Source organism: Pseudoflavitalea sp. G-6-1-2, from assembly GCF_012927185.1.
Taxonomy (GTDB): Bacteria; Bacteroidota; Bacteroidia; order Chitinophagales; family Chitinophagaceae; genus Pseudobacter.
The window spans coordinates 1-57,671 of record NZ_JABBGB010000002.1 but is presented as its reverse complement, the minus strand read 5'-3'; the positions used below and the strand labels follow the sequence as shown (position 1 = coordinate 57,671).

At 45.1% G+C, this 57,671-nt stretch carries 41 protein-coding genes (1 of these 41 running past the window's edge); 29 read left to right on the top strand and 12 right to left on the bottom strand.

Annotated features, from left to right (window positions below):
- From HHL16_RS09980 to HHL16_RS09970, 3 genes are all read right to left on the bottom strand, one after another.
- On the bottom strand, positions 1 to 835 hold the 5' portion of the coding sequence (locus HHL16_RS09980) for a PD40 domain-containing protein (RefSeq protein WP_169425067.1). The gene continues 56 nt to the left of window position 1, outside the view; 835 of the gene's 891 nt are visible here — the first part of the coding sequence; it begins with the start codon at positions 833 to 835; the stop codon falls past the left edge of the window.
- Between the two features lie 69 nt (positions 836 to 904).
- Positions 905 to 3,025 carry a right-handed parallel beta-helix repeat-containing protein gene (locus HHL16_RS09975; protein WP_169425066.1) on the bottom strand — a complete coding sequence of 707 codons (2,121 nt, stop codon included), beginning with the start codon at positions 3,023 to 3,025 and terminating at the stop codon, positions 905 to 907.
- Between the two features lie 17 nt (positions 3,026 to 3,042).
- On the bottom strand, positions 3,043 to 4,368 hold the full coding sequence (locus HHL16_RS09970; RefSeq protein WP_169425065.1) for a hypothetical protein: 1,326 nt from the start codon (positions 4,366 to 4,368) through the stop codon (positions 3,043 to 3,045).
- Positions 4,369 to 4,582: 214 nt separating this feature from the next.
- On the opposite strand from HHL16_RS09970, the gene HHL16_RS09965 reads away from it, so the two are divergent.
- A complete protein-coding gene (locus HHL16_RS09965) occupies positions 4,583 to 5,491 on the top strand; it encodes a lytic transglycosylase domain-containing protein (protein ID WP_169425064.1) in 909 nt (302 codons plus the stop codon).
- Here HHL16_RS09965 and HHL16_RS09960 read toward each other — a convergent pair whose 3' ends face one another.
- On the bottom strand, positions 5,492 to 6,025 hold the full coding sequence (locus HHL16_RS09960; protein WP_169425063.1) for a hypothetical protein: 534 nt from the start codon (positions 6,023 to 6,025) through the stop codon (positions 5,492 to 5,494).
- Between the two features lie 56 nt (positions 6,026 to 6,081).
- On the bottom strand, positions 6,082 to 6,849 hold the full coding sequence (locus HHL16_RS09955; RefSeq protein ID WP_169425062.1) for an HNH endonuclease: 768 nt from the start codon (positions 6,847 to 6,849) through the stop codon (positions 6,082 to 6,084).
- Positions 6,850 to 7,235: 386 nt separating this feature from the next.
- Here HHL16_RS09955 and HHL16_RS09950 point away from each other — a divergent pair, with 386 nt between their 5' ends.
- The 10 genes from HHL16_RS09950 to HHL16_RS09905 all read left to right on the top strand — a co-directional run bounded on the left by HHL16_RS09950 (position 7,236) and on the right by HHL16_RS09905 (position 17,728).
- Positions 7,236 to 8,309, top strand: coding sequence for a ketoacyl-ACP synthase III (locus tag HHL16_RS09950; protein ID WP_169425061.1), 1,074 nt, complete (start codon positions 7,236 to 7,238; stop codon positions 8,307 to 8,309).
- A 43-nt stretch (positions 8,310 to 8,352) separates the two neighbouring features.
- On the top strand, positions 8,353 to 8,805 hold the full coding sequence (locus tag HHL16_RS09945) for a cold shock domain-containing protein (RefSeq protein WP_169425060.1): 453 nt from the start codon (positions 8,353 to 8,355) through the stop codon (positions 8,803 to 8,805).
- A 186-nt stretch (positions 8,806 to 8,991) separates the two neighbouring features.
- On the top strand, positions 8,992 to 9,300 hold the full coding sequence (locus HHL16_RS09940) for an RNA-binding protein (RefSeq protein WP_169425059.1): 309 nt from the start codon (positions 8,992 to 8,994) through the stop codon (positions 9,298 to 9,300).
- 89 nt (positions 9,301 to 9,389) lie between these two features.
- Positions 9,390 to 9,641, top strand: a complete 252-nt coding sequence (locus tag HHL16_RS09935; RefSeq protein ID WP_169425058.1) for a short-chain dehydrogenase — start codon at positions 9,390 to 9,392, stop codon at positions 9,639 to 9,641.
- 61 nt (positions 9,642 to 9,702) lie between these two features.
- Positions 9,703 to 9,945 carry an RNA-binding protein gene (locus HHL16_RS09930; RefSeq protein WP_169425057.1) on the top strand — a complete coding sequence of 81 codons (243 nt, stop codon included), beginning with the start codon at positions 9,703 to 9,705 and terminating at the stop codon, positions 9,943 to 9,945.
- Between the two features lie 224 nt (positions 9,946 to 10,169).
- On the top strand, positions 10,170 to 12,137 hold the full coding sequence (locus tag HHL16_RS09925) for a T9SS type A sorting domain-containing protein (RefSeq protein WP_169425056.1): 1,968 nt from the start codon (positions 10,170 to 10,172) through the stop codon (positions 12,135 to 12,137).
- 198 nt (positions 12,138 to 12,335) lie between these two features.
- The gene (locus HHL16_RS09920; RefSeq protein ID WP_240966083.1) at positions 12,336 to 15,530 is read left to right on the top strand and encodes a reprolysin-like metallopeptidase; all 3,195 of its coding nucleotides are present in this window, start codon (positions 12,336 to 12,338) and stop codon (positions 15,528 to 15,530) included.
- Positions 15,531 to 15,641: 111 nt separating this feature from the next.
- Positions 15,642 to 16,097, top strand: a complete 456-nt coding sequence (locus tag HHL16_RS09915; RefSeq protein WP_169425054.1) for a MarR family transcriptional regulator — start codon at positions 15,642 to 15,644, stop codon at positions 16,095 to 16,097.
- 1 nt (position 16,098) lies between these two features.
- On the top strand, positions 16,099 to 16,536 hold the full coding sequence (gene arr, locus HHL16_RS09910; RefSeq protein ID WP_169425053.1) for an NAD(+)--rifampin ADP-ribosyltransferase: 438 nt from the start codon (positions 16,099 to 16,101) through the stop codon (positions 16,534 to 16,536).
- A 346-nt stretch (positions 16,537 to 16,882) separates the two neighbouring features.
- Positions 16,883 to 17,728, top strand: a complete 846-nt coding sequence (locus HHL16_RS09905) for a fatty acid desaturase (RefSeq protein ID WP_169425052.1) — start codon at positions 16,883 to 16,885, stop codon at positions 17,726 to 17,728.
- A 74-nt stretch (positions 17,729 to 17,802) separates the two neighbouring features.
- Here HHL16_RS09905 and HHL16_RS25000 read toward each other — a convergent pair whose 3' ends face one another.
- Positions 17,803 to 21,801: a glycosyl hydrolase family 18 protein gene (locus tag HHL16_RS25000; protein ID WP_240966082.1), complete on the bottom strand. Its 3,999-nt coding sequence runs from the start codon at positions 21,799 to 21,801 to the stop codon at positions 17,803 to 17,805.
- A 396-nt stretch (positions 21,802 to 22,197) separates the two neighbouring features.
- On the opposite strand from HHL16_RS25000, the gene HHL16_RS09885 reads away from it, so the two are divergent.
- Genes HHL16_RS09885 through HHL16_RS09875 form a run of 3 tightly spaced genes read left to right on the top strand, consistent with a single transcriptional unit; the run spans position 22,198 to position 24,444 of the window.
- On the top strand, positions 22,198 to 23,001 hold the full coding sequence (locus HHL16_RS09885; RefSeq protein ID WP_169425051.1) for an SDR family oxidoreductase: 804 nt from the start codon (positions 22,198 to 22,200) through the stop codon (positions 22,999 to 23,001).
- A 25-nt stretch (positions 23,002 to 23,026) separates the two neighbouring features.
- Positions 23,027 to 23,884, top strand: a complete 858-nt coding sequence (locus HHL16_RS09880; protein ID WP_169425050.1) for an RNA polymerase sigma factor — start codon at positions 23,027 to 23,029, stop codon at positions 23,882 to 23,884.
- A gap of 32 nt (positions 23,885 to 23,916) precedes the next feature.
- A complete protein-coding gene (locus HHL16_RS09875; protein WP_169425049.1) occupies positions 23,917 to 24,444 on the top strand; it encodes a DUF3237 domain-containing protein in 528 nt (175 codons plus the stop codon).
- Positions 24,445 to 24,553: 109 nt separating this feature from the next.
- On the opposite strand, the gene HHL16_RS09870 is transcribed toward HHL16_RS09875, so the two are convergent.
- Positions 24,554 to 25,813 carry an aminotransferase class V-fold PLP-dependent enzyme gene (locus HHL16_RS09870; RefSeq protein WP_169425048.1) on the bottom strand — a complete coding sequence of 420 codons (1,260 nt, stop codon included), beginning with the start codon at positions 25,811 to 25,813 and terminating at the stop codon, positions 24,554 to 24,556.
- A 183-nt stretch (positions 25,814 to 25,996) separates the two neighbouring features.
- Between HHL16_RS09870 and HHL16_RS09865 the strand changes: the two genes are divergently transcribed.
- Complete coding sequence (locus HHL16_RS09865) at positions 25,997 to 26,458, top strand: Lrp/AsnC family transcriptional regulator (protein ID WP_169425047.1); 462 nt, start codon at positions 25,997 to 25,999, stop codon at positions 26,456 to 26,458.
- Here the strand turns inward: HHL16_RS09865 and HHL16_RS09860 are convergent, their stop codons facing one another.
- The 3 genes from HHL16_RS09860 to HHL16_RS09850 all read right to left on the bottom strand — a co-directional run bounded on the left by HHL16_RS09860 (position 26,459) and on the right by HHL16_RS09850 (position 32,043).
- Positions 26,459 to 27,265: a glycoside hydrolase family 16 protein gene (locus tag HHL16_RS09860; protein ID WP_169425046.1), complete on the bottom strand. Its 807-nt coding sequence runs from the start codon at positions 27,263 to 27,265 to the stop codon at positions 26,459 to 26,461. It lies immediately after the preceding gene.
- 90 nt (positions 27,266 to 27,355) lie between these two features.
- Complete coding sequence (locus tag HHL16_RS09855; protein ID WP_169425045.1) at positions 27,356 to 28,903, bottom strand: RagB/SusD family nutrient uptake outer membrane protein; 1,548 nt, start codon at positions 28,901 to 28,903, stop codon at positions 27,356 to 27,358.
- 26 nt (positions 28,904 to 28,929) lie between these two features.
- Complete coding sequence (locus HHL16_RS09850) at positions 28,930 to 32,043, bottom strand: TonB-dependent receptor (RefSeq protein WP_169425044.1); 3,114 nt, start codon at positions 32,041 to 32,043, stop codon at positions 28,930 to 28,932.
- A 170-nt stretch (positions 32,044 to 32,213) separates the two neighbouring features.
- Between HHL16_RS09850 and HHL16_RS09845 the strand changes: the two genes are divergently transcribed.
- The 4 genes from HHL16_RS09845 to HHL16_RS09830 all read left to right on the top strand — a co-directional run bounded on the left by HHL16_RS09845 (position 32,214) and on the right by HHL16_RS09830 (position 39,001).
- Positions 32,214 to 35,114 (top strand): triple tyrosine motif-containing protein, encoded by a 2,901-nt coding sequence (locus HHL16_RS09845; protein WP_169425043.1) that lies wholly within the window; start codon positions 32,214 to 32,216, stop codon positions 35,112 to 35,114.
- Between the two features lie 12 nt (positions 35,115 to 35,126).
- A complete protein-coding gene (locus tag HHL16_RS09840) occupies positions 35,127 to 35,669 on the top strand; it encodes an NAD(P)H-dependent oxidoreductase (RefSeq protein WP_169425042.1) in 543 nt (180 codons plus the stop codon).
- A gap of 58 nt (positions 35,670 to 35,727) precedes the next feature.
- Positions 35,728 to 36,426 (top strand): DUF2461 domain-containing protein, encoded by a 699-nt coding sequence (locus HHL16_RS09835; protein WP_169425041.1) that lies wholly within the window; start codon positions 35,728 to 35,730, stop codon positions 36,424 to 36,426.
- 166 nt (positions 36,427 to 36,592) lie between these two features.
- On the top strand, positions 36,593 to 39,001 hold the full coding sequence (locus HHL16_RS09830; RefSeq protein ID WP_169425040.1) for a response regulator: 2,409 nt from the start codon (positions 36,593 to 36,595) through the stop codon (positions 38,999 to 39,001).
- A gap of 11 nt (positions 39,002 to 39,012) precedes the next feature.
- Here HHL16_RS09830 and gap read toward each other — a convergent pair whose 3' ends face one another.
- Both gap and HHL16_RS09820 read right to left on the bottom strand, forming a co-directional pair.
- On the bottom strand, positions 39,013 to 40,023 hold the full coding sequence (gap, locus tag HHL16_RS09825) for a type I glyceraldehyde-3-phosphate dehydrogenase (protein ID WP_169425039.1): 1,011 nt from the start codon (positions 40,021 to 40,023) through the stop codon (positions 39,013 to 39,015).
- A 16-nt stretch (positions 40,024 to 40,039) separates the two neighbouring features.
- Positions 40,040 to 41,032 (bottom strand): GlxA family transcriptional regulator, encoded by a 993-nt coding sequence (locus tag HHL16_RS09820; protein ID WP_169425038.1) that lies wholly within the window; start codon positions 41,030 to 41,032, stop codon positions 40,040 to 40,042.
- Positions 41,033 to 41,390: 358 nt separating this feature from the next.
- On the opposite strand from HHL16_RS09820, the gene HHL16_RS09815 reads away from it, so the two are divergent.
- From HHL16_RS09815 to HHL16_RS09770, 10 genes are all read left to right on the top strand, one after another.
- Positions 41,391 to 42,686, top strand: coding sequence for a hypothetical protein (locus HHL16_RS09815; protein ID WP_169425037.1), 1,296 nt, complete (start codon positions 41,391 to 41,393; stop codon positions 42,684 to 42,686).
- A 132-nt stretch (positions 42,687 to 42,818) separates the two neighbouring features.
- Complete coding sequence (locus tag HHL16_RS09810; protein ID WP_169425036.1) at positions 42,819 to 43,421, top strand: sigma-70 family RNA polymerase sigma factor; 603 nt, start codon at positions 42,819 to 42,821, stop codon at positions 43,419 to 43,421.
- Positions 43,422 to 43,479: 58 nt separating this feature from the next.
- A complete protein-coding gene (locus HHL16_RS09805) occupies positions 43,480 to 44,643 on the top strand; it encodes a FecR family protein (protein WP_169425035.1) in 1,164 nt (387 codons plus the stop codon).
- Between the two features lie 107 nt (positions 44,644 to 44,750).
- Positions 44,751 to 48,377: a SusC/RagA family TonB-linked outer membrane protein gene (locus HHL16_RS09800; protein ID WP_169425034.1), complete on the top strand. Its 3,627-nt coding sequence runs from the start codon at positions 44,751 to 44,753 to the stop codon at positions 48,375 to 48,377.
- 14 nt (positions 48,378 to 48,391) lie between these two features.
- Entirely contained in the window at positions 48,392 to 49,876 is a 1,485-nt protein-coding gene (locus tag HHL16_RS09795; RefSeq protein WP_169425033.1) for a RagB/SusD family nutrient uptake outer membrane protein, read from the top strand.
- Positions 49,877 to 49,923: 47 nt separating this feature from the next.
- Positions 49,924 to 50,865 carry a hypothetical protein gene (locus tag HHL16_RS09790; RefSeq protein WP_169425032.1) on the top strand — a complete coding sequence of 314 codons (942 nt, stop codon included), beginning with the start codon at positions 49,924 to 49,926 and terminating at the stop codon, positions 50,863 to 50,865.
- Positions 50,865 to 51,638: an RNA polymerase sigma factor gene (locus HHL16_RS09785; RefSeq protein ID WP_346766835.1), complete on the top strand. Its 774-nt coding sequence runs from the start codon at positions 50,865 to 50,867 to the stop codon at positions 51,636 to 51,638. The genes HHL16_RS09790 and HHL16_RS09785 overlap by 1 nt, the downstream gene beginning before the upstream one ends.
- Before the next feature lie 97 nt (positions 51,639 to 51,735).
- Positions 51,736 to 52,656 carry an ABC transporter ATP-binding protein gene (locus HHL16_RS09780; RefSeq protein WP_169425030.1) on the top strand — a complete coding sequence of 307 codons (921 nt, stop codon included), beginning with the start codon at positions 51,736 to 51,738 and terminating at the stop codon, positions 52,654 to 52,656.
- A gap of 124 nt (positions 52,657 to 52,780) precedes the next feature.
- Positions 52,781 to 55,150, top strand: coding sequence for a Gldg family protein (locus tag HHL16_RS09775; protein WP_169425029.1), 2,370 nt, complete (start codon positions 52,781 to 52,783; stop codon positions 55,148 to 55,150).
- An 81-nt stretch (positions 55,151 to 55,231) separates the two neighbouring features.
- Positions 55,232 to 57,538, top strand: a complete 2,307-nt coding sequence (locus tag HHL16_RS09770) for a Gldg family protein (RefSeq protein ID WP_169425028.1) — start codon at positions 55,232 to 55,234, stop codon at positions 57,536 to 57,538.
- Positions 57,539 to 57,671: the final 133 nt, after the last annotated feature.

Here is a 57,671-nt window from a genome sequence, read left to right as displayed (position 1 = left end):
CACTGCTGAAGAAAAAATATTTTCCATCAGGTGTTAAGTTCGGACAATACTCATAGGTGGGCGTATTGATGCGGCTTCCCATATTTACAGGTGTCTGCCACTGTCCGTTTTTATTCAGTGAAATGTAGAGATCTGCCTCTCCCAATCCACCGGGCCGGTCGGATGCATAGATAATATAACTTTCGTCAGGAGCCACAAACGGATCATGTTCATCGGAAACCGAATTGATCACCTTGCCCATGTTCACAGGAGTGAGATAGTGATCTCCCTGCTTTTGCGCCATGTACAGATCGAGGTTTCCATCACGGTAAGAAGAGAAATAGATATTGCCGTTCTTCGACAATGATACATAGTATTCTGTGCTGTCGCTGTTTATTTCGGGCAGGCGTTCAGCAGCACCATATTTTCCATCTTTCCATGCCATTCTGTAAATGTCGTAGTCTTTAATTGTATCCGAAGCACTGGTAGCCCTGTTGCTGATAAAATACATGGAACTGTCCGAAGCGATGAAAGGGTCTACATTGGAAAAAGCAGTATCGAAAGCAGTAGCTATCACAGGTTGGCTCCATTGACCATTTTCAAATCTGCTTTGCAGAACAGTCAGCTTTTTGTTCAACGATCTGGTGAAGTAGAACGTGTTGCCATCCGGAAAAAAGGTAGCATTGAAATCGAGGGTATCGCTTGTAACAATACCAGGCAGAAACGTCAAAGCTGTTGTATCGGGAGCAGGTGAGGGATAACTTGAAGCCATTGTTTTCGGCTTACCTGATTTACAGGCGATCAGGAATACACCCACCAATTGCAATGCAATTAAAGCAATAGCGATCTTTCTCATAGATGAAGGTTTGAATGGATAACATTAAAGTTATACTCCAATCCTGATAAATCCAATGATTATCGCAGTTTAGGGACCAACGGTTGTTCCGGTGTCATTTATCCGGTGTAGTTGCGTCATAGATGCTCTCGTATCGCCTGCAAAATTGTTGCCCGATAGATTGGTTCCGTAAGTGGTGTTGATATAAATGCCGTAGTGGCTGCCACTACGGAAATACCCCGGCATATCACTTATGAACACATTGTTTTTAATTACGCAATTGGCTGCATTGAACAACGAAATACCATGCTGGGCAAAATTTCTGATGGTATTGCCGGTGATGCGGATATTGCCATGATCGAATGAAACCGGTGACATTTTATCTTCATACAAATTGTTAGGCCCAACAGAATCTATTTTGTTGATGCGAACATTGATAGCACCTGCATCTGCTCCGAGCAGGTCGAAAGCACAATTGCGGATATCGTTGTTCATGATCCACAGATCCCGGCTGTAGAGACCGTTGTACCACAATTCTGCTTCGTTGTACAATGCTACGCCTGCTGATGAGCAGCTGTAAAACTGATTGGCTTCCACCATTCCACGGGCAGACCGGATGATGGCTCCGCGCGCGCGTACCGTGAACCGGCTGTTGCTGATCATGAATCTGTCGTTGCGCTGAGAAGTATTGTACAACTGTACATTCTGTTGAAGATCTGCAAGGCCATAATCAACCAGACTGTCATAATCATTGGCCGGTATGGCAGGAGAGAATTGTACCCGATAGCTGCCGCTCTGCAGATACACGGTGTCTACAGTGAAATTGGGGCTCATGATCTTGCCCGTCTTCGGTGTGAAGATGCGGAATATATGTCCTTTTTTCAGGTTCATGAATTCATTGCTGGTTACCAGCAGCGCTGTACTGCTGATCTTCGATTTTATGATGATGCCTTTGTTGTAGAGCGCAACGCCGTCGTCGGCATTCCCTACAAAGCTGCTGTTCTCCACCCATGGCCCGATGGTATTGGCTCTGCAATGCACACCGTCTGCATTGGCAGACACAAAACGGGTTTCATCTTTGAGTTCGGAGCGGCAGTTGAGCACTTTCATATCACTTCCGTCGAAAGAGTAATAACAACCGATGGGGCTGGAATAATTAACGATGCTGTCGCACACGAAGTCGATGCAGTTGCGCGTGCTCATGAGAGAACCAACATTGTCGCGGGCCGCAATGGCCAGCACATCACCGACAGCAAAATACTTTCCGGCCTTTGATCCAGCATGATAGATATTGTACTCCGGCCTTTCCTTGCAGGCAATAGGAGTAATGTCGGCAGGACTGATGCCTACGGTGTTGATGTCGATTTTCTTCAGGCTTCCTGCATCGGCGGTATCGAGCAGATAAGCCCAGGACCAGTGATCGGTAAACCCAGGGTTATCGTAGATGGCCGGATACCAGGGCGACATCTTTCCCTTTACTTTTCTTAGTCTGACATTCACATTGAGCGTATTGCTGTCGGCATTGTTCACACTGATTACATCGAGCAACGATTGAGGCAGGGGATCCCAGTCTACTTTCAATCGTCTTACAGTGATGCGGTTCGAATTGAGTATTCGCATGAAACCCACATGCGGGTTGTTTTTGATGATGATCGAGGCATTATTCCCCTCGATGATCAGATCATTGATATTGGCAGTATCGATGGCAAAGAGTCCGGTTATATTTCCGTCGAGTTCATATACAGCGTCGGCAGAAAAAGCGATCGTAGCCGGCGTGTTCATGATGGCTTTCTTCAACGTGTCTTTTATGGCTTTCAGATCAGCGCCGGGAGGAATAGTAAATGTTTTGGGAGGAATGGCCACGGTGTAATTAAAAACACCCGACCAGCCGCTCAGATCGGTGCCGGCTTCATCTTTTGCTTTGATCCTCCAGTACATTTTACCAACGGGTAATTGGCTTACAGGAACAAAGCGGGTGATATTCAGGTTATTTCTTTCAACGATGATATTGCTGAAACCTGCATCCGTGGCCAGTTGTATATCATAACTGTAAGCATTGGCATATGTCTGCCAGGTGAAAGTCGGATTGCGAACATAACCGGTGCTGTTGTTCAGCGGAGCAGACAAAACAGGAAGCGTCTGTGCAAAAATGTTGTTGCAGCAGCAGCAAATAATCATTGCAATTATTGTACGTGGGATTGATGTTTTCATTGCAGCAATTTTGAAATCTAATAAATGAACTTGCGCGTGATGAGATCGCCATGGCTGGAAAGGAATGCAGCGAAGTAAAGGCTGCGGGATCTGAAAGGAAGAGCTATCGGGAAACGAAGTATCCCTTTATCCAGCGACAGTTTTCGGGAGTATATGATCCGCCCGCTCAGGTCGTACACATTCACCGTGCCCTGGGTTGATTGGCTCACTGCAATTTCGCCGTAAACCAGCGGATCATTCTCATTCGATAATACTCTGAAACCCGCAGTGGCATTCATTTTCCTTGCAGCAGGCGATACAGGCTGAGGAGCCATGCTCAGGTCTCTGAACACAGTGTTGCTATCTGCCTGTACAATGATGAGTGGTTTGAGCAGCGCAAAACTGGCATTATGCCCGGTATTGTCGGTGAACTGAACCACCTCACCGCCATTGTCGTTTCTGCGGATAGCATAAAGAATTACATTGCCGTCGGAGACAGTGCCGGTAAGCCCGCGATATTTGTCGGCAGTTGAACCGATGATGCCATTGGCGACCCACGATCCTGCAACCAGCGAGTATTTTTTCAGTTGATTGTTATCGGCAATGTACAGCACATTCACCGTGTCGCTTCCGTTGAGGCGGGCCATAAAAAACTGCAGCGGATTACCTCCGGTGGAAGGATATCCGGGAAGATTGTTCATGGTTTGTCCGGAAGTTGTGGGCAGTCCGGTACCTGTAATGCTCATGCGAAGACTGGTAGCTGTGGAAGTGCCGTACAGCTTTCCATCGTAGATATTCAGACATCTGGCGGTGGTTGCTGTGATCAGCAAATTCGAAGTGCCGGTACTTCCGGCAACGGCATATGCAATGCCGCCATTGCCTCCGGCAGCCCATACATTGTTTCCATCAACAACCGCAGACCTGATGGACACTCCGCTGAACCTGTTGCTGAAAGCCGTACTGGTATTGACGTTCCCGTTAGCGTCGATAATTCCAACAATTCTGTTAACCGCAGAACTAATGCTGGTGGATACGGCAGCAGTACCAGCAGCGGCATCATAACCGCCGAGTGCGAGGTATTGTCCATCTTCAGAAAGGCTGATATATCCTTCCGTATTATCAGCAGTAGAGGAAGGGAGGGTGAGTCGCCGGTTGATCCCGATAGCAGTAACCGGCAGCGGAATGGATCTGACATGCTCTCCGCATGTATTGTATTCGTCCAGAAAAACAGGTTGTGCAGCGCCTGCAGTGATCGGAGCATCTCCGGAACCGATTCTTACAATAACAATATTACCGTTTCCGAAAGTTTGCGCCTGAGTGCAGACAGCATGCAAAAGCAGCAGTGAGCATAGGAGGGCTCTCATATGGCAGTAGTTTGGTGAAGCAAATCGTTGTATGCGCAATCTTGACATTACAATGCATCCTTCAAAAGAAAAAGAGCAGATTTTTTTTGTGGGAACATTCCCGGAGTACGGGAACGTTCCCGGATCTGTGAATGCTAATGCCACAGATGGGAATCTGCAATCTGTTCGCGTTGCTAAAAGAATCGGTGGGTATACTTTTTTAGTAAGATTGTGTATGAAAAACTTACCCAATCATCTCGCTCCATTTCTGAGTGGCGCATTGATTGCGCTGTTGATCTGCTGTCAGCTTGCCTTTCGCGATAACAAGCAGAACAATGCAGAAGCCGGAATACAAAACAGTTTCAGCATCATTCCCGATTCCATAGATTTTGCAGGAGAGCCGGTGCCGCTTCATCGCTGGGATGTAAAGGAACGGCTCGACCGGGAATTGCTGATCAATCTTCAAAGCAGGTACAACGTATTGATGGTAACAAAACTGGCCGGGCGGTATTTTCCGGTTATCGAAGAACGGCTCAAAGCAAACGGAGTTCCCAACGATTTCAAATATGTGTGTGCGGCAGAAAGCACCCTCGTACCCAATGCAGTTTCCAAAGCAGGAGCAGTGGGCTTTTGGCAATTCATGCCCGGAACTGCACCGATGTATGATCTGAAAATAAATCAGGAAGTAGATTACAGAAATGATCTGATTCGCTCCACGGATGCGGCCTGCCAGTATTTCAAACAAGCTTATGCGCGCTTCGGAAGCTGGACGGCTGCTGCGGCTTCTTACAACTGTGGCATGGCCGGATACGGCGCGCAGGCGGGCTTTCAGCAATCGATGAATTATTACGACCTGCTGCTGCCGGAAGAAACCAATCGGTATATTTTCAGGATACTCACTTTCAAACATCTGTTGAAGAATGCGAAGTCGCTGGGATTGGAGCTGCCTGCAAAAGAATTGTATCAGCCAGTTCCGTATCGTGAAGTAATGGTTAGCAGCTCTATTGCTGACCTTGCAGCATTTGCCATTTCGCAGGGCACCACTTACAAGGAGTTGAGATTGCTGAATCCGTGGCTGAAAGGACGGTCGCTCACGGTGAGTGGGGGAGCTTCGTATGTGTTGAAGTTGCCGGCGGCGAAATAGTTACTTCCCATTTCTGTTCCACGGCGAGCCCGCTGGATTAAACATCGGTGTTCTTCCATAAAAATCACTTCTTCCAACACCAATGCTTCCTGAAATAGAAAACGTTCTTTCAGGATTCGTATACATCAAACCCATCTGCGCAGTGGTATAATTTCCAAAGCCACTTGTAGTCATGAAATTATTATACTTGTTATTGATCGGCTGATACAACACTCCAGCATGCGGGAAATAAGCAGGAGCCACAGATACCCCAGCAAATGCAGTTACTGTATTATTCAGCTGACGGTTCAGCTGTACACTCATGGGAGCGGATAAAAAACTGCTGTTGCCTCCATTATAGCCCATAAAGCCAGTTGAAAAACCCACTGAATTTGTGAGGAACCATTTCTTCTGAATATGGCTGGTATCGATTGAACGGTTGAATGATCCGAAGCCGGGCTGAATGCCATTCATGTATCCGTAAGGCATCGGCAGCTGTGCTTTTGCGACAGCGGCTGAGATCAAAATGGTGGCAGTGAGTAATATCCGTATCATCTGCATAAAGATACGTTTTCCTTGCAGAAGGAGAAATGGAGGCGGTTGCAAAAATGTTAATGATTGTTAATGAGTTTCAATATCCTTTCAAAGCGGGGGAATAACTGTTTTTCCATGGCAGCGGAGGATTGCTTCGGTTGCAGCAGCTGCTCTCTTGTGAGGCCGATCGACAGTTTTCTAACCAGCTCTTCACCGCTGATCACATCCCAGCAATAGGTAACATCGATGTTATCTCCATTGTAGTCGGAAGTAAAAATGCAGATGAGGTTCTGCATATTGTACAATTCAATATACGCATACAGAAGTCCGGATTCTTTGCTGCCATGCAGGTGCACCACATGCGAGACTTCCTTTTCGGCCGGTTGATAAACCAATCCGGTTTCGGGTGCGTAGTAATAATGAACGAGTGCATCGTTCTCACCTCTGATGAATGATCTTACAGCATCGATGTATTGTCTGGAATAGCCTTTTGTAAGATAGTAGTTGAGGCAGATCTTGGCGATAGCCCTGAAATAGCCGGGGCTTCCGGAGAAGGAGTGACTAAGCTTTACGTCGGAAATGAACCGGGCATGGGCAGCTTTGTTTCCGTCCTTTCTGAATGCTGCTGCGGCATTTTCGGAGGTGGGGGTGCCTGCATTCAGCAAAGAGTAGAACCGGGCCAGTTTTGAAGCGAGTTCATTATCGATGGTTCTGCCGAACTGTTCATTGCAGGCTTTGCACAACAGATTGAATGCTTTGCGTTTGCCTCCGATTGAGTTGGGTAAGATATGTTCTGCTGATCTGGTTTTCCTGTTCAGGGTGGTTCCGCAATTGTAACAATCCATCCTCGCTGGTTTGCTGCGAAAGTAAAACATCGGAAAACAATGAAGCGCATATTGCAGTAAAAGTTTAGCTGCTCAACGGAAACCGGGTGTCGCTGAAACCCTGTGTAAAAGGCGGATTCCCAACAAAAAGCCCATATCTGACTTTTTTTTAGTACCTTCAGTGGAAATATTTCCCTTCCTGCACCTATTTTGATTTCCTCGTATTCAACATTTGTGAAGGCTCATTTTCTCATTAGGAGAATATTTTCTGACGAGTTCCGAACGATTATCGATGCATACGCAGGCAAGTGTGTATCAGATTCTATATTTACTATGTAAGAAAGCTTACATTCAACTGCTCCTGAAGTAAAATCCATACCAGGGCTTCTGTATTATAACCTCTAAGCATGAGTAGAAACATCATCATAGGAACGGGAGCTTATATTCCTGAAGTTGTCCGAAAAAATGAAGACTTCATCCCGTCAGTATTTCTGAATGAGGATGGGGGAGCGATCAATAAGACCTCAGGTCAGATTATTGAGAACTTCAAAAAAATTACCGGAATTGCTGAGCGAAGGTATGCAGGCTCCGGAATGAATGCTTCGGAAATGGCCGCATTGGCAGCCAAAGATGCAATTGATGACAGTGGTATAGATAAGGAGCAGATAGATCAGATCATTGTTGCGCATAATTACGGAGATCTCAAACCCGGAACTTTTCAGCCGGATACAGTGCCTTCCCTTGCATCGAGGGTGAAGCACAAACTCGGTATCAATAATCCGAACTGTATTGCGTACGACATACTCTTTGGTTGTCCCGGATGGCTGCAGGCGCTGATTCAGGCGGACTGTTTCATCAAAGCCAACAATGGCACCACATTTCTTGTTATAGGTACTGAAACTTTATCAAGAATTATTGACCCTTTTGACCGGGATAGTATGATCTTTGCGGATGGAGCAGGGGCCTGCATTCTGCAAAAGAAAGAAGGAAACGGCCGCGACATGGGCATTCTGAGCACAGCCGCCCGTTCCGATTGCAACGAAGAAGTCTCGTATATCAATCTGGGAACATCCTATGATGCAGACAGAACCTGTGAAACCGGATATATAAAGATGCAGGGCAGAAAAGTGTATGAATATGCACTGAAAAATGTTCCTGCAGCCATGAAGGATTGTCTCGAAAAGAGTGGGGCATCCATTCACGACCTGAAGAAGATCTTCATTCATCAGGCGAACGAAAAAATGGATGAAGCCATTCTGAAATCGTTCTATCAGCTTTTTGGTATCGATCAGGCACCGGCCGATATTATGCCAATGAGCATTCAGTGGCTGGGAAACAGCTCCGTAGCTACCATTCCCACGTTACTGCACCTCGTAAATAAAGGATTGATCAAAGGTCACTCACTGAGCTCCGGAGATCTCATTATGTTCGCTTCTGTTGGAGCAGGCATGAATATCAATGCAGTTTGCTACAGGTGGTAGTAATCAATCCCTGGCAAACTATTATAAACTAAAAACATCGTTAATGGCAAAATCAAAGGAAACTTTTAACAAGCGGGAAAAAGAAAAACAAAGGATGAAGAAGCAGCAGGAAAAGCTAGAGAAGAAGAAGGAAAGAAAGATTAACAAAGAACAGAATACCGGGTCAGGTTTCGTAATGGCCTATCTGGATGAGAATGGAAATCTTACTGACACACCTCCTGATCCCAGCAAAAAGAAAGTTTTCCTTCAGGAAGATATTCAGATCGGAGTTCCGAAAGCAAGTGATATCGAAGAAGATCCCATCCACTTAGGTACTGTTAACTTCTTCAATCATCAGAAAGGCTTCGGATTCATAATCGATAACGCTACCAAAGAACGCATTTTTGTACACGCAAACGATATAAATGTACCGCTGAACGAGAATGATAAGGTAAGTTTCGAGATCGCCAGAGGACATAAAGGATTGGTTGCAGTTAATGTATCTTTGGTAAAATAATGAATTGCAAGGAAGTACACCACTGACTTTCAACCAGTTAAAATATAATTGGTTAGTCGGGATATCTGGCGTACCTTCAATCCTACTATTTGAGCTCGCATCAGTATTGCCGTTTATCTGCCAAGTTCAGCATTTAATTCCTATACTTCTTGCCTTACTCAGATTTCACTATTTAAAATTGTAAAAATGAACATTTACGTATCTAACCTGTCATTCAATGTACAGGACGAAGAACTTAGGAATTTTTTCGCTGCTTACGGAGAAGTAAGCTCAGCTAAAGTTATCACTGACAGAGAAACAGGTCGTTCCAGAGGTTTCGGATTTGTTGAGATGGAAAATGAAACTGAAGCGCGTAACGCAATTCAGGAACTGGACAATTCTTCAGTTGACGGAAGGCAGATCAGAGTTTCTGAAGCCAGACCAAAAACTGAAAAGACCTTCACTAAGAGTCCTTTCAAAAGCAACAACAACTACGACAAACGTAGCAGGTGGTAAACATATGCTCAGTTAATTGCAGAGTCGCCATTTAAACTGGCGACTCTTTTTTTAAGAAGTTTTTCATTGTTTTAGCATCAATCAATAACATGACAATTACACAAATCGATGCCTTTGTACGTAAGGTTGAATCAGAAAATCTCGCTGTTAAAATTAGCCTGAAATCGAGAGAGCCGTTCATCGGTATCTTCGTTGTTTCCAAAGACTATGAAGATCTCAAGAGCAAGAACTTCTGGAGAATCATCGGTCAGAAAAATATCCAGAACTATCAGACCTCTAAAGATGTAAATCTCTCCAGAATTTACAGCGGAACAGAGATCACCAGCCTGAAACTTGTATAAAAGTTCAGGCTCACAACCATACCAAACACCGATTGCACACTTATCAAACCAACTCCGGATTATGACAGTCCAGATCTTCAATCTTAGTGCCGATACAACCGACAGACAGCTAAGGAAGATCTTCGAGCCCTTTGGTACAGTGGTGAGCGCCGTAGTGTCGCGCAATAAACATAATGGACGATCCAACAGGCATGGCCTGGTTGAGATGTCCCGATCCTCCGAGGCAGAACTCGCAGTTTCTACCTTGCACAGTACTACACTCGATGGTAAGATCATTTCAGTATCCCACACAACTGAATATTAAGACTATTGCAGGTTATTAAAACACCTGCAATTAGATCTTTACTGACAATTGTCACATAATCAGTGATTATATCTCATACCTCCCTGTTACCAATCCCAGCAATACTTAATTGGCTATCAATAACATACACAACAACTTCAATTATAATCTCTCATCGGTTTCACTCCGCACCACATTTCTCACCGGCATGCTTTCTCTGACCACTCAGCTATTTTTGCCGGTATATGAAGTACCTGATCTTTCTTCCACTATTGCTTACCGTTACCCTCTGTAAAGCACAACCATCTTTCGATTGGGTAAAGAATATCGGCGGCCCCAATAACGATGCTGTAAGATCTGTTCAAAAAGATGCTGCCGGCAATACCTATATCAGTGGTTTGTTTCTGGAAACGGCAGACTTCGATCCGGGAACAGGAGAATACCTGATGACATCAGCTGGCGGATGGGACTCATATATCGTAAAACTGAATACTGCCGGAAACTTTGCCTGGGCAAAACAGATAGGGGGTATTTCTCACGAGATCGGTTTTACCATGTTGCTGGATCCATCAGGAAATATTTATCTGACCGGACAATTTATGAATACCACCGATTTCGATCCCGGACCCGGCGTATCTCAACTGACTTCTCTTGGCAACAGCGACATATTTCTTCTGAAGCTTGACAAAGACGGAAACTTTCAATGGGTAAAACATATTGGGGGTACAGGCGTAGATTATCCGGAGGACATTGCAATGGACGCATCCGGCAACCTGATTCTCACAGGAAGTTTTCAATCCACCGTAGACTTCGATCCCGGCCCTGGCATCGCCAATCAGGTGGCAGGCACCACAAACGCAAGTGCATATGTACTCAAACTGAATTCATCAGGCGAATACAGCTGGGTAATTTCAGTGCCGGCTACTGGCTTCGCTACTGCCCAGGCAGTTAGCCTCGATGCTGCAGGTAATATTTTTACCACAGGATATTTTAGTGGTACTGCAGACATGGCTCCCGGTCCGGTCGTAAACAATATTTCGGCAATGGGACTGATGGATCCATTTGTGATGAGAGTTGATGCTGCGGGTATTGTGCAATGGGTGAAGGTTCTATCTCTTCCCGGCCAGGATCTCAGCCAGACGATAGCCGTGGATGCAGCCGGTGATCTGTATTTCGGAGGATACTTCACCCTAACCGGTGATTTCGATCCCGGTCCCGGCACTTACAATCTACCGGGAAATGGCAACATGAACGGATTCGTTTGCAAGCTGGATGGTTCCGGCAATTTTCTCTGGGCTAGAAATTTCTCCAGTCCGGCTATCTGTTACGCAACTACGCTTGCTGTAGATGCCGACCGGAATGTATACATAGCCGGCGCACATCAGGATGCCATCGATTTAGACCCCGGCCCTGCATCGGTAATATTAAATTCTCATGGTCAGGAAGACGTGTTCATTGTAAAATTAACTCCCGCCGGAAATTTCGTTTGGGCGCAACAGGTATACGGCGCCACACGTGAAACCGTCTATAATATTACAGTTGCAGGCATCGACGATATTTATCTCACCGGTTACTACACTGGCACAACAGACTTTGATCCGGGCCCTGATGCACACACATTAACATCCCGTGGCATGGACGACGGATATTTGCTGCATCTCAAAAACCCCGCTGCTCTGCCATTGGTGCTGAAACAATTTCAGGCACTCAATAACAACACATCGGTATTGCTTCAATGGAATACAGAAAGAGAGGTGCAGGTCTCGCATTTTATTGCTGAACGAAGCACAGATAGAGAAAAATTCATGGCGATTGGAAGGGTAGAAGCAGTTAATCAGATACAGACCAACCGGTATTCGTACAGTGATGCATCGCCGCTTTCCGGTACAACATACTACCGCCTGAAGATGGTAGATAACGACAACAAAGTTACCTACAGCAAAATAGTGGCAGTAAGAAGAAATCAGCCATCAGCTAACCTCATCATATTTCCGAATCCTGTAAAAGATATGCTCTTTGCAGAAGCATACGGTAAAGAAACCACCATCGCAGCCATCATCGATATCAATGGACGAACATTGCAAACACAACCCGTTACACTGAATGGAAATACTTCTTTCACACTGAATGTTCAGCATCTCGCTCCCGGCAAATACACGCTGGTATTGAAAAGCAAAGGGAGCAAGCGCATTATGGCTTTTCTGAAACAGTAGGCAATCGCTGCGGTTTATACGAAAGACGGTTTCGAATTCCGAACGACTTCTTTAAATAAATCTTCATCAAAACATTAAGCTTTTTTTATGGTGGATTGAAGTGATACAAAATCGCAACAGCCTGAATTAATTTTATGCTGTTACCAATTCGGTATCACAAAACCTTCCCCACAAATGAGAAAAGTTATACTAATTGCTTTGGCAATATTTTGCCAAACGATCCTGCATGCGCAGGATTACTGGAGGCCACACACTGCGGCCGCCATCTCCATCGACAAAGCAGCAAAACGTTTTGCATCTCCAAATGACTTCAAATTGTTTGAGCTGAATTTCGCTCCTCTGAAAACACAGGCGTTCAAGGCAACAGGCAAGGGCGCTCAGAAAACAATCATCTCCTTACCAAATGCAGACGGACAAATTGAACAGTTCGAAGTTGTGGAAGCGTCCAACTTCGAACCTGCATTGCAGGCGAAATTCCCTGATATCAGATCATTTTCAGGTAAAGGCATTAGCGACAAATATGCTACGCTGAAACTGAGCATCTCTCCTCAGGGAATTCAAACAGTTGTGTTCCGTACTGAAAAGGAAAATGAGTTCATCGAACCTTATTCTGCAGATCACAAAGTGTATGCAGTATTCAGAAAGCAGGCGCTTCAAACAGCTTCATGGAAATGTTTTACTCCGGATCAAAAACTGCAAAACAGCATCACCAGTCAGGTGAACAGCAGTTTTGCAGCTGCTCCGGGCGGCCTCAAAACATTGAGACTGGCACAATCAGTTACAGCCGAGTATTCCAATTACTTCGGAGCAACCAATCCATCGCAGGTAGCATTGGTTCTGGCAGCAGTGAATGCAACACTCACCCGTTGCAATGGTGTATTTGAAAGGGATTTATCGTTGCATCTCAACCTTATTGCATCTACTACAGATGTTTTTTATTATGATGCTGCGACAGATCCTTATTCCGCGGCAGGCGCAGGCGCATCAGGTTTATGGAACGATGAATTGCAATACACGCTGAGTCAGGAAATAGGTGCCGCCAATTACGATATCGGTCATCTTTTCGGAGCAAGCGGCGGTGGCGGAAACGCAGGCTGCATCGGCTGTGTATGCGACGACAATTCAAAAGGGAAAGGCTTCACTTCTCCGGCGGACAATATTCCGCAGGGAGATAATTTCGACATCGATTATGTGGCGCACGAGATGGGTCATCAGCTTGGAGCAAATCACACTTTTTCCTATCGCAATGAACAATTGGGCACCAGTGTAGAACCCGGCTCAGGCATTACCATCATGGGATATGCAGGCATTACCGGAATGGATCTTGCCCCGCATTCCATTTCATATTTTCATGCCATCAGCATTCAACAGATTCACAATAATCTTTCGAAAAAAAGTTGTCCGGTTGTTATACCCATTGCGTCGAACAATGGAGCGCCGGTAGCCAATTCCGGTGGCAACTTTACTATTCCGGTCAGCACTCCGTTTGTGTTGAAAGGTTCGGGGCTCGACCCCAATGCCGGAGATCAGCTCACCTATAGCTGGGAGCAGATCGACAATGCATCGCCCAATGAATATTGGTCGTTCAGTGTTGCAAAGCCCGACAAACAATCAGGCTCCAACTTCATATCCAATCCACCAACAGCATCACCTGTACGATACTTTCCGAAAATGGCCACCATCCTCAAAGGAGATACTGTCTCAGGTCCTTTGCCCGGAGGCAGTGAGCCCGCCAATACCGAAGCGCTCAGCAGCGTTGGCCGCATCCTGAAATTTCGGTTAACAGTGCGAGACAATGCGCCTTACAGTTCTGCAACACCAGTGTCTGTTGGGCAGACGAATTTTGCAGATGCAACGGTAACGGTATTGCGAACAGGCGAACCATTCAGACTTGTTTTTCCCAATGGTGGCGACACATGGAAATCCACTCAGGGACTTCAACTCACGTGGAAAGTTGGCAATACGGTAGCCATGCCAATCGGTGTAAATAACGTAAAAGTTTCTTTCTCGTCAGACGGAGGCGAAACCTATAATACAATGATTGAAAGCACGCCCAATGATGGTACCGAATCGATAAGATTACCCAACATTTCCACCACCAGAGCGAGAATAAAGATCGAAGCCATCGGAAATATCTTTTTCGACATCTCCGATAAAGATTTCACTATAGAAAGTGTACCATGTCTTCCTCTGGAACCCGGGGACCCTGTTGTTACACTTACTTCACCTACCTCCGCAAACGTAGCATGGAAGCCCACTCCAGGTGCGATATCATACGATGTGGATTTTGTACGTGGACTATATGGCGGCAACTGGCTCCCTGTTGCTGCTGGCATAACTGCTACATCCATCAACCTCTCTGACCTTACCGGCGATACTGCCTTCGCAGTAAGAGTGAGGGCCAATTGTGCAGCAGCAAGTAGCAGTTATGTGGTTAAAGGATTCAAGATCAACAAACCTCCCACTACTTTTTGCGGAGGGCCAAACAGCATTAAACTTTCAAACGTCACCACATCAGGTGCAACAATCAGCTGGACTGCACCAGGCTTTGCAACCAACTACGATTTCGATTACAAACTCAACACTTCAGCAACCTGGATCAGTGCAGCCGCCGGAACCAGCTCAACAACCATAAGTTTTACAGGTTTACCTTCCGGTACTTTGTATGATTACAGAGTAAGAACAAATTGTGCAGGTTCCTTAAATGGTAGCAGCGCATATATTACCGGACAGTTCACAACACTTGTTCCCCCCTGCGAAACGCCATTCGATGTACCAACCAACGGAACAATAAGCGGTGCAGCTACCATTGCGGTTAATACAACAATCAAAGGATTCATCAGTGAGCGGGGCGATATCGATCACTACAAGTTTGTAACCACAGGAGGCAATATTCTGATCCTCCTCAATATTATGACCAGCGATCTCGATGTGAAACTGCTTAACAGCGAAGGTGCAGTAGTAGCTGTTGCAGACTCAAGCGGCACCAACGTAGAGTTGCTTCGTGCGACCCTTACTCCCGGAACCTATTATGTGCAGGTATATGGTTTCAATGGAGGCAGCAGCCCGTCGCTGTGTTATTCGTTGAGGGTAAACCAAAGCACTCCGCCCGCATCGTTGGAAAGCATTACTGCAGATGCATACCGTGCTGATGAGCAAAAGGCGATCATCTATCCCAACCCAACCAAAAACATCGTTAACATCAATTTTATAAATTTCACAGGAAAATCCGACCTGAGTTTGTTCGATGTAAATGGAAGGGTAGTGCTGAGCCGTGAGATACACAGCAGCAGTACATCAATCGATATTGCAGCATTCCCTACGGGAGTGTATGTATTGAAGATAAAGAATGGGGGTAAAGAAGTAGTGATCAGAAAAATTGTAAAGGAATAGCGCTGCAGAGTTATCTCAGAGAAAAGCCAGTACCTCAGGGTGCTGGCTTTTCTCGTTATTTTTCAAATTAAATATTTATCTTTGACACTAAGATAATTACCCGATAAGCTAATGAAACAGGATCTTGTTTTACAGATAAGGAAGCTAAGTCAGCTTCATGCTTACAATTCAATCCAGTTGCACGAAACCGTTGCCAGAAAGGCGGGGTTTTCAGGGACTGATCATAAGTATCTGGGCTTTTTTCTGCAAAAGGGTAAGTTAACTGCAGGGGAGTTGTCAGTGCTTACCGGATTGACCACAGGCGCAGTAACCGGCCTGATAGACAGGTTTGAGAAGAAAAAACTCGTTAAAAGGCAGCCCGACAAAAACGACAGACGCAAAGTTTATATCGTTCCTGATACTGAAAAGATCACAGCATTGGTGAAACCTTACTACGAAGCGTTTCAGCATCAAACAGATAAGCTGATCGCTACTTTTACCATTGAAGAAATAAAAGTACTGGAAGCTTATTTCAGAAAAGCGATCGCATTGATCAGTGAAACAACCAAAAATATCAACAACCTTTAATATGGATCAAAACAAACAGCTGGCACAGGAAATATCCGGCGACCTATACAATCAGACATTCTATCATGGAACCAAGGCTGCACTGCAGATTGGCGACCTGATTGAAGTGGGATTCAAATCCAATTACGGACAAAACAAGAAAGCTGCATTCATCTATCTTTCCGCCACACTGGAAGCAGCCATTTGGGGAGCAGAACTTGCGCTTGGACAGGGCCCGGAAAGGATCTACATCGTGGAACCGACCGGTCCCATTGAAGACGACCCCAACCTGACAGATAAAAAGTTTCCAGGCAATCCTACAAAGTCTTATCGTTCACAGCATCCGTTCAGGATAACAGGAGAAGTGAAGGAGTGGAAGGGGCATTCACCCGATCAGCTCAAAACCATGAAAGACCATATCGAAAAACTCAGGCAGCAGGGCATCGAGGCGATAGAATAACAATAATGCTCCCGTGTGATGCATGTTGCCTTCCACCTGCTTCTTCTCCACGCAGGATCTATATGATTGGCTCTGATATCTGCTTCTGACAATGGCATAATGAGAGGCTGAATGTAAAAAAGGAATATCAGGTGTTACAGAAGATCATTACACGGTAACCTGTTACAATCTCCAAAATAATAAACTACGAATAACAAAACATTTCCATGTTTTCTGTAAATTGCTTTCAATTCCTGATCGATAGCACTCCTCCTCATTTTAGCAATAAACTAATTCTCCCCTGAACTATTCTGGTATTCTCTGAAGTAGCAACCGGCTTGCTAAAGCCTCCATTAAATTGTCAATTATGCATACTTCAGCATTCTCAAAAGAATGGCTTAAGCCAAACTCATTTTATTCATTACTCGGCATTGTTCGTAACTGGCTATTCATTGCATTGATCATCTGGATCAATGTACAGTATTGGTCTATCTGGCTCTATATTCCATCCCTCTGGATTATCGGAGGCTTTCAATTTACACTGGGGGAGTGTATGCTGCATAATGCTTCTCACTACACCTTGTTCTCCAGAAAATCCTGGCACTATCATCTTGAATTCCTATACAGCCTGCCATTTTTTACTTCGGTTACTTTGTACAGAAGAGAACATCTCAAACATCACAGCCATTTGGGAAAACCGGGGAAAGACAAGCTCATTACCGATTACGAGCAATTTGGATTTTCAAAGCCCGGCAGCAATTACTTCTGGCTTTGGTTCATAAAACCTGTAACAGGATATGCCGGCTATTTCTATTTGAGCAAGGTTACGCTGAAGCCCTGGAAATCTTCAGGACTAAAAATTGTGCTGTTCTGGGCGGTGATCCTCACCAGCTTTTACCTGCTGCATATGCTGCATATTGTTTTACTGTTTTGGATTGTACCAATGATATGGTGTCATTACAGCTATCTCTACTGGTCTGAAGTATCTGATCACTTCAATACGGAAACAGGCACGCGGAGCAATCTGAATCCTGTTATAAATTGGTTCACGCATAACAATGGCTACCACTATCTCCATCATAAATATCCTACGATCCCCTGGTTTAAACTTCCTGCATTTCATAAACAGATGGCTGAAAAGACGAGTGATGTTTCTTACGGCTTCATCGATACTTACAAACAGATTAAGCTGAGACGAGTAGACTATCAATAAAATGCCCCCGGAAGAGTATGTTCCGGAGGCATGGTATAGAAGCATCACGTTTATGCTTCATTGAGCAGAAGTATTTATTTTCCTGCGATTACAAATCGTTTGGTGATAGTTTTTCCATTGCTGATGGCTATCAGCACATATGTTCCTGGTGCGAGATGCGCCACATTGATACGGTTGTTGGTTGGTTTCACTGCCAGCAGCTGTCTTCCCGAAAGATCCAGAATCCTTATCAGGCTTCCTTTCCAGCTTTCAGCCGTCTGCAGTTGCAATTCCTGATGAACCGGATTGGGATAGATACTGAACTTATCCGCATCGCTGGTTGCGTTAGTTTTGAGATCCTGCGCGGAACTGGTTGATGCAGCTGCAGAACAGGATGCTATTGTTTTCCACCACCATTCATTGTTTCCAGGAGTTACATTGTACAGATTGTCCGACTGGCTTTCGTACAACACGTTATTATAAACCACCCGATCGCCTTTCTTGTATATTTTCGGATAAAGCTGGTAAGCAGGTATGCCGGTACAGTTGCCTCCGCCTGTTCCGTTCACAACAATGTTCACCACAGTCGAAGTAGTGGAAGTGTTGGAGTTGTCTGTGGCTTTGGCTGTGATGGAGTAGCTTCCTGCGGCCACATTGCTCCATGTATAAGCATACGGACTTACAGAGTCTGTGCTCAGCAGAGTAGTTCCATTATAGAATTCCACTTTCTTTACGGTGCCATCAGCATCTGCTGCTGTTGCCTGAATATTTACTGAAGCCGGCGCAGTAAATACAGCATTGTTGGCAGGAGATGTAATGCTCACTGTTGGTGGCTGAGGACCTGTTCCTGAACAATCGCGTACATAGGTCCAGGGTTTGCTGTCGCCGGAGTTGAGATCCGGCTGATCACCCTGCGTCCACCATTTTGCCTGATACAATTTATTGTTGTACACCACCTGATTTCCGCCGGTGTACACCTGAGTGGCGCTCCATGTTGGAATACCGGTACAGTTGCCTCCCGGAGTGTTTACTACAATTGCCACTATTGCTGAAACGGTGGATGCATTCAGGTTATCAGTAGCTTTTGCCGTGAGATTGTAATTGCCGGCGGCTACATTATTCCATGTATAACTGTATGGCAGAACCGAATCTGTGGCTATCAGGGTCGATCCGTTGTAGAACTCCACTTTTTTGATCGATCCATCCGAATCGGTTGCTGTTACATCGATGATAATATTGGCCGGGGCTGTAAAGCTGGCGTTATTGACAGGAGATGTAATGCGCACTGATGGCGGATTATTGCCCGTTGTTCCGAAGAAGTAATCGTGGTAGTTTGTGGCAAATTCGTTGTTATTGGTTTTGTCCCAGTTCAAAGACCAGGTCATGATACCACGAAGACCCGGATACCCTGAAGGTTTTTTCAGAATATACTGTCCACCGAATGATATGCCTTTGGTGAGGTAATCGAGTGCCTGCTTCACTGCAGGAGGCGCAAGATAACCTCCCGATGGCGCCGCAGCCGGAACAGCAGGCAATCCAAATGCCACCTGATCTTCACGAAGCGCAGGGAAGCTCATGCCTGTGCCTGCAACAGGAAATCCAAACAACAGCATATCCGTCATGGAAGTGATGAAATCGGGAGTTGCCTGTGAGTACACTTTGTTATCCATTCCCATTACAGAACCGGTATTGTAGTATTGAGGATGGATGAAGGTGAGCAGATCACGCAATCCATATATCAACGGAAGATAGGCGCCCACTAATGGTGAGTAGTTAGATCCGTAGGCTGTTTGCACATAGTAAGTTTCCGGCGCCATAGTGAGCCAGCATCGTTTACCCAGCCCTTTCCTGTAGTTGATGATCTCTCTTACAGCCGAGATCAGGTTCACTACTTTGGGAGTAGTTGGATTGGTAAAATTATTATCTCCGTTATCCAGTTGCAAAGATGTACCACCTTCGATGTCTATATCGAATCCATCAAAATTGTATTGATCCAGTATGGCTTTCATCGATGTAATGAATGCCTGTTTTTTGGTAGCATCATTTAACACCAGCGTACCATTTTGTCCTCCAAGAGACAGCAGCACTTTCCTTCCCTGAGATTGCAGCAACTGTATGTCTGCAATAAATTCAGCAGGAGTTGCATTTTCAGGAGTGAAGCTGATAGTTGCATAGTCAGAAGCGCTTACGCCAAACGCAACCTGCACTACATTGAAATATGGGTTCACATCGCGCAAGCGTACATATGGCGGGGTTTCGCTGGTAGTGCCCCAGTTGTGCCAGTAGCCAACAATCACTTTTCCGGTATCGGTGGTGCCGCCGGATGTATTCACCGTAATAGCTACGGCAGTGCTGGTGGTTGTAGCACTGGCATTGTCAGTGGCTTTCGCTGTGATGGAATAATTTCCCGCAGGCACATTGCTCCATGTATATTGATATGGACTGGTTGAATCTGTACCCAGCAAATTTGTTCCGTTATAGAATTCAACTTTCTTCACAGTACCATCTGCATCGCTGGCAGTGGCTTCGATATTTACAATTGCAGGCGCAATGTAAGTAGTGCCGGCAGTGGGTGATGTGAGATTCACTACAGGAGGCACATTGCCTGGGGTTCCGCTGGCGAAGACAGCATTGATCTTATTCACCAAAGGTGAGATGGTATTGGGGCAATAGATCAGTTTGCCTTTGGGCACTGTGCTGGTGGTCATGTTGATCATATCGCCATATACCTGCCATACGATAATGCCGGCAAGACTGTTGTCTTTGATGTATTGTGCTTTTTCTCCAATGGAACGTTCATTGTCGTAGCTGAGGAAAAAGTTGCCTTTGGTTTTGTACGGTACTTTGGCTACGTCATCCCAATAGTCGGTCCAGCCGGAACCGGCTCCTGTGGTTTTCTGTATCACGGCATAGTTGGGTGTGCCGTCCCAGAGATCTTTCGTCCAGTTGGTATAATCGGCACAGGTTTGAATAGGGCCATCCGGCTGAACGGTTTCTGCACGTTTTACAGTGGCACCATTCAGTGCGGCAGCGCCGCTGGTGATTACGCCGCGTCCGTAGAAAGGTGCGCCGATATTCACTTTGCTCATGTTAACGCCAAGCTGACGCAAACCCTGCACAAGTGCATTCACGGAGAAGTTCGGGTATTCGGCACCGGGATAATCGTAGAGTGGGGCATTGTGTCCGGCTTTGTTCGACCATCCTCCATTGAAATCGTAGGTCATCATATTGTAGTAGTTCATGGAGTTGTTGAGCCGGGGCCAGTCGAATCCCTGCAGTTTGGTGGAAGATGCGGAGAATGCCGCAGTGATGAGTTTGGTAGTGCCGATCGCTGCACGAACAGCTTCTACCAGTACGGCAAAATTGGTGTAATCCACTGTGCCGTAATGCTCGATATTCATACCGGGATCATTGGGATATTCCCAGTCGAAATCGATGCCATCAAAACCCATGGCCATCAGTTTCTGACATTCGCTTACAAATTTTGCGCGCTTGGTGGCATCGGCAGCCACTTCCGGAAAGTGTTTGCACATGCTCCATCCACCCACAGAGGCCATTACTTTCACACCTTTCTGATGTGCCAGTTCGATGAGCCCCGGCGCTCCGCCTTCTTTGTGAATAGACAGCGGGAAAGAGCCCGTTTCATTGGTGTTGATGTTTTTCCATCCTGCACCTTCATTTCTGTATCCCTGCCGATAGGCGTAGCTTCCGTCGGAGATGTTATACAGAATATCCAGTTCGCCCTGCAGCAGAAAAAGATCCCAGCTGCTGTAGATGTCTGTATTCAGCAATGCTGCGGGGTTTTGAACAGCGCCCACCTGGTAGATATTCTTATTGCGGAAATCACCGCTGTGCAAAGAGCCATCTCTTGCAACACCGAAGAAAGAGAAATTGAGGATGGTGTACTGAGAGTAATCTACGTTGAGCTGATTGTAACCTCCTTTGGGAACGAGGCCGGCTACATCTTTCCAGGCATCCCATTGTGTGATGTATCCGATCACCTGCTTGCTGTGGTTGGCAGTAGTGGCGGGAACAGGCGGACTCACCTGTGCAGGCAATGATCCGGCGAAGAGCAAAACAAAAAAAACAAGCATCGTTAATGGCAGGCGACATGGCCTGCCCCGAAGGCAAATTGTAGATAAGGTTTGCATAAAAAAGTGTTTGGTTATTGGTTGAAAAGAAGGAGCAATGATGAAATTATCATGATAGCCTCCCTTACGTTGGTGTCGGAACACGCATTGCCTGTAATTATTATTTCGGGTGTTTTTTTGAGGATGTGGATACTAAGTTTTCAGCAGCAAAACCCTATTTGATTATCATGCAGGTAAGGCTGCAATTCAGTTCTGTGGCGGGCCGCAGGGGAGCTGTGGCGGCCCGCTTTTCTCAGCACCACGACGCATTTTCCGGCGGTGATTCCAAGGCTTCAAAATATTTTTCCGGAAACTCATCCATTTTGGATCGCTCATTCGTCCAAACTTAAAATCACCCAAATGGAAAGCTTAAAAAACAAAGTAGCAGTAGTGTTTGCAGCATCGGGAGAGATTGCAGGAGCAGTTGCCCGGTCCTTTGCTGAACACGGTGCCAAAGTGTATGTAACCGGCCGAAACCTCGCTTCAGTTCAGCAGCTTGCTGAAGAAATCATTGCCGCTGGCGGACAATCAGAAGCTGCCCAGGTAGATGCATTGAACGAAACAGAGATCGAAGCCTTTCTGCAAAAAGTTGTGAGCGAAAACGGTAAACTGAACATTGTATTCAACGGCATCGGAAGTTATTACAGAGATGCAGGGAGCGGCATACCTTCAACCGTAGTTAGTTTCGGGCAATTTCTCAATCCTTTGCAAAGGATCTTAGGCTCGCAGTTTCTTACATCAAGAATTGCCGCAAAACTTATGATCGAATCGAAGTCCGAAGGCACCCTCTTACTGTTCAATGCCTCGATGGCTAAAACCAAAACACCCAATATGGCCGGTTTTGCATCCGCCTGTGCGGGCATAGAAGCGTTAACGCGTGTGCTGGCGGCTGAATTCGGCAAACAAGGCATCAAGGCTATTTGTCTCTGCTCCGGCGCCATTTACGAATCGTTCAAGATCACTGAAATGATCCATGATTTTTCTGAGCAGCTTGGTATTTCAAGAGAAGTGATGACGGCACATTACAAACAGTTCGACATACTGAGCACGGAACCCACTCTGAAGAAAGTAGCAGAGACAGCTGCTTTTCTGGTTTCTGAAAATGGCGTATTATTCAACAGCCATATCGTAGACATCGATTGCGGAAAGTATAATGTATTGTAATTTTCCACAGGAATAAACAAACTACATGAACAAAGAAGAACTGCTCAGGCGCGCATTGGCCGGAGATATCCATTCATTCCAAACTTTATTTGCAGAATTTCAGAATCAATTGAGATCGTATCTCTATCGTCTGCTCACAGACAGGAATGATGTGCACGATATTACACACGATACTTTCATCAGGGCATTCGATAAGATCTCCACTTTCAATCAGGATTCTTCCCTCAAGACCTGGGTATTCAGAATAGCTACCAATCTGGCTTACGATCACCTGAGAAAAGTAAAAAGATGGCCTGTAGATGCGCAGGATCAGGGTGCGATGCTGGCTATCAGTACCGAAGAGATCGGGCAGGCATTCCGCATAGTGAATCAAACCTCCCATGCAGGAGCCTACGAAATGAAGGAGCATATCGACTGGTGCTTCACCTGCATTTCAAAAACGCTGCCCATCGAAAATCAGGTAACACTGATCCTGAAAGATGTGTACGACTTCCCCGTAAAAGAGATTTGTCTCATCCTCGATAAAACAGAAGGAACTGTAAAAAATCTCCTTACATATGCGCGCAATACCATGACCGGTATTTTCGACAACAGGTGTGCACTTGTAAATAAAAACGGCCCCTGCGATCAATGCAGTCAGTTGAACGGCATCTTCAATCCCAAACAAGATCAGCAGGAGCAACGCATGAAACTGGAGCTGGTAAAGGGTTCTACAAAATTCAACAGAGAAGAGCTCTTTAAAATCAGAACCACACTGGTGAATGCCATCGATCCGCTGCACAGTGCAGGAACCGATCTGCACGACATTCTTTTCAGGTGCACCAAGACTGCTATCGGTGAAGTCAGCAGTTTTTTTGATGCGCCTCCTCTGAAGGCAGACTAAACAAATTCTTATTCAATTAAAAACAATGCAGGATGAAAAATTTTATCCGGGTAATAGCTGTTTGCCTGTTATTGCTGAATCAGCAAGTATCAGCACAGGAACTAAAATCAGAATTTTTATTTGATCTGGATCTGGACGTTGCACCTCCACAGTTCATAGGGTCGGCATCGAATGGTACCAGGCTCATTTTTCCGTACAAAGGCGGCCTTGTGAAGGGCGATAAGATCACCGGAAAAATTCTCGCGGGTGGGGGAGACTGGGGACTGGTACTCGATTCCAACACATTCAAACCCGATGCACGCGCTACCATCGAAACAGCCGATGGAGCTCAGATACTCGTTACCTATACTGGGTACAACTATGCCAGTGTAAAGAACGTAGCCACAATAACAGCCGGCAAAGGCGGCGAGCTTTCCCCTAATGATTATTATTTCCGCACAAGTGTATCATTTGAAACCAGCGCTCCCAAATACGCCTGGCTCAATCATACGATCGGAGTAGGAGTAGGGCGATTCATAGCAGCCGGTAAGGTATCCTATCGCATCTATGCCATTCGGTAAATGCATTTGCGGCACGAAATAAATACTGCCACTGCAGGTGAAAAACCAAACAAGGCAGCATACAGCTGCCTTGTTTTTTGAACAGATAAACTAATCATTACTGTACTTGTCACTGCTTGCTTGTCACCGCTTGCTTGCTATTGCTATAGAGTCTTGCATTAATTCGTCTCAGGTTACTGGAAAATATATCGATCTCTTCGATTGTATTGTAATAATTCGGAGAAGCCCTCACGGCCCATTCAACACCTTTCTCATCAAAATCAATTACTCCAAACGCTCTGTAGCTGGGCACTACATTTATCTTATGTTTCAACAGTTCACTCACAATCGATTTTGCATCCGACCCCTGCATATGGAAAGTTACTACGCCTCCCACTTCTGGTCCTTTATCGAGCACCCGCACTCCGTTTATCGTTGCCAGTTGATTGCGCATGTATCCCGATAAATATTTCACCTGCTCCCATATACGTTGCTCTCCGATTGCCAGACAATATTCAATGGCTGCAGCAGTGCCCACAACTGTTGAATAAGCAAATTCCCAATCTTCGAACCGCAAAGCGGTAGGCTGTTGCCGGTACTCATCTTTATTGGTCCATTCAGCGCCACGCATATCTATGAACATCGGCTCCAGTCCGGCCTGCAATGCTCTGTCTGAAATATATAATGCTCCGGTACCTCTGGGGCCTCTCAGGAATTTCCGGCAGGTGATGCTGAGGAAATCACAATGGAGAGCTGCAACATCCAGCTTCATTTGTCCTGCAGACTGACAGGCATCCAGAATGTACCAGGTTTTACCCTCATGTTGTTGCGTATATGCTTTATAGATCTTTGCAATTTCCTCTACAGGCTGCACCAGTCCTGAATTTGTGGGGATATGCGTAATGGCCAGTAACCGGGGCTGGTAGCGCTTCAGTTTCTCTTCGAGATCGTTCAGATCCACGCCTCCGATAGCTGCATTTTTGATCCTCACTAATTTAACACCGAGTCTTTTCTGGAGTGATAAGAATTGAATCTGATTGGAAACGAAATCATCACAATCGGTAAGGATGATATCGCCCGAAACAAATGGAATGGAGGACAATGCTCTGGTGTAAGCATCTGTGGCGCTGGCAGTGAAAGCAATATTGCCAGGTTTGCAGTTGAATAATTTCGCACACACTACATAAAAGTTCTGAATCTCAGCAGCTCTCAAAGCAGAAGCCTCATATCCACCGATTTCTGCTTCGAGTTTTATGTGATCGAGCTGTGCTTTGGTCACTATATCAGGCATAAGGCCGGCACCTGCATTATTCAAATGAATTACATTATAACAACCAGAAGTATCATTTCTGAAACCGAGTACTTCTTCGTTGGTGAATAGATTGCTCATTATGTTCAATTATTGGTTACTGATAATTTTTCTATTGATCGGCAGCATGCTTCCGGCATTCACTTCAAACATTTTAGGTGAATGTTTACAACACAAAATTATTAGCGCACAAGCGAACAGATTTCCCGATAATTGAATACTGGTGGGAGATTTTACTAAATTTGGTAAGAAAACGAAAAAATCATGCAAGAGCTCGACGACTACGATAAAATGCTGCTTCGCCTGCTTCAGCAGAACAACAGACTTACGTTTGAAGAATTGAGTGCACAGGTAAATCTGAGTGTAAGCGCCATTCAGCGCAGGATCACCAAACTCAGAAGTACCGATATCATTGAAGCGGATGTATCGATCATTTCTCCGAAAGCTGCAGGTATCGGCACTGCCTGTGTGGTGGATGTAGTGCTTCATGAAGGCAGTTCCAAAGCCATCGATAAATTCAAAGCTGCCATGCAGCAATGCACAGAAGTGGCCCAGTGTTATTATGTAACGGGCACATACGATTTTGTGTTAATTGTGAATACACGCGATATGGCGCATTTTGAAGCGTTCTCCAAAAAGTACCTGATGGATAATCCTAATCTGAAACATTTTTATACGCACGTGGTGATGGACAAAGTGAAAGTCACTTATGGCGTAGCACTATAGCTAATTCTTTTCCCTATAAACGCGTATGTAATCTATCTGCATCGTAACCGGAAAAACAGCTGTATCGAGTCCCTGTCTTCCTTCAAATTTACCTCCGACAGAAATATTGGTGATCAGGTGAAAGGGATGATCATACGGCCACTCTGCGGATGTTTTATGCTCATTAGGAAAGCGGTAACGCAGAACGCCATCCAGAAAGTAATCGATCGATTCCGCTGTCCATTCGATGCCGTAGGTATGAAAATCTGCAGGCGCATCATCTACAAAAGTTCTTGCACCTTTTTGCGTTCCTTTGATATGATTGTATGCACCGGTATGGATGGTTTGGTAAATGCTGTCTGCATTCCAGGGAACATATTCCATGATATCTATTTCGCCTGAAGATGGCCACCCGCCATACTTTCCTTCGGTAGGCATCATCCAGATGGCCGAGCAGATACCTTTTCCTCTGGCAACTTTTGCTCTTACTTCAATCTTGCCATATTTCCATTCGCCCTTGTTTTTCGTAAGCAGTCTGGCTGAAGTATAAGACGTATCACTGCCCGATATATGCCGGTTGGCGATTACGTGCAGGTAACCGTTTTTTACATTGGCTGTTGCAGAGTCGTTCGCAGTGTAATTCTGCAATTCGTTATTGCCCCAGCCTGACCGGCCGGTTGCATAGCTCCATTTTCTCGCATCAGGCAAACCCGTATAGTTGAACTCTTCCCTCCAAACCATTTTCCATTTTTTTGCTTTTGAAGCTTGCGCAGTTGCCAGCCCACAATAAACGATGGTTGCGATGAAGCACAGTAATAGTCTTTTCATTATTGACAAATAGTTTGAAAGGAAAGGAGGCATAATGCGTATTATGCTCCTTTCTGTTATGAGTTAATTGCAGCTATCTGTTGAGGATGCTTATTTCAGGTTCGAGTTTCTGTCTTCCTGCGCCTGTGGTATCGGCAGGAACTCACTTTTACCTTTTATGAAGCCGGTTAATTGAGTGGCAGCCCGATCGGTTCTTACCATATCGTTGAATCTTTCACCCCACCATTCGCAGGCAAATTCTGCATGACGCTCATCGAGCAACTGATCTAAGTTTACATTGGTGATGGGGTTTAATTTAATGCGCTTGCGAACGAGGTTAAATGGTTCATCGCCGTTTTGTCCTTTTCGGATTTTGGCTTCTGCATTCATCAGCAATACTTCCGAATATCGAAATACACGAATGTTGTTGTTGGCTCCATAATCGTTTCTGCCACTCGTCATTTGTGATTTGGGGAAGTATGCTTTTCCATTGAAATACTTTTTCCTTGCGCCATTGCCAGAAACGGTATCGCCATCGGGCGTTAACTTGTAAGTATTGGGATCACCATTGATTCCACAATACTGAATGGTTGTTTTTAAGCGGATAGAATCTTTACGATCGGTCAAAAAATCTACTACCTTCTGCGTGGGAACCAACCAGCCCGGGCCGTTGATGGGTGCGCCGTATTTGTTATCCGGTCCCTGGAACAGGTAGAGGTTAGACCATGCACCCCAGTTGAATCCTGATGTTACAATATCTCCCGATCCCGCTCCGAAATCGGAATACATGAACTCCAGTATGCTTTCGTCGCAGAGCTTGCCGGGTTTCTTGAACAACTGATAGAAATCCTCAAACAAACTGAATTTGTTGCTGCTGATGATCTGATTGGTGCAATCGAGTACCACATCCCACATGGGGCTTGCGTTATCGTTGCCGGCCATATCCATTGCTGCTTTGGCTTTCAGCATCAGGGCTGTGTATTTTGTAACACCACCTTTATGATATGCCTGATTGGGTCTTGCATCTTCGAGGTTGGCGATGCAGAAATCCATTTCACTCATCACATATTTTCTTACATCGTTGAGGCTGCTTTTGTGTACGGTATCCAGATAGGCAGGCGCCAGACTTCCTTTACCTGCGAGTATGGGAACATCTCCAAAATACCTGCTGAGCCAGTAATGCCCAAGTCCGGCCCAGAAGCGGCATTCAGCCTTATATCTTTCAAGCAGTTTGGTATTATCATTATCACCCGAAGGTATGTTCTTACCGAACTCATCGAGTTCGGCGAGTGCGCCATTGCTGGCGATGATCACTCCGTAGTAATTGCTCCAGAAATCGTTGATAGCCCAAAAACTTTTTATCGCCGGACCATACTGAAACTGATTGATGAGATCAACTTCAGGGTAAGATGTGTAGGGGATAATATCATCGCTCTGCGAGGTTCTGAGAAATGTATGCACCCACGAAGCATATCCACCTCTGGTGGCAACGCTGTAAGCGCCTGCCACCGGCTGATACATCAAACTGAGATTTGTATAATCGATATTCGATTTCGTCTGATTTTCAAGAGGGCGGTCCAGAAATTTTGAACAACCCACGGCGGCAAAGATCAGCGCCAGTATTATGATGGAAGAAGTTATCTGCTTTTGCTTTCTCATTGCAAATGATTTTTGATCATTAATAATTAGAATGTAGCCCTTACACCTAAACTGTAAGTGGCCGAAACAGGATACACATTGGCATCGTATCCATTGTTCACAGCCACGGCCCGTTTGTCTCCTATATTATTTGAACCGGAAGAAATCTCAGGAGTGAAACCACTGTATCCTGTGAAAATAAATGGCCTGTCGGCTGTAGCAAATACGCGCAATCCGATAGGCGATTTTTTGTTTACGGAGAAACTATAACCGAGCTGTATATTCTGCACACGCAGGTACGAACCGCTTTCTACGAAGAATGAGTTGCTTGGCCGGTTCCATGCCTGAGAGAAAGCAAATGCTGAAGGATAGGAGTTGGTAGAACCCGCGCCCGTCCAGAGATTGTCGGCCAGTTCTGCATCGATGTTGATGGATGATTGTGCTTTTACAAATCGTCCGCGGTTCAGGTTGAGAATTTTGCTTCCTGAAACGCCCTGCACAGCGATGCTGAAATCGAAGTTGCTGTACTGTAATGCCAGATTGAATCCGTAGGTAACTTTTGGCAGATTGCTGCCCATATTGATGCGGTCGCCTTCATCGAGTATGCCATTGCCGTTCTGGTCTTTGAACTTCAGAAAACCGGGCTGCACTTTGGCTGCATCGGAAGTGAGGTTTTTGTTGTAAGCTACTGCCATAGGGTCTTTCGCCACTTCATCAGCAGTCTGATAAACGCCGATCATCTCCAATCCATAGAAATAATTGATGGGTTGTCCTACTTTGATGCGGCTGGGAAATTCAGCCATCCATTCAGGATATCCTCCCATGATGTTATCGAGCGAGTTGCCGATATTGGTCACGTTATTTTTGAGTGTGGAGATATTAGCGCCGATCTGATAACTGAGTTTTCCGATCTTATCGTTCCAGCTGAGTGCAATATCGAAGCCGCTGTTTTCCATATCGGCCCAGTTGCCGTATACATCAGGAACGCCGAATGCAAAGGGTCTGCTGAGCGCCGCTCCTTTTGTAGTACGATGATAATAATCCACCGATCCTTTCAATCTACGGCTCAGCATTTCAAAATCGATACCGCCATCCCATTCGGTCACTACTTCCCATGATACGTTAGAGAAAAATCTGTTCACCGTATATCCGGGTTCGTATTGGCCATTGGCTCCGCTGGTGCTGCCGAATATGGAGGAGTTGCCTAAACCTCCGGTGGCAATGGCATAACCTGCATTGGCCAGAACGGCGTCATTTCCCAGCTTGCCCCAGCTTCCTCTCAGTTTCAGGAAATCGAATATTTTCTGATTGTCCATAAAATGCTCTCTGCTTACAACCCAGCCCAGACCTACCGATGGGAAGTACCCCCATTTGGTTTGGTATTTGGAACTGCCGTCTGCACGCCAGGTGGCAGTAAGCAGGTATTTGTTATCGTAGTCGTAGGTACCTCTGGTGAAGAATGATAATCCGGCACCGCGGAATCCATCTTCATCATAATAATTGGCGGAGGTTGTTCCTTGTCTCGTGTACCAGAATTCTTCTTCAGGAGGTACACCATCTGCTTCTACCTTGGTATAACGCCAACGTTCTTCTCTGGCTGATTGTCCAACCAATACGCTCCAGTGATGCGCGCCTTTACTGTCTTTGTAGTTAAGCAGGTTATCGAGAATATAGTTTGTATTGCGATCCTGCGCAGATACGAGATGTGATTGCAGATTGGTGGGCGCTGTACCCGGACCTAAAAACCTCCGCGGAGAATAATTAGTGGCAAGGCCTGATGAATACAGCTGGCTTATCTGCGTGTGGAAAGTGAGTTTGTTCATCCAGAAGCTGGCTTCTGCATAGGCCGATGGCAATATTTGAAATTGCTTGTAGCGGTTGTTATTGTAGTAGGCGGTTGCAACAGGGTTTCCATCGTCTTTTTTACCGATTATTTCACCTGTCGCAAATTTTACGGGGAATGCATTTACGTTCTTGGGATCATACACCGGAAACAGGGGAGAAGCCATGTATGCACCCAGTAATGCATTGTTGTTAGGAATGTAGGTAATGGAATTGTTGTACAAAGATGTTAAGCCAACTTTCAACCAGGGCAGCACTTTGGCTTCCATCTGAAAGCGCACATTGTACCTCCGGTAATCGTTTTTGAATTCCATGATCCCATTCTGATAAGTGTAGTTTCCACCTACAGTGTAAGAGACTTTATCGCCACCACCCTGAATGTCTATGGAATGATTTGTGATCAATGCCTTATCGCGCAGGAGCTCTTTGTACCAGTCGGTGCTGGTGGTGGGATTCAATCCGCTTCCTCCATATCTGCTGACGGAAGATTTCACGGTGTTGCTGTCCTGCGTTGTTTTCCATTGCAACGCATAATTGGCGGACTGTTGCCCGTTGGCCATCTTCAATATGTTGGTGGGCATCTGAAAACCGGTGTACCCGTTATACGTGATACGGGTTTTCATATTCAACCGTCCTTTTTTGGTGGTGATCAGTACAACGCCGTTGGCGGCACGAACACCATAAATAGCCGCGCCCGATGCGTCTTTCAGCACCGACATCTCGGCAATATCATTCGTGTTGAGGAAGCTGATATCATTCACAAACATTCCGTCAACAACATACAATGGGTTGGAGTTGCTGAAAGATCCTACGCCGCGTATGCGAACATTCGGCGAGCTGCCCGGCGCGCCATTGCTCACCACCTGTACGCCGGCTACACTTCCCTGAAGTGCGTCCATGGGGGTGGCGGTGGTTCGCTTGAGCATATCATCTGTATTCACCGAAGTAACGGGAGCGGTGAGATCGCCTTTCCGTTGTGTTCCGTATCCGATCACCACTACTTCATTCAAATTGGCAGTAGCATCGGCCAGCTGAACTACCAGTGGTTGAGCGGTTATGGCAACGGTCTGATCGGCATATCCAACTCCGGAAATAACCAGTGAGGCAGCGTCTGCGGGTACAGTTAAAGTGAAAGTGCCGTCGGTGGAAGTGGTGGTGCCGATGGAAGTGCCTTTCACCTGAACGGATGCTCCGGCTACTGGCAGCCCTTTGGCATCGGTGACCTTTCCTTTGACGGTCTTGTTTTGCGCCCACAGGGTCAGGTGCAGGCAGGCGAGGAAAATGATCAGAAGCAAACTCCTGGGGAATTCTTTTCTCATATGACAATAGTTAATGGTTCAGCAAAAGTGTGTGTGCTATTAGCAATGGTCGATATCAAAAATAACCCAAGTGGCAGTGCATTCATAAGAAAAGCACTACATCATTACTACATCTGAATTTTGTACTGTTATTGATTTTCAGTAGATTTAGACTACTGCATTTCTACATCATGACTAGCTTGAAACCTTACCTGCTTATATTGGCTGTATTTGGGTTGGCTGCTTCCCCATGCTTTTCCCAAAACACCATTGCATTTCCCTTAATCACAAATTATTCCAAGGCTGAATTCAGAGGAGGGGGCCTCACCTGGGACATGGCGCAGGATAGCCGTGGCATTATGTACTTCGCCAATAACGAGGGGTTGATCACTTTTGATGGCGCCCACTGGAGAACCTATCCATTGCCCAACAAGACGATCATCCGTTCGCTTCATATCGATGCCAACGACAAGATCTATGTAGGTGGACAGGGGGAAATCGGATTTTTCGCACCCTCCCGGAACGGAACACTTGCATATACCTCTTTACTGGACAGGGTGCCTGATAAATTCAAAAGCTTCGACGATATATGGAATATCGTACAGCAGGGAGAGTCGGTTTTCTTCAGAAATCACGATAAAATATTCGAGTTCCGCAACAACAGGATCCAGCTGCACCTGCCTTTTTCAAACTGGGCATTTCTCGGAGAAGCAGGTGGACAGGCATTTGCGCAGGATGCTACCAATGGCCTGATGCACTACAGCGACAACAAATGGCTTCCGGCCACCGCCAACAATCAATTAGCGGGCGCCACCATTACCGGCATTCTGCCCATGGGCACCGATAGTTTTTTCATCTCCACCAAAAACCAACACTGCTTCATATTATCGAAAGGCATACTCACCCATTACAATCTCCCATTTGTGATGGAGAATATCAATTCGGTGGCAAAGATCGACAGTTCAACCATTGCCATCGGAAGTGCAAGTGATGGCTGTCTCTCATTCAGCTTCAGCAAAGGATTGATACAAAACATTTCGCACGCAGACGGATTGCAGAACAACAACGTGAACTGCGTTTTCGTGGATCGCGAAAAAAATATCTGGGCGGGCGTAAACAATTGTATCAGTTTTGTTCCCTACAATTCTCCGGTAAAGTTTATTCAGCCGGATCTGCGGAGCGAGCTCATCGGCTATTCATCCCGCATATACAATGGAAGATTGTACATAGGTACATCAGCTGGTGTTTATTCAACAACCCTGAGCAATGGTTCCGGTAAAGACATCAGTTTTTACAGAAAGGATATGCACTATATCAAAAACAGCGGCAATGCGGAAACCTGGCATCTCGACGAAGTAAACCAGCAACTGCTCGCATCGCAAACTGCCGGAACTGCCGTGATCCAAAATGAGGATTGTTTACCGCTCACAGAGAAATCCGGTCCGGGCTCATGGTTGTCGGTTCCGCTCAGTTCTGTGTATCCTGCGCAGGATGTGCTCACAGGCACTTTCACTGGATTGCGCATGCTGCATTTTGCAGAAAACAAATTCACGGGAGGTGCGCCATTGGAGGGCATACATGATTCTTACCGCTATCTGGTGATCGATAACAACGACGATATATGGGCATCACATCCATACCGGGGCGTATACAGAATTCGGCTTTCGCCGGACCTGAAACATTTCACCGCACAACTGCTTACAGACAAAGACGGACTTCCTTCAGCACTGCGGAACCATGTTTTCAAAATAAAGAACAGAGCTGTTTTTGCTACCGAAAAAGGCATGTATGAGTTTGATGCCACCACCAATAAATTCATACGCTCCGGGTTGCTGTGGCCGTTGTTCGATACGCTGGAGATGCGCTATCTGAATGAAGATGCCAAAGGAAATATCTGGTTCTGCAGTGGCAAGAAACTGGGAGTGGCGGGCATCCGGCAAACTAAAACAGGGGAGATGTATCATATCACTTACTTCCCTGAGTTAACCGGAAGAATTTTGTCGGGCTTCGAAAATGTATATCCGTACAATGATGAGAATATCTTTATCAGCTCCGAAACGGGCATCATTCATCTCAATTACAAAAAATATGTTTCTGATCGCATCAAACTGAGTGTGCTGCTGAATAATGTAACGGCTTTCAGAGGCAACGAAAATGAACTGATCTATGGAGGGTATAATTTCGCCGCTGACAACAAGACATTCGCTTTGCCTTCGGAGTATGATGCTTTTCATTTCGAATTCAGTTCCCCTGTATTCGGCTCCCAGAGCACTATTCAGTATCGTTACCAGTTAGCAGGATACGATACCGGATGGTCTGCGTGGTCCACTAAAAAAGAGAAAGACTATACCAATCTCAATCACGGAACTTATACATTCAGGGTGCAGGCGAAAGACAACCTCGGCAATGAATCGGAGATCGATGCCTGGAGTTTTGCCATCGATGCCCCCTGGTACAAAACATGGTGGGCAAAGACACTCTATCTGCTCTCCGCCCTTTTTGCCGTGTACCTGCTGTACAGATGGCAAAGGAAAATGATGCACCGGCAACAGCAGAAACACGAAGCAGAGCGGAAAAGACTGCAATATATTTTCCAGCTCGAACGCGAAAAAAATGAAAAGGAAATTCTGGCACTGCAAAACGAAAAACTGGTAAACGAAGTTTTACTGAAGAAGAAAGAACTGGCCAATACAAGCATGCAACTGGCCGAGAATGCAGATGCACTGGCGAAGATCAGAAAACAGGTGAACCGGTTCTCCGGCGACAATCTAACCGACATTAAGAAATTAGCCACATTATTGAAAGATGCAGAAAACAACAATGCTTATTGGGAGCAGTTTGCATCCCACTTCGATGAGATCAACGACGGCTTTCTGAAAGCGCTGAAGAACAAATATCCGGAGCTCTCTGCCAACGATCTGAAAATGTGTTCTTATCTGCGGCTCAATCTGTCGTCGAAGGAAATAGCGCAGTTGCTGAATATTTCGATCAGAGGTGTGGAGATAAGCCGGTACCGGCTTCGCAAGAAGCTGCAGCTGCAAACAGAACAGTCTCTGAACGATTTTCTAACGCATATTGTAACTTCTGAGTAATTTCAGGCGACCATGAGTAACAAAAAACAGGTATTAGCTATCATCGGAAGTGCAAGTGCCAATTCATCCAATGAAAGATTGATGGAGCATGTTGCCAATTTGCTGAAGCCGTCGATACACACCACTATTTTCAACAGCCTCAAATCGCTGCCGCATTTCGATCCAGAGTTATCCATTGGCAATCCACCTCAGCAGATCATTGAATTCAGAGAACAGATAGAAAAGGCAGACGCCGTGATCATCTGTACACCCGAATATGTTTTCAGTATTCCCAGCGGGCTTAAAAACGCCATCGAGTGGTGCATTGCCACAACAGTATTCTCAGACAAACCCTGTGGATTGATCACCGCATCCGCCGATGGACGCAAAGGCCATGAAGAACTTCAACTTATCCTGCAAACAGCCATGGCCAGCTTTACGCCAGCTACCACCTTGCTGATCCAGGGAGTGAAGGGAAAAATAAACAGCCAGGGCGAGATCACTCACGAAGCAACCCTCGATGCACTGGCAGATTTTTCAAAAGCATTTGCTTCGCTTATCAATCAGACAAACTGATAAAACGTATCTGTACATTTGCACCGGCTTTTGCTGATAACAGACCAGCCAATTTATTATGAAGAAACAGTCAATTGAACAACCTCGTATTCCTCTTTCTGCTTTTAAGTTTTTAGAGACGCTGAAAAAGAATAACAACAGAGAGTGGTTCCAGTTGCATAAAACATCCTTTCAACACGAACAAGATGCCGTTGCCGTATTTGCAGAAGGCATGTTACAGTTGCTTCTGCAACACGATCAGATAGAAACATTGTCCGGCAAACAAAGCCTGCATCGAATTTACAGAGATACAAGATTTTCGCAGAACAAAACGCCTTACAAAACCAATTGGAGCGGCGGTTTCAGACGTGCTACAAAGTATCGCCGCGGTGGATATTATTTTCATTTTGAACCAGGCGGCAGTTTTATTGCCGGCGGATTCTGGGGACCAGTTCCGGCAGACCTTAAACTGATCAGGGAGGATATTGCTTTCGACGACCGGCCATTGAGAAAGATCATCAACAGTAAATCTTTCAAGTCCTCTTTTGGGGAGTTGAAAGGAGAACAACTGAAATCTGCGCCAAAAGGATTTGATGTTGCTCATGAGGCAATAGACCTGTTACGCTATAAGCAATTTCTGCTGATACGACCGTTTACAGATGAAGAAGTTTTAAGGGCCGGTTTTCTGAAAGAAGTTGATCAGACATACAAACATATGCGACCTTTTTTCGATTATATGAGTGAAGTATTAAGTACCGATTCCAATGGCACATTGTAATTCATGAAGAAATTATGAGATGCCTCAGAACCGCCATCGGTGAGATAGATGACTTCTTTGACCGGCCCCCAAAACAGTAAATGCGTTAAAAAATATCCGTCTGTTTATTTCGTAGTCTATCAACAATTTAGGAAATTGGCATCACAAGCTAATATTCCACTAACCTATGACCATCGACCCGATCAAAGAAGAGCGCCGGTTACTCGCAGTGCAGTGTTACAATATGCTGGATACCCCACCAGAAGAAGAGTTTGATCATATTACCCGGTTAACTGTTTCCCTTTTCAAAGTGCCTGTTGCCATTATTTCTTTGATGGATAAAGACCGGCAATGGTATAAATCCAAAGTGGGGATGCCTATTAACGAGGTATCGCGCGAGCTCTCTTTTTGTAATCACACCATGCAGCAAACGCAGTTGCTGGAAGTAGAAGACACCCACAAAGATCATCGCTTCAGCGGGCATCCCATGGTCCTGACCGATCACGGCATTCGTTACTATGCCGGATTTCCCATTATCGATGAGGAAGGTTTTGTACTGGGTACTTTCTGTATCGTAGGCTATGAACCTAAAAAGCTGACTCCGGAAGAAACGGAGCTGTTTTTGTTACTCGCCCAATCCGCCACATCGCTGGTGAAGAATTATAAAAAGAAGAATGAAGCCGAACAGTTTGAGCGGCTCTTTACCATCTCAACTGATTTTGTTTGCGTCTTCACGCGCGAGGGCGCTATTCTGAAAGCCAATCCTGCCATCCATAAATTTCTCAATGCCAACGGGCCTTTGGAACAGATCTCATTCTTTCAGCTGATACATCCTGACGACAGAGCAACTACCATCAACCACTTTAAACATGGTCTTTCTGATAACGACCATCTTCATTTTTCTCATCGTGTTCAATGTCAGTCTGGTGAATACAAAACCATTCAATGGACCATCACGGTGGAAGAACCTTCGGGTCACCTCATTGCAATTGGCAGGGATATAACGGAGGCTGTGCAGCAGCAAAGCGAATTGCAACGCGCCAAACAGCAGGCAGAACAGGCTACTTCAGCCAAGAGCGATTTTCTGGCCAATATGAGCCATGAGATACGCACACCGCTGAATGGTATCATCGGGTTTACCGATCTGTTGATGAAAACATCCCTCAATCAGGTGCAGTCGCAATATGGTGGCACCATTAATCAGTCGGCCAAAGTATTGCTGAGCATCATCAACGATATTCTCGATTTCTCAAAAATAGAATCAGGTAAGCTGGATCTGTATCCCGAAAAAACAAATCTGTATGATCTGCTGTGCGAAACGGTTCAACTGATTGCCTTGCAGTCGCAGCAGAAAGGGGTGGAAGTGTTGCTGAATGCTTCATTGCAGCTACCGGAATACATTACGATCGATGGTTTACGACTAAAGCAGGTACTTACCAATCTGCTCAGCAATGCAGTAAAATTCACGGAGAAGGGAGAGATAATCATCACCGTAAAACCAGTTCAGGTATACGACAACGGTAGTATGAAGCTGCTATTTGAAGTGAAGGATAGCGGAATCGGCATAAAGAAAGAAAGCTGTGCTAAGATATTTGAATCATTCTCACAGGCGGACCCCGGCACAACAAAAAAGTATGGAGGAACCGGACTGGGACTCACTATCAGCAACTCCTTGCTGAAAATGATGCAAAGTCATATGGAATTGTCGAGTGAGCCCGGTGCAGGCAGCACATTCTCGTTCGTACTGCAGGTTGAGACAGCAGGCAGCACACTGCTGCAGATACTTCCTCCACCTAATATCAGTTCCGCACTGATAGTAGACAGCCATGCAGGCACCCGGAATTCGATAGCACAGATGCTGACACCGAAAAAGATTGCAGTAACTGAAGCAGCTCAAAGCGATGAAGCCATTGCGCTAATTGAAAAAAACAGCTTCGATGTCGCCTTCATCAATTATCAGCTGCCAGGCACCAATGGCATAGAACTCATCAGGCAACTGCGGCAAAATGCGGGCCGCAATGGCACAGACCTGAAAGTGATACTCCTTTGTAATCTGCCTGATGTAGAACAGTATCTATTAAACAGTCTTACACTCGATATTCAGAGTTATCTGCTGAAACCCGTACACCTGCACGATCTATACGCCTGCATCAGCAACGAACCTGTAAAAAAAGAACCGGCAGCGGTTCCAGAATCAACAAAGGAGGAATCACTTTCCAACCTTGCTTCGCAGGTACTGATTGTAGAAGATAATCTCATCAACAAAATATTTACCCGCACCCTCATTCGCAAATTAATGCCGGCTGCCACTATTCACGAGGCAAGCAATGGCCTCGAAGCAATTGAAGTCTGCGAGCGCATTTCACCAGACCTGGTTTTGCTGGATGTACAGATGCCTGAAATGGATGGACTCGAAGCCTGCCATCATATACGTCAACAGCCTGCCATGCAGCAAAAACCGATCATTGCATTAACAGCAGGAAATATCACAGGCGATCGCGAACTCTGTCTGCAGGCAGGCATGAACGACTTCTTAGTAAAGCCATTTGTAGTGGACGACCTCACTAAGATCCTACAAAAATGGATATTGAAATAGAAGCGGGATTATCAGGCTGTGGCCAGCTTATTCACTTTACCGGCCAGCTCAACAGTCATTTCTGCAATTCTGTTGGAGATGCCTACTTCATTGTCGTACCAGGAAACAATTTTCACCAGTTTATCAATTGAACGCGTTAATGAACCATCCACGATGGAAGAGTGTGTATTGCCAAGAATATCAGCCGACACAAAAGGTTCCTCGGTATACTCCAGTACGCCTTTCAAAGAGGTGTTTGCATGATGTTTCAGAAACTCGTTGATAGTATTGGCTGAGGCGGGTCTCAGCAGATTCAGCGACATATCGGCAATCGATCCGTCGATCACAGGCACGCGATAAGAAAACCCATCCATCTTTCCTTTCAGTGCGGGCAATACATCGCCGATTGCTTTTGCGGCTCCGGTAGTGGTGGGGATGATGGATTGTGTAGCAGCACGCGCTCTTCTGAAATCTTTATGTGGACCATCCTGCAACATCTGGTCCATGGTAAATGCATGTACCGTGCTCATGAATCCGGATTCAATGCCAAATTCTTTATCGATCAGGTATAACACAGGCGCTATGCAGTTGGTAGTACAGGATGCGGTAGATAGAATTTCGTCTGCTTCTGTGATCTCATCATCATTCACACCCATGGCAATGGTTTTTACATTTCCGGTAGCAGGAGCGGTGATCAGCACTTTCTTTGCTCCTGCAGCGATGTGCAATTGCGCCTGTTCTCTCTGAGTAAATCTTCCGGTCGATTCGATCACTACATCGATGCCGAGATCTTCCCATGGCAGTTTCTCCGGTGCACGCTCATTCAGCAAAACAATCTTCTGATCATCTACAACAATGTATTGATCCTGCAATTCTACTGTGCCTGCAAACTTTCCATGCGAGGTATCGTATTTAAAAAGATGCGCCAGCAGCTTACTGTCTGTAAGGTCGTTGATGGCAACTACCTCTATGTCTTTTTTGTTCAGCAATGCTCTGAGGGTCATCCTGCCGATGCGTCCAAATCCGTTGATGGCTACTTTCATGATTGTATATTTTATGTTAGTTTTCTATTTCCTGCAATGAAGTTCTGAACGACCGGCGGTAATCGCTCGGCGACATATTCATATGGCGAAGGAAAGTGCGGCGAAGTGAGATCAGTCCTCCCAGTCCGCATTTTTCTGCAATCTGATCGATGCTCAGATCACTGTCTTCCAGATAACGGCGCGCTACTTCAACCCTTACTTTTTCTACGAATTTTGCGGGAGTAACGCCGGTCTCTTTCAGAAAAACCCTTGTAAAATTTCGCACACTCATATTGCTGTGTTGTGCGAGATGTTCAATGCTCAGGTCTTCTTTGAGATGTCGTATCATCCAGGGATATAATTTTCCGCCGATGGAGTTTTCGAGCCGGTGCACTTCAAGCAGTCTGCTGAACTGTGCCTGAAATCCCGGGCGCTTCAGTGGCAATATCAATTTGCGTGCAACCTGCAATGCGAGTTCGCGACCATGATCTTCTTCTACCAGCGCAAGCGCCAGATCGATGCCGGAGGTTACTCCACCCGAAGTATAGATATTGGTATCGCGTGTAAAGAAAGGATCTGTATCAACTTTTATACTGGGGTATCGCTGTTGAAACTGCTGGCTGTATTCCCAGTGAGTGGTGGCCTGCTTTCCATTCAGCAGGCCTGCTTCGGCAAGGGCATAAGCGCCCACACAGATGGAACAGATGCGGTTTACTTTGGGATAAAAATCGTGCAGCCATTGAAAAAAACGGGCACCGTTTTCAAGCAGCGGCATGGAGAATCCGGCGATGATCACGGTATCGACAGGTTGTGTAATGTCTGCTACAGTAGCTGCACAATGCAGGTCCACTCCGCTTTTTGTAGAAATTCTCTTTGTATTCACAGGAGAAGCGAGCATGATCTCATATCCACCCTTACCATCCAATTGTTTATCAGCTGCGGCAAACACATCCGCGGGGCCTGCAACATCGAGCAGGTAAATTCCCGGCATGGGTATCACAACAATCAGCTTCTTTTTCGTCTTTGCCATAACACTAAATTAGCACGAATCCGGGATGGCTCAAATGACATATTTTATACAAATCCGGCCATGTGAATAGGCAGGTGCGATGGAGAAAACCCATCGGGTATTTGGGTATAATTCAATACAACCCGCTGGTTTCATTCATAAAGTAGTTTACAGCAAAGTGTAAATCAATTGACAGAGAATTTGCTCAAAACCGCACTAAAAGTGGTTATTTTGTCCACCTCGATAAAGAGCCACTGCCATTTTCTCCAACCGGATCTTTCGAAATCAGGAATATTGACTTCGAAAAACCGGGCAGCAGGAGAAACGGGATAGAATAGGCGCAATTATTGATAATTTGATACAAAAAATCTGGAACCCCATGTGCACACCATTCAAAGTGTTGTTTCTTTTGCTGTTACCCCTTGCCAGTCTGGCCCAAAAAATTGTGTTACCCGGCAGCACCGAAGTGAATACCAGTCGTTTGAAACCCGGAACATCTTTGTATACCATCTACTATGTAAAAGGAGAAACCTGGACCAAAAAAGGAACCTATACAAATGAAATATCCATCTCCGGAAATGAATTGAGATTTGTAGCAGACTTCAAAGACGAAACGAATAAATGGTACAAAAGAAGTGCATCTGTTGTTGATGCGAAAACGCTCAACGCCATCTCCTATAAATTCGAAGGATCCAAAAGAAACTACAACCTGACTTTCGGGAATACCATCACAGGTAAAATTCAATATCCGAATGGAGCCAAAGAAAAACAGATTTCAGTAAAAAAACCCGGAAGTTTTGTAGACTACAATGTGGCAGAGATCTTCTTTACAACGCTGCCGCTGGATGTAGGCTACAAAGCAACCATTCCAGAATTCTACTATGTCGATCATCCGGACAGCTTGCTTTCTAATTACATCATCAAAGATGTAAAAAGCTATATTCATCGTTCACCCAAGACCGGCAATCACGATAGCTGGCTGGTGAGTGTACTGGAACAATCCTCTGGCGCTTATTACACCTACATCATCGATAAAAAGGATTACAGGATCTGGCAAAGAGAAATGCCTGCAGGTGGTGGCATAATGGAGATCTGTGTAAATGAAGAACTCGATTACCAGCCCATCAAAGCGAAGTTCAGCAAAGAACTCGCATTGCAGCAACTGAACAGCGGCAACAGCGTAATCATGGGAACAGCCTTTGCAAGAGATCACGGCAACAGCAGACTGCAGGTGATCAATATCAACAAAGCTCAGTATGCACCAAAAGGAACGGTGGTTACCATTCTTCCCAACTCCGCCTACATTGAAGAGTGGAAAGATGTAAATAAAAAGATAAGAAGAGGCAAGAAACTGCCCGAAGTGCCGATCGATCCTAATGTTCAGGCCTGCGTAAAGCAAACAACCGTATATGACAACAAAGGACATTTCGAATTCACCAACCTGATGCCCGGTGAATACATATTGTTAACTTCTTTTGGTTACACGCATCAGTATTCTTATCAGTATTATGCAGGCACATCGAGCCTGGTTCACCCCAGTGGAGCTGTATTATCGTCCAGCCCAATTTATAAATCAGCCAATGCAGCAACAGGTGCAAGAGCTGAAATAGAATTAAAAGTCACTATTAAGAATGATGGAGATAAGGTAGATGTGAATCTGAAAGATGTACGTTGATTAATCAGATGCAGATTACCTGCAAAAGCGCTTTCCGGTTCAACAGCCTGAAAGCGCTTTTCTTTTGGCATTTAACGAACACTTGGAGTATTGCTGCTAATTGGTATATTTATTCATCATATTACCTCCGTATTGGAACGTATACCTCTAAATATCACTAACGATCTGTTTGTGCGGATTGCAGATGGAGAAGAAGCTGCTTTCAACGAATTCTACAATCTCTACCTGCCTCATCTCACAGGATACATTTACAAACTGGTGAAATCTGAAGACGCTGTGAAAGAAGTGGTTCAGGAATCATTGATCCGTTTATGGCTGCATCGTGATCAGCTTCCTGAAATCCAGCATTCACAGGCATGGTTCTACAGGATCGTTTCAAATGAATGTTACCGCTATTTACGAAAATCAGGGCTGCGGATGAGTACAGGCAGTATTGAAGAAACCCCTGCTGCATTCAATGAAGGCAGTACCGAAGGCCCTGAACCTTACCTCGCTTTCCGCGAAACCCAGCAGGTGATACACCGTGTGGTGGCTGCCCTTTCCCCAAGGCAACAGACCATTTACCGGATGAGCCGGGAAGAAGGGATGAATCTGGCGGAAATTGCTGTGGCACTGGATCTGTCCAGAGACTATGTAAAGAAAGTACTGATCACCGCTTTGCAGAACATCCGGAAAAAACTGACGGCTGATGGGCGCCTCCCGTCCATTCTCATTTTCCTGTTATTGAATTATTAAATATTTTTTTCGACCGATGGTCCCTAAACTTTAGTGGCCGGGTCTATTATATATAACTATGCAAAAAGACCGCCTTCATTACCTTGTTCAACAATACGCCGATGACGCCGCTACTGCTGCTGAAATATCAGAATTGCAGCAGTTCCTGGATTCGGGTGCGGATCAGCAATTGTTTACTGATGTGATAAGTGAACAGGTGACCGACTACAGGGATGCAGGATTTGATAGTGCACCATATGCGGCCTTATCTCAGCAGGTACTGCAATTAGATAAGGGCGGTCATTATCCTGCCAAGGTCAGGAGAATGCGTTGGATGGCTGCCGCTGCCGCGGTGCTGGTACTCGCAGTATCAGGAGGTGTTTATTACCTGGTGCAAAAACCGGTTCAACAAAATGAACTGGCGCAAACAAAGATCAATAATGAAGTGCAGCCGGGAAGAAACGGAGCAGTACTAACGCTTTCAGACGGTAAACAGGTTATGTTAGACAGCACCGGAAACGGTTTGATTGCAGAACAATCCGGCGCCCACATTGAACATGCCAACGGGCAGGTATTGTATAAAGAAGCAGATAAAGCCGCAGCTGTGATCAATACGATGAGTACACCCAGAGGAAGGAAGTACCAGTTAACGCTGACAGATGGTACCAAAGTTTGGTTGAACGCAGCGAGTTCCATTACCTATCCTACTGCATTTACAGGAGCTGACCGCACTGTATCCATTACAGGAGAAGCTTATTTTGATGTAGCTGCAAATGCTGCAAAACCATTCCGGGTAAAAGTGAATAATATGGAAGTGGAAGTATTGGGAACCCAGTTCAATATCAATGCCTACAAGGATGAAGTAAGTATAAAGACCACCTTGCTGCAGGGAGCTGTTAAAGTTACAAAAGGAACCGGTAGTCAGCTGCTGAAGCCAGGACAACAGGCGTTGTCAACACAAAATAGCGATCAGCTGACACTGATCACAGATGCAGACACCGGCCATGAAACAGCCTGGAAGAATAATCAATTCAATTTCAAATATACAGATCTGAAAACCGTAATGCGCCAGCTGGCGCGCTGGTATGATCTCGAGGTAGTCTACGAAGCCAATGCTCCCGTGAGTAATCAGTTTGGAGGACAGATCCCCATGGATGCTTCGCTATCGCTTGTATTGAAAGTACTGGAGAAAGGAGGCGTGCACTTCAGACTTGAGGGCAACAAACTCACTGTGTTGCCATAATATTTAAACCTTATACACTTATTCTTTTTAAACTGCCTGTAAAGTGTTGACTGCACTTTACAGAGATGGAATATTTATGCCAAAACTAAAATCCCTCTTGCCAAAACATGAAGCAATTATTCGCAAAAAAGAAGCAGGTGTATTTACCGGTGCTCCGGTATCTGCTTGTTGCAGCATGCTTTTTACCTTTTCGTTCATGGGCTCAGACTGTAACGTTGAAGGTAAAGGATGCGCCGGTTAAAAAGGTTTTTGATGAAGTAGCAAAACAAACGGGCTATACTTTTTTTTATGATGAAAACTTATTGAGTAAGGCAAATCCGGTTACTGCCGATCTGAAGAAAGCTGCTCTGAAAACTGCCATGGATGAGTTATGCAACAATCAGCCTTTTACTTATGCTATTGAAAGTAAGATCATCATCATCACATTTATCACCGACAAGCGTAATATACCACGTTCAGATAGTACAATTAACAGTGGACAGAAAGAAGGGATAGTAACCGGTAGGATCATCAGTAAGGATGGCTTGTCGCTGGCCGGAGCTTCCCTGGTGGTAAAAGGTAAAAGCATTGCGGGAACAACCGATGAAAATGGACATTACAGCATTGCAGCTGATGCAAATGATCAGCTGATCATTTCATATGTAAATTATAAGCAGGAAATAATATCCATCAAGAAGCGCAAAGTGATTGATGTGGTGTTGGAACCCAGCAACAACACCATGGAAACTGTAGTGATTTCTAACGGATATCAGAAGATTGAACAGAAGCATCTGACAGGTTCTGTTACACGTTTGAAAATGGATTCCATTATGCAACCAGGTTTTACTACGGTAGATAAAATGCTGGAAGGGCGTGTGCCGGGGATGATTATGATGCAGAACTCCGGGCAGGTGGGAGCCGTGCCCAGATTGCGCATCCGCGGAACATCCACCATCTTGGGAACGCGGGAACCATTATGGGTGGTGGATGGCATAGTACGTACTGACCCGGTACCTATTCCTGCCAGTCAACTCAATGACCTGGAATTTGTAAATCTCATAGGTAATGCCATCTCAGGTATTAATCCATATGATATTGAAAGCATTGATATATTAAAAGATGCAGCTGCCACTGCCTTGTACGGAGTAAGGGCAGCCAACGGAGTAATAGTGGTTACCACAAAGAGAGGCAAAGCGGGCCCTCCTTCGATTTTATACAACAACACCATCTCCGTTACCCGTAGACCCAGGTATACAGATAATGATGTGTATATGATGAACTCACAGGAAAGGATAGATGTATCGAGGGAAATGTTTGCAAAGCAAATCCCCGTTACAGGTGTTCCGGAAGCTTACGAGAAAGCCCTGCTGGATTATTATGGAGGTAAAATTGATTATAACACCTTAAGAGAACGATTAAGCAGAGCTGAACAGATGAATACTGACTGGCTGGGTATTGTAACGCAGGATGTAATATCTGCCAATCATGCGCTGAGTATTTCAGGTGGAAATCCTCTCAGCAAGTATTACGCATCCGTTGGATATACCAATAACAGGGGAGTGATCAAAGGTGAATATGAAAAACGTTATACCGGACAATTAAGTTATAATCTGGACTACAGAAAACTGAAGACGGATTTCAATATAACATTCAACAGATCAGACCGCAGGTACTCTCCCGGCGAAATTGGTGTTATGAACTTCGCGTACGCAACCAGCCGCGCCATTCCATTATACAACGAAGACGGCACCCTGCATTATTTTGCTCCCAGCACTACCAGTACGAATCCAATCACAAGGCCAAGCTTCAACATAATAAATGAAATGGACCGCAGTGGCCAAACCATTGAAGGCAACGAATTTGCTGCAACGGCCAAAATTACTTATGAATTGATGCGGGGGTTGCAACTGGAGACTATTCTTAATTACACGGCTTCAAATACTGAGGAGCGTAACTGGAATGAAGAAAAAACAAATGTAATGGATGTTCTCAGAGGTCCCTTACCGGATAATCCCAATGAAAACCCTTATCCTTTCGGTGGCCGGCTTAAACAGAACAGTAACCGGCAAAGAAATTTTACCGTAGGTCAAAGCGTCAATTTCAATCATTTTGTCGACGGGGGTAAAAAACACCTGATCTCCGGATTTTTGCGCGGAGAAATATACTCTACAAAGAACAGCGGAATGTCTAGTGAACAACCCGGCTACTATCCGGAAAGAGGGCATACTTTCGCTGTGGTCAACATCGCTGATTATCCTGCATATGGCAGAAATTTAGCTTCTAAAGTGCCAATTATTTCGGAGATGCTGACTAATCGTGCATCTTTAGCTCTTTCGGGCTCTTATGTATTTGATGAACGATATGTAATAAGTGGCAACGCCATGACTGCATTTTCAAACGCGTTTGGACAACGTAGCAACGAAAAGTTTAACCCAACCTGGGGACTTTCAGCCAGATGGAACATCGATCGTGATCTGCTCAAAAATGTAAAATGGGTAGACCGGGTAGCATTGCGCATTTCGTACGGTACGGTGGGCGCTATGCGGGATGGCGAAACTCCTTACACTATCATTAGAAAAGGAGCTTTTGATTCATGGTTTCAATCATTTACTTCCAAAATAAAAAGCTACCCTAATCCCAATCTCAAATGGGAAAAAACAGATGATTATAATGTTGGATTGGAATTTTCACTTTTTGGAGGCAAGCTCAATGGTGATGTGGCAGTGTTCTATAAGAAAACCACCAACGCATTCATGGACAAAAGAATTTCGATTGTAAATGGCCGGGAAGTCTATGTGGTAAATGGTGGTGTACTGGAGAATAAAGGAATAGATCTGGCACTCAATTTCACTCCCGTCAATCAGACACTGGGAAGGAACAATAAGAAATTCGTCTGGAAAATTGATCCTCAATTCGGCCAGATCTTCAACAGGTTACTGCAAAATGCAACAAGGAAGAAGGTAGCAGACAAACTGGTAGATGATGCTGTGAACTTTACTTATCAAAACTATCTGGATGGAACAGTATTGCTGGATGATAAACCCATCAATACTTTTTATTCCTATAGGTTTAAAGGTTTGAACGGAAATGGACAACCGGTGTTTTATGGAGCCGAACCTGAAAATGCTGCAGAACTGAAAGAGCGCTTTAGCAAGATGAGTCCTCAGGAAATTTTTAGTGTGGTGATGGAAGAGTCTGGCAGACGTGAACCGGTACTGCAGGGAGGTATTTCCAGCTATGTCAGATACGGAAGCTGGATGCTGAGTGTGAATTTTGCCTACAGCGTAGGTAACAAGATCAGGCTGTTGCAGATTGCTTCAGGTAATTATGGGACCTACAGGCCGAGCTCCCAGCAAAACTTGCGCAAAGAATATGTGAATCGCTGGCGCTATCCCGGTGATGAAGCCAAAACCAATATTCCTGGCCTGAATTCTCCTTCAAACATTAGTAACAGATGGTGGGATAGTAATCTCTTTGCTTTGGATTATTTTCAGATGTATGATAATTCAGATTTGCGGGTAGTAAGCGGCGATTACATCAAATTGCAATCGGCTAAACTCGTATATAATTGCACGCCTGAGCAATACCGGCTCCTGCATCTCAAAGATGCCACACTCACTTTATCAGGCACCAATTTATTCACCTGGGCAAACAAGGACCTGCGTGGCCAGGATCCAACTCAATCCGGCTCTGGACCCAATATCAACCTGGGCCTTCGGCCGCAGTATTCATTTACAATTAGTGTGAATTTATAACAAACTCTACCAGAATGAAAATCATAACAACATTCATCATTGCTGCGTTTGTTCTTGCCGGCACTTCCTGTAAAAAATTCCTTGCAGCATATTCTCAGAACGAGACATTTATTCAATCGGTGGAGGATCTGGAAGAAGTGCTGATAGGGGAAGTGTATCTGGGAGGCGGCTCTCACTGGGGAAGCCTTGCATTCATGGATGATGACGCATCGCATAACCCAGGTGCATTAATGCGGATTAATGCCTTCGACCAATTTGGCATACACTTCTGGCAGCAGGTGCCCGAACGGAGAAGCGATGGACTGTCGTACGTTGCCTACAATAATACTTATCTCAAGTTGTATAAATTAATTGCAGACCTCAATACTATCCTGTATAACATCCCATTATTGAGAGAGAAGAATGCTTCCGAAGAAAAATTACGGAAAATTTCGGGTGAAGCTCATTTGCTGAGAGCCTACTACTACTTCATCCTGGTAAATGTTTACGGGAAGCCTTTCAGGGCAGCCTCCGCTGCCGCTGATTATGGCGTACCACTTAAGATAGCCCCTGAAGTGCAGGACGCACCCTTTGAAAGAGCCAGTGTTCAGCAGGTGTATGATCAGATTGAAAGGGATCTGCTTGAGGCCGAAAAAGAGCTGAATGGGTTTAATGAAACAGCTGTTTTGAGAGTGAACCAGGCAACAGCACAGGCCTTATTGAGCAGGATATACCTCTATCAGGAAAATTATGAAAAAGCAGTGACCTATGCAGATAAGGTTATTGCAAAACGATATAAACTGAGGGACATGAATAGCTGGCCTTCCGGCACTGCCTTTGTGAATCAGGCATCTCCGGAGCTGATTTATTCAGCAGTGCCAGGTTCTGTTACGGAAAATAAGATGTTGGATATTTCGGTGTACTATGAAATAGAATCGTATAGTGTTTCGAACGAATTACTTGGAATTTATTCATCGAAAGACCTCAGGTTGCCAGCCTTTTTTAAAGCTACAGGTACAGGTGACCTGGTAGCAAGAAAATGCGGAGAAAAAGAAAAAGTAGAAGTAGCAGATATGGCTTCTATCCGCCTGCCGGAACTTTACCTGAATAAAGCCGAAGCACTAGCCATTCTGAACAAGGATGCAGAAGCCATCCACACTTTGCAGGAGTTGCGGAAAAACAGGTTTAAACCCGAAGATCTTACTGATATCACTGTAAGCGGAGCAGCATTGGTTGACTTTATCAGAAACGAGCGGCGCAGAGAGCTTTGTTTCGAGTTCCATCGCTGGTTTGATCTTAGGCGTTATGGTGTCAACAACAAATACCCCTTTGGTAAAATTACCCGTCACAATTCTTATCAGTATGATGGATCAGGCCGGTATCTGGAAGGATATTACGAACTAAAGCCCTATGCCGAAGAACCGGCTGCTTATGTACTTCCCATTTCCATTAAAGAAATTGAATTCGGCCAGGGAGTCATCTCTAATGAACCCCGCCCCGAAAGGCCTTTACTTCATTAGTTCAGGTAATATCAACAGATACATTTTCTACATCTGAAACAGCTTTTATGATTACAAAAAATAATACCATTGGCTTTCTGATATTTCTGCTCACGCTAACAATGGTTTCATGTAAAAAGGAAACATTGCGGCAGTCTGACAATATAGATGCATATAAACTAACAGTCAAAGACAATCCCTCCGATCCTGTAGATCATGCCATTTACCAGTTTTACCAGGAGACGGGTATACCGCTTTATTACAATGATACTATTGCACGTGAAAAGGTGGGGGATAGCGCAGGAATTCCCCGCTACCTTTATCACAAGCTGGCAATAGGATATTCTCCATTAGGTACCCAGGTTACTTCTTCCAGGGTATTGCTTCCGGACAAAGATGTGGTTATTTCTATGTTGCCCTTTCTGAAAGAGAAATTATTACCGCAGTTACCTCGCGGATATTTTCTGCAAAGCCTGTTTGTGGTTAAGAGCGCAAGTCAAAGAGCTTCTCAGGGATTGGGAAGAAGGGTAAACCATCCTTTTCTGGGATTTAACACCCTTATGTTGATCCATATTGATCCTGCAGAGTTGTCTGATTCTTCTCAAAGAAAATATATAGCAGACGCACTGGGAGTAATTGCGTTCAAGATGTTGGAGACAGACTCTTTAAAACGGCTGGGCGCAGAATTCAACAGTATTACACAAAGTACAACCTCGTCTCCAGGTGTCTATCTGCAGGAACTCGCAAAATTAACACCGGAGGGAGACGGAAAATTGGAAGACTTCAGCTTTCTGCCAATCCGTTTTATGGAAAAGTTAGGGCATGGGGATGAACGTTATTCACCCACCTGGCAGGTAGATTTTCTGGCATACCTGGAAGCTGTATTTTTTTATAACAATCATCCCACGGCAAATTTCGAAACTGACTTTGCAGCATACCCACTGATCATAAAAAAATTCAAGGTGATACAGAAAATACTGAAGGATGTTGGCTTCAATATTTCCGGCTAATGCCCCACAACGACGGTCAAAATATAAAATGGTTGAAAATGATCTCCCCCAATTATCCGTTGCACTCAATTGATCAGGGCGATGAGCGCCTGTTCAATCAACTGATTGCTACTTACACCCCATACCTTTTTCCCGATATAGTTGCTATCACCAAATGCAGGCATATCGCTGCTGATATTTTACAGGACACCTTCCTCAAACTATGGGCAAAGCGACAAACTTTTACTTATGACAATCCCGGTGGATGGCTCTACCGGGTAGCCATACATGCTGCATACAAACACATCAAAAAGGAAAGCAGAAAAAGAAAACTCCTTCATGAATTCAACACTGGCAGAAACCAGGATTGCTTCACAGCAGAGAACTGGATGGACAGAAAAGAACAACAACACCAACTGATTGCAATCTTCACCCGCCTTCCGCAAATGCAGCAAAAAGTGTTCTGGCTCAGCCGTGAAGCAGGTTTGAGCCGGGATGAAATTGCCACCAAACTTGAAATTTCTCACAATACCGTTAGAGTACATCTCACCAGGGCGCAGCGTTTCTTTAAAGAACAGTTGAATGCCATTGGTATCCTCTTGTTTTTTGCAGGGTTTAACATTTTTTGCTTTGGTACAGGTAATACCAAAAGTGGTTTGGAGGATTTATATAATGCAGACGGATTTATTAAAATGCTGCCGGATGAAAACAAGTACTCACAGCATAACATAAACAAACCAGCGCTTTTTACAATAGTGAGCATAACTGATGTAGTGCCAACAACCGGAAGCTGACCCTGCTGATTTTCAACAACCTTTTTAAATTATTCATCACTGATGGGAAATACCTGTCGGGCCGGGATTGTATTAATTAATTTTAATAACAAGCAACATGATACTTAAAACTGAAAACCTTTCTCATAAATACAGCAGCAACTGGGCCATCCGCGATATCAATATCGAAATTGCAGAAGCAGGCATTATCGGATTGCTGGGTTCCAATGGCGCCGGTAAAAGCACTACCATGAATATCATCTGCGGAACTTTGAATCAAACAGAAGGCAATGTTTTCATCAATGATATCGATATAAGAAAACATCCACTGGAAGCAAAGAAGGAGATAGGTTTTCTGCCCCAAACGCCTCCGCTGTACACCGATCTTACCATCGATGAATACCTGGTGTATTGTGCAGAACTCAGATTAATGGATAAATCAAAAATCAAAGCTGCGGTAGCAGAAGTAAAAGAACGTTGTGGCATCACGCATTTTAGTTCTCGCTTGATCAATAATCTTTCAGGAGGATACCGGCAAAGAGTTGGCATTGCACAAGCCATTCTTCACAAACCAAAACTGGTAGTGATGGATGAACCCACCAACGGACTCGACCCCAATCAAATGATTGAGGCAAGAAAACTCATCAGAGAAATTGCAGAAGAACATACCGTACTCTTTTCATCGCATGTATTATCTGAAGTGAACCTCCTTTGCAGAGAAGTGATCATGATCGAAGGCGGCAGAATTGTCTTCTCCGATTCTATGGATGCCTTCAATAACTACGCCCAATCAAACGCAGTACTCATGCGAATGGATAATCCACCTGCAACTGCGGACATCATGAAAGTCTCCGGTGTTACCGAAGTGAATTTCCTCTCAGACAAACAGGTCAGAATATTTTTTGAAGGCAGTGAAGAAGAGATCACTGACAGGTTGGTTGCCGCCAGCGTAGCAGGAGGGTGGCGCCTCAAAGAGATCAATCTTGAAAAAGGTGTGCTCGACGAAGTATTCAAGCAATTGTCGAATACCGGAGGATAATCTTTCCCATCATACAATTTCATTTCACCCATACCTGTCAACGCTTTACTGCAAAAGTTGACATGGCCGGCTTTTGCTGTCCACCCGATAAAGAGTTGCTTCAATACTAATAACTGATCAAAGCATGAAACGGATTCTTACCATAGCAAAGAACGAACTAAGGAATCTCTTCTATACACCGGTTGCCTGGTTTACATTGATTGTATTCTGGTGGATGTGTGCGTTTTTCTATACAATGCCTTTGGCCCGCCTGGGCCCCCGGATGTACAACGTGGCTTTGGAGTTCCCTTATCTTCCTTTTACCAATCCAGGAGCATTAACAGAAGGTTTAATTACAATGCCCGGAGGAGGTATGCTTGCTGATGTACTGAAATACCTCTATCTGTTCATTCCATTGCTGACGATGAACATCATCAGCCGGGAATTCAATTCCGGTACGCATAGATTGTTGTACTCATCCCCCTTGCGCATACGCCAGCTGGTGGCAGGCAAATTCCTGGGAATGACAATTTTCAATCTTCTGTTTATGTTGATTCTGGCGGCATTTATGATTACGGCTGCCTTCGATATTAAATCCATAGACTACGGGTTATTATTGTCGGCAGGCTTCGGTATTTTCCTGCTGCTTTCAGCTTACGCGGCCATTGGATTTTTCGCCTCCAGTCTTTCCCGGTATCCGATCGTAGCAGCAGTGATCAGTTTCACCATCCTCATTATTCTGAATAGCATTGACTCTTTATGGCAACAATATGATTTTGTAAGAGACCTTACATGGTTCCTTAGTTTGAAAAGCCGCACAGGCAGAATGCTGAAGGGACTCATCACTACCAAAGACGTTATCTATTTCATCTTGATCATACTGATGTTCGTTTCCTATGCATTATTTGTAATGAAAGGAAAAATACAACAGATTCCATGGTATGTTAAAACAGGAAGATACCTTACCGTTTTTATACTGATACTTGCTGTAGGCTATATATCCTCCCGGCAAAGTGCCATAGGTTACCTTGATTTGTCTGCAGGGAAAACCAACACCCTTCATCCGGTAACACAACAGAACCTGAAAATATGTGATGGTGCGCCCATGGAAGTAACGCTCTATACCAACCTGCTCACAACAGAGCCAAATGACCCTTATGCATTTATTGGCCTTCCTGCAAACACAAACAGTTATTTAAGCCTGTGGGAACCTTACCGCAGATTTAAGTCAGACATACAGTTCAAACAAGTGTATTATTACGCAGTACCTCCGGGTGATAGTTCGCAATACTGGCGATTTCCGGGAAAATCCCTGAAACAAATTGCAGGCCTTGTAGCAAGAACTATGAAAATAGACTCTTCGATGTTTATGGGTCCGGAGGAGATCAGAAAAATAATAGACCCCGGAATTTTCGGATATAAAAGAGGCACCAAAATCTCCTGGAAAAACAGTACTGTATTTATCAACTTCTTCCCTGGTTCAACCGGCACCTCCCATATAGAGGCCACCACTGAACCTGCCTTTAACGCAGCTTTCAAACGCTTGTCCGGTGAAAAAATGCCTCGCATTGGTTTTATTACCGGTGAGCTGGAACGTGCTGTTACCAAAACGGGCGAGCGCGAATATGGCTGGCTGAACAGCTTGTATCCTTTAGGGTTTGATATAGATACCCTGAACCTGGCAACACAGAACGTTCCATCGGATATTACTACACTGGTGTTGGCAGATCCCAAACGGGATTTGAGTGCTGAGGTACTGAACAAACTCAACAGGTATATCGGTGCCGGAGGAAATATGCTGATATTAGGTGAGCCGGGTAAGCAACACGTGCTGAACCCAATGTTACAGCAATTAGGAGTAAACCTGATGCCAGGCCAGTTGGTACGTCCCTCTTTTCATCACCTCCCTGATGTTGTACCTTATTATGAAACTTCCACCGTATATGACCTTGGTGATGAATACCATCTTGCAGCATTTCGACGAACGGTTAAATTCTCAGGCAATCACATACCTTCCAGTGATACACAGGCTGCAGTAATGCATGGTGTTTCCGGACTTCTCTACAACAAAGACAGTGGCTTTACAGCAACCCCGTTATTCTCAACTATACCGAACAGGAGCTGGCAAAAGATAGGGAAACTGGTGCTGGACTCGGTACCACCTGTATTTAATGAACAGGAAGGAGACCAAAAAGAAAATTCTTACAATACAGCTTTGCAGCTCACCAGACAGAAGAATGGCAAAGAACAGCGCATTGTGATTGCCGGCGATGCTGATTTTATGAGTGCTCTGCGAATAGGAGAAAACGGTAAACGAGATCGTGTACGCGCCATTTTCAGCTGGTTGAACTACAACCGTTATCCCGCCTACACCTTATTCCCATTCCCTGAAGACAACTGGCTCAAAATGACGCCATCCTGGGTTAAACTGGAAAGGTTGATCTATGTATGGGTGGTTCCATCATTACTGATGTTATTGGGGATCATACTGCTGGTTAGGCGAAAAAGAAGATAAATGCTAAAACAGCGGAGTAGGATTGACTGAACAAAATGTTTCCGACTAAATCTAACTGTATCAAATAAAAATATTGCGCAAATGCGATTAATCATCAGAATAGCTAAAAATGAATTGCGTTACCTTTTTTACTCGCCAATAGCCTGGATTGTTCTGCTGGCCTTTTGGGTGCTGATCGCTTTGGATTATTTCAACCAGCTGCATAATATGGCCAATGTGCAGGAGGTGATGGTAAAGAACAGTAACCCAAACTGGACCTGGTTGCCGCGTTCTGTTACCGGTATGTTGTTCGGTAAGACATATCAAACAGCCGCCTCTTATCTGTACCTCTTTATTCCCTTACTCACCATGGGATTGATCAGCCGTGAAAAAAGTAACGGTACCATCAAATTGCTGTATTCGTCGCCTACAGGACTGCGACAGATTGTGCTGGGAAAGTACCTGGGGATCATGTTGTACCTGTTAATGTTGGTGGCCATCGTTGGCATTGTGATGGTAATGGGAGTGGTGGACATCCATAAGGAAGACTATGGAATATTTATATCTGGCCTGATTGGATTTTATTTGTTGGTTTGTGCCTATTCAGCGATCGGACTGTTCATGTCGAGCATTTCAATACATCCGGTGATCTCAGCTATCAGCACATTCATGATCATTTTTGCGCTGGACAAGATCGGGATGCTCTGGCAGCAATACGATTTCATCAGGGACATCACCTGGTTCCTTTCTTTGCAGAACCGTACACAAAAAATGATTTTTGGCTTAGTGGTTACCAGAGATATTTTTTACTTCCTGGTGATTGCATTCATCTTCGTAAGCTTTACCATTATTAAACTGCAGTCGGGCAGGGAGTCGAAGGCATGGTATATCAGAACTGGCCGTTACGTACTTGTTATGGTAGTAGCATTGCTGACCGGATATCTGACCTCAAGGCCAGTGCTGACGAAATACTGGGATACAACCTATACCAAAAGCAATACGATTCCTCCGGAATTGCAGAAGATGCTCTCCGCAATTGGAGACAGCAGTTTAGAAGTAACATTGTATGTAAACATCCTGAGCAGATCATCCACCTTTTCCAAAGGCATGCCGGAGAAGCGTAACCCCAGTTATATGACTTTTCTTTGGGATCAGTATTTGCGCTTTAAACCGGATATCAAATTCAACTATGAATATTTCTATGATATAGACCCGCAAACATCAGACAGCGCCTGGCTACAGATCTATCCTGGCAAAACCTTACGGCAGATTGCACTCAAAGTGGCGGAACGGAATGAGTGGGATATCAGTCACTTCAAAACACCGGAGGAGATGCGAAAGATAGCAGACCTCAAAAAGGAAGGCAACCGGATGATAATGTTATTGAAATACAAAGGTCGCACAGAGGTGGCCCGTACAATGAATGATGTCGAATGCTGGCCTAACAGGGGTAATATGGCTTCGGTATTGAAGCGATTGCTGGAGCCGGATAAGATCTCAAAAATCTACTTCCTTACAGGAGAACTGGAAAGGGATATACGCAAGAGGGGCGACCGGGGCTATTATGACCATACAGATAAAAGCATCAGATCCTCTTTAGCAAATTTGGGTTTTGATATAGATACCCTTAACCTGAACACGCAGGACGTTCCCATGGATATGGCAACGCTGGTTTTGGCTGATCCGATAATGGATCTAAGTACCGGCGTACAGGCGAAAATAAAAAGCTATTTAGACAAGGGCGGCAACATGATGATCCTTGGCAAACCAGGTAAACAATACGTGCTCAATCCGCTGCTGCATCAGCTGGGCGTACAACTCCTGCCCGGGCAGATAGTACAACCTTCCTATGATGAAACTCCCGAAAAAGTGGTAGCACTTCCCACTGTAAGGGTTGATTCGCTTTCATGGCTGGCAACAGGCATACCACTTGTTGGAATGCCCTATACTGCAGGTATTGATACCATCAGTGGGAGCAATTTTTCGGGCAATCTATTGTTGCACACTGCGCCAAACAAAACCTGGCTCAAAGCCGGTGATCTGGTGATCGATTCCACTTTACCAGCTTTCAATGCACTGGCGGGCGATCTGCAGCGGAATACATTTGCTACATCATTTCAGTTAACCAGAAATATCGGTCAAAAAGAACAGCGGATCATTGTTTGCGGAAGTGCGGATTTTATCAGCAATCTACGGATTGCAATGAATCTTGACTTCATCGAAGGTGCCCATAGCTGGCTTACCAACAATCATTTTCCTGTTGAATTATCGATGACTCTTCCGGTAGATATTTTGCTGACTGTATCCGAAAGGGGAGCTTATGTACAAAAGATATTGTTCATATGGATCCTGCCCGGTGTGCTTCTCTTAACTGCCATCATCATATTGATCAGAAGAAAAAGAAAATAAAAATCAGGTAAACATACATGCTATGAACTTATTGAGAACAGACGAACAGACCATCGGAGATCTGGAGATCTTTGGGAAAAAAAGCGGGCAAGGCATCATGGATATCTACAATAATGCCAACACACGCGGCGGT

What these genes read in the sequence shown, in the direction of transcription:
- HHL16_RS09975 (WP_169425066.1), bottom strand. Translation starts at nt 3,025, where the DNA reads ATGAAAACATCAATCCCACGTACAATAATTGCAATGATTATTTGCTGC.
- HHL16_RS09970 (WP_169425065.1), bottom strand. Translation starts at nt 4,368, where the DNA reads ATGAGAGCCCTCCTATGCTCACTGCTGCTTTTGCATGCTGTCTGCACT.
- HHL16_RS09965 (WP_169425064.1), top strand. Translation starts at nt 4,583, where the DNA reads ATGAAAAACTTACCCAATCATCTCGCTCCATTTCTGAGTGGCGCATTG.
- HHL16_RS09960 (WP_169425063.1), bottom strand. Translation starts at nt 6,025, where the DNA reads ATGATACGGATATTACTCACTGCCACCATTTTGATCTCAGCCGCTGTC.
- HHL16_RS09955 (WP_169425062.1), bottom strand. Translation starts at nt 6,849, where the DNA reads ATGGATTGTTACAATTGCGGAACCACCCTGAACAGGAAAACCAGATCA.
- HHL16_RS09950 (WP_169425061.1), top strand. Translation starts at nt 7,236, where the DNA reads ATGAGTAGAAACATCATCATAGGAACGGGAGCTTATATTCCTGAAGTT.
- HHL16_RS09945 (WP_169425060.1), top strand. Translation starts at nt 8,353, where the DNA reads ATGGCAAAATCAAAGGAAACTTTTAACAAGCGGGAAAAAGAAAAACAA.
- HHL16_RS09940 (WP_169425059.1), top strand. Translation starts at nt 8,992, where the DNA reads ATGAACATTTACGTATCTAACCTGTCATTCAATGTACAGGACGAAGAA.
- HHL16_RS09935 (WP_169425058.1), top strand. Translation starts at nt 9,390, where the DNA reads ATGACAATTACACAAATCGATGCCTTTGTACGTAAGGTTGAATCAGAA.
- HHL16_RS09930 (WP_169425057.1), top strand. Translation starts at nt 9,703, where the DNA reads ATGACAGTCCAGATCTTCAATCTTAGTGCCGATACAACCGACAGACAG.
- HHL16_RS09925 (WP_169425056.1), top strand. Translation starts at nt 10,170, where the DNA reads ATGAAGTACCTGATCTTTCTTCCACTATTGCTTACCGTTACCCTCTGT.
- HHL16_RS09915 (WP_169425054.1), top strand. Translation starts at nt 15,642, where the DNA reads ATGAAACAGGATCTTGTTTTACAGATAAGGAAGCTAAGTCAGCTTCAT.
- arr (WP_169425053.1), top strand. Translation starts at nt 16,099, where the DNA reads ATGGATCAAAACAAACAGCTGGCACAGGAAATATCCGGCGACCTATAC.
- HHL16_RS09905 (WP_169425052.1), top strand. Translation starts at nt 16,883, where the DNA reads ATGCATACTTCAGCATTCTCAAAAGAATGGCTTAAGCCAAACTCATTT.
- HHL16_RS25000 (WP_240966082.1), bottom strand. Translation starts at nt 21,801, where the DNA reads ATGCTTGTTTTTTTTGTTTTGCTCTTCGCCGGATCATTGCCTGCACAG.
- HHL16_RS09885 (WP_169425051.1), top strand. Translation starts at nt 22,198, where the DNA reads ATGGAAAGCTTAAAAAACAAAGTAGCAGTAGTGTTTGCAGCATCGGGA.
- HHL16_RS09880 (WP_169425050.1), top strand. Translation starts at nt 23,027, where the DNA reads ATGAACAAAGAAGAACTGCTCAGGCGCGCATTGGCCGGAGATATCCAT.
- HHL16_RS09875 (WP_169425049.1), top strand. Translation starts at nt 23,917, where the DNA reads ATGAAAAATTTTATCCGGGTAATAGCTGTTTGCCTGTTATTGCTGAAT.
- HHL16_RS09870 (WP_169425048.1), bottom strand. Translation starts at nt 25,813, where the DNA reads ATGAGCAATCTATTCACCAACGAAGAAGTACTCGGTTTCAGAAATGAT.
- HHL16_RS09865 (WP_169425047.1), top strand. Translation starts at nt 25,997, where the DNA reads ATGCAAGAGCTCGACGACTACGATAAAATGCTGCTTCGCCTGCTTCAG.
- HHL16_RS09860 (WP_169425046.1), bottom strand. Translation starts at nt 27,265, where the DNA reads ATGAAAAGACTATTACTGTGCTTCATCGCAACCATCGTTTATTGTGGG.
- HHL16_RS09855 (WP_169425045.1), bottom strand. Translation starts at nt 28,903, where the DNA reads ATGAGAAAGCAAAAGCAGATAACTTCTTCCATCATAATACTGGCGCTG.
- HHL16_RS09850 (WP_169425044.1), bottom strand. Translation starts at nt 32,043, where the DNA reads ATGAGAAAAGAATTCCCCAGGAGTTTGCTTCTGATCATTTTCCTCGCC.
- HHL16_RS09845 (WP_169425043.1), top strand. Translation starts at nt 32,214, where the DNA reads ATGACTAGCTTGAAACCTTACCTGCTTATATTGGCTGTATTTGGGTTG.
- HHL16_RS09840 (WP_169425042.1), top strand. Translation starts at nt 35,127, where the DNA reads ATGAGTAACAAAAAACAGGTATTAGCTATCATCGGAAGTGCAAGTGCC.
- HHL16_RS09835 (WP_169425041.1), top strand. Translation starts at nt 35,728, where the DNA reads ATGAAGAAACAGTCAATTGAACAACCTCGTATTCCTCTTTCTGCTTTT.
- HHL16_RS09830 (WP_169425040.1), top strand. Translation starts at nt 36,593, where the DNA reads ATGACCATCGACCCGATCAAAGAAGAGCGCCGGTTACTCGCAGTGCAG.
- gap (WP_169425039.1), bottom strand. Translation starts at nt 40,023, where the DNA reads ATGAAAGTAGCCATCAACGGATTTGGACGCATCGGCAGGATGACCCTC.
- HHL16_RS09820 (WP_169425038.1), bottom strand. Translation starts at nt 41,032, where the DNA reads ATGGCAAAGACGAAAAAGAAGCTGATTGTTGTGATACCCATGCCGGGA.
- HHL16_RS09815 (WP_169425037.1), top strand. Translation starts at nt 41,391, where the DNA reads ATGTGCACACCATTCAAAGTGTTGTTTCTTTTGCTGTTACCCCTTGCC.
- HHL16_RS09805 (WP_169425035.1), top strand. Translation starts at nt 43,480, where the DNA reads ATGCAAAAAGACCGCCTTCATTACCTTGTTCAACAATACGCCGATGAC.
- HHL16_RS09800 (WP_169425034.1), top strand. Translation starts at nt 44,751, where the DNA reads ATGAAGCAATTATTCGCAAAAAAGAAGCAGGTGTATTTACCGGTGCTC.
- HHL16_RS09795 (WP_169425033.1), top strand. Translation starts at nt 48,392, where the DNA reads ATGAAAATCATAACAACATTCATCATTGCTGCGTTTGTTCTTGCCGGC.
- HHL16_RS09790 (WP_169425032.1), top strand. Translation starts at nt 49,924, where the DNA reads ATGATTACAAAAAATAATACCATTGGCTTTCTGATATTTCTGCTCACG.
- HHL16_RS09785 (WP_346766835.1), top strand. Translation starts at nt 50,865, where the DNA reads ATGCCCCACAACGACGGTCAAAATATAAAATGGTTGAAAATGATCTCC.
- HHL16_RS09780 (WP_169425030.1), top strand. Translation starts at nt 51,736, where the DNA reads ATGATACTTAAAACTGAAAACCTTTCTCATAAATACAGCAGCAACTGG.
- HHL16_RS09775 (WP_169425029.1), top strand. Translation starts at nt 52,781, where the DNA reads ATGAAACGGATTCTTACCATAGCAAAGAACGAACTAAGGAATCTCTTC.
- HHL16_RS09770 (WP_169425028.1), top strand. Translation starts at nt 55,232, where the DNA reads ATGCGATTAATCATCAGAATAGCTAAAAATGAATTGCGTTACCTTTTT.